The following is a 57671-nucleotide window of genomic DNA, read 5'->3' as shown; positions in this document are numbered from 1 at the left end:
GCATCATCTTCGTCAATGACCATGCCAGAGATGGAGCATCATCACCATGATTAAGTCCATCATCGATCTGGCATTACGTGAAAAGCTACTGGTTTTACTGGCAGCAAGCTTTCTGGTCGCCGCCGGTATCTGGAGTCTGAAAAATGTTTCTCTGGATGCCATTCCGGACCTGTCTGATGTTCAGGTGATTGTCTTTACACAATATCCGGGACAAGCACCACAAGTCGTTGAGGATCAAGTGACATATCCTTTAACGACAGCCATGTTAGCCGTGCCTAAAGCAAAGTCTGTACGCGGCTATTCCTTTTTTGGTCTGTCGTTTGTTTACATTATTTTTGAAGACAATACTGATATGTATTGGGCTAGGTCACGGGTACTGGAATATCTGAATTATGTCAGTAACCGCCTGCCAGAAGGTGTATCGCCAAGTCTTGGACCCGATGCAACCGGAGTTGGCTGGGTGTATGAATATGCGTTAGTCGATACAAGTGGTCGTCATGACTTAGCACAACTGCGTTCCATACAGGACTGGTATTTACGTTATCCACTGCAAACCGTAGATGGCGTGGCAGAAGTGGCTTCGATCGGCGGTTATGTCAAACAATATCAAATCGAAGTGGATCCCAATGCCCTGCTGAATTACCACATTCCATTATCCAAAGTGAAAACAGCCATCCAGCGTTCGAATAGTGATGTTGGCGGTAAATTAATTGAAATGGCAGAAACCGAATATATGGTGCGTGGATTGGGTTACATCCAGTCACTTGATGATATTCGTTCCATTGCCGTCAGTGTGACTGAAGATGGCACCCCAATTCGTCTGGCCGATATTGCTAATATTCACTACGGGCCTGACTTACGTCGTGGACTTGCCGAGCTGAATGGTGAAGGTGAAGTCGCCGGCGGTATTGTGGTCATGCGTTATGGCGAAAATGCACTCAGCACCATTAATAATGTGAAGAAGAAGCTTAAGGAACTGGAAAAAAGTCTGCCAGAAGGTGTTGAAATACAGGCGGTTTATGACCGCAGTGATTTGATTCATCGTGGTGTGAATAATCTGAAACATAAGCTGCTGGAAGAATCGCTGATTGTCAGCTTGATTTGTATTGTTTTTCTGTTCCATGCCCGCTCTGCACTGGTCGCGATTGTTACCTTACCTATTGGCATATTGATGGCATTTATTGTGATGCACTGGCAAGGCATTAATGCCAATATCATGTCACTTGGCGGCATTGCGATTGCGATAGGTGCGATGATTGATGGTGCCATCGTGATGATTGAAAATGCACACAAACATCTGGAAAAAGCCGCAACTGACTTAGGCAGAAAACTCTCTTCTTCTGAACGCTGGCAAGCAATAGCGGATGCTTCTAAAGAAGTAGGACCGGCTTTATTTTTCTCGCTTCTGATTATCACGGTGTCCTTTCTGCCGGTATTCACGCTTCAGGCTCAGGAAGGTCGTTTATTCAGCCCATTGGCTTTCACCAAAACCTATGCGATGGCAGCAGCAGCTATATTGGCCATTAGTTTAGTACCCGTTCTAATGGGCTTACTCATTCGCGGTAATATTCTTGCCGAAGAAAAAAACCCTTTAAATCGCTTATTACATGGACTTCATCGGCCGGTGCTGAAGTTTTGCATTCGTTACCGCTTTTCCGTACTGCTCATCACAGCACTGCTGTTAGCTGTCAGCATCATTCCGATACAACGAACAGGTAGCGAGTTTATGCCACCACTCGATGAAGGTGATATTTTGTATATGCCGACGACCTACCCCGGCCTGTCCATCTCTAAAGCGCGGGAGTTAGTTCAGCAAACGGATAAGATTCTCACTACCTTTCCAGAAGTGGCGTCGGTATTTGGCAAAGCAGGTCGCGCTGAAACCGCCACGGATCCTGCCCCGTTATCCATGTTCGAAACGACCATTCGTTTAAAACCCCGTGAACAATGGCCTGATCCGGCCAAAACCACGCGTGAGCTGATGAATGAGCTGGATGACGCCATCCAGTTTCCAGGCCTGACCAACAGCTGGACAATGCCCATTAAAACACGGCTGGATATGTTATCTACCGGCATTAAAACCCCCGTCGGTATTAAAATCAGTGGCCCCAGTTTAACCGAGCTCAATATACTGACGGCCCAAGTTGAACAGTTGGTTAAGACCTTACCGGAAACCTTATCGGCGTTTGGAGATAAGGCCACGGGGGGATATTTTGTTGATATCAACATCAACAGAGATGAAATTGCGCGTTATGGATTGCATATCGCCGATGTACAAGATGTTATCCAGACAGCCATTGGCGGCATGAATGTAACATCTACGGTTGAAGGCCTGGAGCGTTACCCTGTCAATTTGCGTTATCCACGGGATATGCGTGACAACTTAAATGAGCTTAAACGCACCCTGATATCAGCACCAACAGGTGCTCAGATTCCATTATCACAACTGGCCGATTTAAGTCTTAAACGAGGTGCGCCGGTCATCAAGACAGAAAACTCGCGGCCCAATGCCTGGGTATATATTGATATCAAATCAGATGATATCGGCGGTTATGTCGAAAAAGCACGTCAATTGATTGATGAGAAGGTATCGCTGCCACCGGGTTATACCCTCAGCTGGTCGGGACAATTTGAGTATATGCAACGTGCCGCAGAGCGTCTCAAGTTGGTGATTCCTTTGACGCTTTTACTCATCTTTTTATTGTTATATCTCAACTTTCGTAATATTCGCTCCCCGCTCGTCGTCATGCTGTCGATTCCGTTTGCCAGTATTGGCGGTCTATGGCTGCTGTATTGGTTGGGGTTTAACTTCTCTGTTGCCGTTGCCGTCGGCTTTATTGCACTGGCCGGGGTTGCCGCGGAGATCGGCGTGTTAATTCTGACCTTTATCGATCAGAAAATTGACGCAGTGAGACAACTGAACTCACAACAAAAACTGAGCAAAGAGGCTATCTGGCAAGCCGTTTTTTCAGGAAGCGCAGAAAGAGTCCGTCCGGTTGCCATGACCGCCATCGCCATTACTGCTGGCCTGCTGCCTATTTTATGGAGCAATGGTACTGGCAGTGATGTGATGCAGCGTATTGCCGCGCCGATGGTCGGTGGAATGATTTCCGTTACGCTATTAGCGCTGTTTGTTTTACCGCTAATTTATGGTCTGGTATTACAGTTTATCGAGAGCAGAAAGTAGATGTGTCATTGCCCACCGCATCAGACGTTAAATGCTGCCAATATTGCACAGGGTTTGCTTTCGCCGCCTGCGGCACAGTTACCCGCCAGGCGTTTAAGACTGTCACGGGCTTGCTGCATTTCGGCTATTTTGGCATCCAACTCATGTAATCGGCGCATGGCGAGCTGGTAGGCACGATGATGGTCTTGTGTCGAGTCGAGCCCGATCAACTCTTTAATTTCACGCAAAGTAAACCCGGCTTCCTGGGCTTTGCGAATGAATTTAAGGCGGCGAAGGTCCTGCATGCCATATCGGCGAATACCTCCGCTAGCTTCTGGTATATCAAGCAAACCTTGACGTTGATAATAACGGACGGTTTCCACCGTCACATCGACTTGTTTAGCGAATTGTCCAATGGTCCAACTGTCTTTTTTCATAAGGCTCTTGACTCTGTACTATGGTACGTACTCTATAGTCTAAACAACTCAATCATCATAATCACCACAGTGATAAGCCATTGGGTGAATAACAGCGATATCATGTTGATAAAGCAAACTATTTCAGGAGAAGACAATGACGACTGATCCCGTATGCGGTATGCAGGTTGATGAAAAAACAGCGAAATACCAAACCAGCCATAAGCATAAAAATTACGTCTTTTGTTCTCAACACTGCTTAAATAATTTTAAGGCTGACCCACAGTTTTATCTTAATAAACCTGAAACAGATTCAGCTAAAAGCTGTTGCAGTGGCAAACACGATCATCAGCCTAATCACGATCATCCCCCGCATGCTCAATCCGGCGCTAAAGGCGACTATATTTGCCCTATGTGTGAAGGTGTACGTAATGATGGTCCCGGCAGCTGCCCGAAATGTGGCATGGCATTAGAACCTGAAAACCCCGTTTCAACTAATCAGAAAACAGAGTACACCTGCCCCATGCATCCGGAAGTCATACAGGATGAACCTGGTGATTGTCCGATTTGTGGTATGGCACTGGAAGCTACCACCGTTGAAGTCGAGCCGGATAACAGCGAATACAAAGACATGCTGAAACGCTTCATCGTTGGTGGTTTATTGGCGTTACCTGTGTTTTTTATTGCCATGTTACTGGAAATGGCCCCATCCCTGTTTCCAGTAGACACCAGCATCCAACAATGGCACTGGGCAGAATTTATACTCGCCACACCTGTTGTTTTCTGGGCTGGCTGGCCATTTCTCGTTCGTGCCGTGCAATCGGTGAAAACCGGTCACTTAAATATGTTCACCCTTATCGGACTCGGCGTCAGTGTCGCCTGGACATATAGTGTCATTGCATTACTCTTACCCGGCGTATTTCCAGCCAGTATGCAGCACGACGGTGTGGTAGCGGTTTACTTTGAAGCCGCAGCAGTCATCACGGTGTTGGTATTACTGGGGCAAGTATTAGAATTGCGGGCTCGCAGCCAAACCAATACCGCCATCAAACTATTAATGGGCTTGGCCCCGAAAACTGCACGTAAAGTCACCGATTGTGGTCATGAAAAAGATATTCCACTGGATCAGGTCAAAGTCGGTGACAAATTACGTATCCGTCCCGGTGAGAAAATTCCTGTTGATGGATTGGTCATCGAAGGTGAAAGTCACATTGATGAATCCATGGTCACAGGCGAGCCCATGCCTGTGAATAAAAAAGTCGATGACAAATTAGTCGGTGGTACGGTCAACGGCACTGGCAGTCTGTTAATGCAGGCTGAAAAAGTGGGCAGTGACACCCTACTCTCACAAATCGTGAAAATGGTGGCTGAAGCACAACGTTCTCGTGCCCCGATTCAAAAACTGGTTGATAAAGTCGCCGCTTATTTTGTACCTACCGTTATCGTAGCGGCCATTATGACGTTTATTGTCTGGTTTGTAGTCGGCCCCGATCCAAAACTGGCACATGCGTTAATCAATGCCGTGGCGGTATTAATTATTGCCTGCCCTTGTGCCCTAGGCTTGGCTACCCCCATGTCAATTATGGTGGGTACTGGCCGTGGTGCCGCTCATGGTGTGTTAATCAAAAATGCAGAAGCATTAGAAAGCATGGAAAAAATCGACACGCTTGTGGTCGATAAAACCGGCACCTTAACGCAAGGTAAACCGGAGCTTTCTACCATTGAAGCTGTTAATGGCTTTGAAAAGAATGCTTTATTGCAGTGGGCTGCCAGCCTGGAGCAACATAGCGAACACCCGCTGGCAACTGCATTAATTGCAGCAGCAAAAAAACAAAGTCTCACTCTCACTGAAGCCAAACAATTCCAGTCACATACAGGTCAGGGAATCAGCGGCAGCGTTGATGGTAAATCGATTTTGTTTGGCAATAAAGCCTTAATGCAAGCGAATAAAATTGATGTCAGCGCTATCGAAGATCGAGGTGACAAATTACGCCAGCAAGGCGATAGCGTCATGTTATTAGCTGTCGATAATACCGTTGCCGGCTTAGTGGCAGTGGCTGATCCTATCAAGGAAACAAGCAAGGCAGCGATTGATGCTCTACACAAAGAAGGTATCCGTATTGTGATGCTCACCGGTGACAATCATGTCACAGCCAATGCCGTGGCAAAACAATTGAACATTGATGAAGTCCATGCCGATGTACAACCAGAACAGAAAAATCAGCATATTAAAGACTTGCAACATCAGGGGCGTATTGTCGCCATGGCGGGAGATGGCATTAACGATGCGCCAGCACTTGCTCAGGCAAACATCGGGATCGCGATGGGAACAGGCACCGATGTCGCCGTCGAAAGCGCAGGTATGACATTAGTGAAAGGTGACTTAACCGGTATTCATCAGGCCTTAGTCCTCAGTCGGGCGACCATGAAAAATATCCGACAAAATCTGTTCTTTGCTTTTATCTATAACTCGCTGGGTGTGCCTGTGGCCGCTGGGATTTTATATCCTTTCTTTGGATTATTGCTCTCGCCAATGGTGGCAGCCGCCGCAATGAGCCTCAGTTCAGTGTCAGTCATTGGTAACGCCTTACGCCTACGTAGGCTGAAGTTATAAGCTGATCAAATAGTTAAATTCGAACTCACTCCAAGCAGAGTCAAAATAGCATTCGTCTGTTGACTCTGCTTTTTTATCTCATGCACGACCAATTCTCTCTTACCGTGCTTTCTCATGTTAATCTCTCCAGTGTAGATAAGCTTAATAACAATAAAACAATACAACTCAGCACCTATGGAGAGAACTATGCGATTAGAATCACTCGCCTTACATCACGGCTATGAATCTGAACCCACCACCAAGTCGGCTGCCGTTCCGATTTACCAGACAACTTCTTACACTTTTGATAATACTCAGCATGGTGCAGATCTATTTGATCTGAAAGTCCCCGGTAATATTTACACACGTATCATGAACCCAACCAATGACGTGCTGGAAAAACGTCTGGCTGAAATGGAAGGTGGTATTGCTGGTCTGGCGGTAGCATCCGGTATGTCAGCTATTACTTATGCCATTCAGGCTATTGCTGAAGCAGGTGACAACATTATTAGCAGCACCCAGCTTTACGGCGGCAGCTACAATTTGTTCGCCCATACCTTCCCACGACAAGGTATTACAGTGCGCATGGCATCGTTTGATGACTATGACAAAATCGAAAGCCTGATTGACGATAAAACCAAAGCCTTATTCTGTGAATCTATCGGTAACCCTGCCGGTAATATTGTTGATATACAACGTTGGGCAGAGATTGCTCACCGACATGGTGTGCCATTAATTGTTGATAATACGGTCGCCACACCTTACCTATGTCGTGTCTTTGACCATGGTGCGGATATCGTGGTGCATTCATTAACGAAATATATCGGCGGTCATGGCACAACGGTTGGCGGCATGATTGTCGATTCAGGCCGCTTTGACTGGGTAGCCAATAAAGAACGTTTCCCGATGCTAAACGAACCGGATCCTTCCTACCATGGCGTGATCTACACGGAGGCGTTAGGACCTGCCGCCTATATTGGTCGTTGTCGTGTTATTCCTCTGCGTAATACGGGTTCAGCCTTGTCTCCTCACAGTGCATTTTTATTAATGCAAGGTCTGGAAACCTTAGGCTTGCGTATGGAACGTCACTGTGAGAATGCATTGAAAGTGGCTAACTATTTACAACAGCACCCTAAAGTGGAATGGGTCAATTACGCGGCTTTAGAAAACAGCCCCTATCATGCGGTCTGCCAGAAAATTACCAAAGGTCAGGCTTCAGGTATTCTCAGCTTTGGCATCACCGGAGGCAAAGAAGCGGGTGCCCGCTTTATTGATGCTTTGCAGATGATTTTACGCTTGGTCAATATTGGTGATGCAAAATCACTGGCCTGCCACCCCGCAACCACTACACATCGACAATTAAGTCCGGAAGAGCTGGCAACCGCAGGCGTATCAGAAGACTTAGTGCGGATTTCGGTGGGTATTGAGCATATTGACGATATTATTGCCGACATTGCTCAAGCACTGGAAAAAGCATAAAAACAGTCTTGATTGATCTATCTCAACCTGATCTCACGGTCAGGTTGAGAAGATTCATTTCCTCTACCACCTCCCAAGACTTATAATGGCACCTCTTCAAACTGAGTACGTTCTCCGTGTCATCACCCAATTCCCATCAAAAAACGGCTGAACGTTCACCTCACAAACGTTTACACCCAAGAAATCATCATAATCAGGGGTATGACTTTCCGAGCTTGATAGCGAGCAACCCAACATTAACACCATTTGTTTTTAACAATGCTTTTGGCAATCTGTCTATCGACTATAGCCATGCTGAAGCCGTCAAGCACTTAAATGCAGCTTTATTGACATACCATTATCAAATCCAAGGCTGGGATATCCCCGAAGGAGCTCTCTGCCCACCGATTCCAGGGCGTGTTGACTACATCCATCACATTGCCGATTTATTAGGCGTTTCAGACCAAAATAACAATATCCGCATGCTGGATATCGGTATTGGCGCCAGTGGCATTTATTCACTGCTAGCCAGTCACTGTTATGGTTGGCAATGTGTGGGAAGTGATATCAATCAGACCTCTCTGAATAATGTCGCTACCATACTCAATAAAAACAAAACCTTAGGGAGGCTTGTAACACTTCGTCATCAGCCAAACCCACATCAGATATTTGAAGGCATTATCAATCAAGGTGAGATGTTCGATGTCAGCGTATGTAACCCACCTTTCCATGCCTCTGCTGAGGAAGCATCAAAAGCGCATCAACAGAAACAACATAATTTGAAGCTGAAAACCAATACAAACTCACTGAGTTTTGGTGGTTCAGCAGCAGAATTATGGTGCAATGGCGGTGAGAAATTGTTTCTCAAAAAGATGATTCGTGAGAGTCAGGTGTTTGCTGAACAATGTCGCTGGTTTACCAGTCTAGTGTCAAAAATTGAAAACCTGACCCCATCAATCAAGTTAATCAAAAAACTGGGCGCCTCAGACATAAAGCAAATAGACATGCATCAAGGTAACAAAATCACACGCATCCTGGCATGGACGTTTCAGTAAACGGCCAACTGTAGCTAACGAACCTTCACCAGGTTGCGGCCAGCGGTTTTCGCCTGGTACATGGCCTCATCAACTTTGTTTATCGCATCGTCAACACTATAGGCAGGATCAAGGGATGTCACACCAATCGAGGCCGTAACCTGTAATGTGTTACCTTCTTTATCGTAAATAATTTGCTGTTGTGCAATCATGCTGCGAATGCGCTCGGCAACCCGTTCAGCTTGTTCTAATGTAGTATTAGGCATGCAAATCAGGAACTCTTCGCCACCATAGCGATAAAGCTGATCGTAAGGTCGCAATACCTGCTGTAAACACGCTACTGTTTTAATTAATACGTCATCGCCCACGGAGTGACCATAGTTATCATTCACCTGCTTAAAATGGTCCAGATCAAGCATAGCCAATGCACTGGGTTGCAGGCTTCGCTTTGCCATAGCATGTTCTTTATTTAACTCAGCCTGCATACCGGCACGGGTCTGAGCCCCCGTTAAAGGATCTAAGTTTTGTACCAAGTTGGCGAATTCATGACGTAATGCTTGGAATTGTGTGCGCATTTTTTCCAGGTCATGGTTAAATTCATCAAACATAGTGACTGGTATCGCTTGTTCAGACACAACAAGTTCGATAAGTTGTTTAGCGCTTTTATGCATATTCTCATGGGCATGCCCTAACGACACAAAGGTGGGATGGTCCTGAATCAGCTCGACATGAGAAGTGTAGAACCACTCTCCAAACTCACACAATTTATAAGCATCGTTTCTTAGATCTTTTTCATCAGGTGGCACGCGAGACACTAAGACTCGTAAAAGATCTTGGTACCATTTCTGATGACTTTCTATCGCTTTATCAATCTCATCAATAACAAAGCGTAATTGTTGGTGAATCACCGCGGCCATGCCTGCCCATCCAAATTGGAAATAAATATGGAGTCATCGATGTTTGACCCTCTTTTGACTATTCCATATTAGTGTTTGCTAAACAAGCCTTATTTGATTTATCCAATCATGACGCGTTTAATGCGTTCAGCCGCTGCTACCAGCAAAGACTCGTCTCGTGTATAGGCAAAACGGCAATGTGACTCTGCTTGATAATGCCCAAAATCTAAGCCTGGTGTGATAGCCACACCAGCTTGTTTAAGCAGGAACCGAGATAAGGCCATACTATCGGGTATCTGCTCACTCAGTAGTACTGAACAATCTGCGTAAAGATAAAAAGCCCCCTGCGGTGTGACGGGTATGGAGAAGCCAATATCTTTTAATAATGGCAGCAAGGTATTACGGCGTCGCTCGAAAGCCTGGCGACGCTGTTCCAGTATCGATAAAGTATCAGTCTGGAAAGCCGCCAGTGCAGCATATTGCGACATGGTAGCGGGTGCAAGAAACAAGTTCTGGGCTAACTTATCCATCACCTCTGTGTACCCTTCCGGCACCACTAACCAACCCAGGCGCCATCCAGTCATGCCAAAGAATTTGGAAAAGCTGTTCACCACGAAGACTTGATCACTCACTGATAATGCAGTCGGGGCATGAAAACCATCGTAAGTGAGACCATGATAGATTTCATCCACCACCAGATGCCCGGATTTTTTGGCTACCGCCGCTGCTAATCCACTAAGTTCTTGTTGAGTTAATACCGTACCGGTTGGGTTAGATGGCGAAGCGACTAAAGCCATCGCCGTGTTATCATCCCAATATTGTTCAATATGCTGAGCCGTAAGTTGATATTGGTGATTTGCATCAACAGGAATACTGTTGACGCGTCCTTCAACAAATCTGGCAAAGTGTTTATTGCAGGGATAACCGGGATCCGCCAACAAGACCTGCTTCTGTTTCTCGAGTAACGCCCCCATCACTAGAAGTAATGCGCCAGACGCGCCTGGCGTAACAATAATACGCTCAGCGTTTACCTTTACCTGATACTGCTGTTCATACCAGCCAGCAATCGCTTCTCTTAATTCAGGTAAACCACATGCGGGGGTGTAATGTGTTTTGCCTTGCTTTAAAGCATTCATTCCAGCTTCGATAATCGGTTGAGGTGTTTCAAAATCAGGCTCACCGACTTCCATATGAATGATATTCTGCCCCGCCGCTTCTAGCTGTTTAGCCTGAGCCAAAATATCCATAACATGGAAAGGAGAAATAGCGTTTGCGCGACTGGCGACTTTTTTGGTCATGCCGTATCCGTTTGAGTTTTAAGGTGAAATAACAGGCGGCTAGTTTAACAAATCCAGATGCTTTAACAGCAGCTATTGAAAAGGCTTGCCAATGCACATACATAGGCGTACTAATCAACTGTTGAAAAAGATAGACAGGTGCGCGTTTCAGTGCCATGCTCTCTGGTTTTTAATCAGACTGATGTCGAAACGAACAGAAAAAGTAATAATTTTTTATTGTTTAATAATCAATTATCAGCACACCTGTAAATCGACGTTGATTTTAATTTTGCACAAGCTGGGCGCATCTGGTATAGATTCGCCCTTGGTTTTAGAAAGTATGAGGTTTCAAGATGGAAAACACTCAAGTCGACACTAAGATTGCTCCTTATCAGGAGAAAGCAGGCGAAGAGTATATGAACGACGCTCAGATTGAGCATTTTCGCCATATTTTAGAAAACTGGAGAGCACAGCTTCGTGCTGAGGTCGACCGTACGGTTCATCATATGCAGGATGAAGCAGCCAACTTCCCTGACCCGAATGATCGTGCTACTCAGGAAGAAGAGTTCACGCTTGAACTTCGCACGCGTGACCGTGAACGTAAATTAATCAAGAAGATTGATGAGTCGCTGGTTGATTTGGACAAAGGTGATTACGGTTATTGCGAATCTTGCGGTACTGAAATTGGCATTCGTCGTTTAGAAGCCCGTCCTACAGCAACGCTATGCATTGACTGTAAAACTCTGGACGAAATCAGAGAGAAAAACCGTATCTGATTCGTCTGATATTAAGGCGTTGTTCTAGGCATCAGGATTGATGCTCCAAGACCTCATACGCAAAAAAAGCCCCGATAACCGGGGCTTTTTTGTCTCTAGTCTTTTTTAGGTTCATAGGTATAAAGTAAATCTACCCCACTCTCCGTGCCTGACTCGGCTTTTAACGACCAGATTTTACTAAGTTGATAACGCAGCTCGACACTACTGACGGAATCGAACACGCCAATACCGTAACTCAGATAAAGTTTTGGTGATAAATACTTACCAATGGTCAGCGCCGCATTTTCCTTGCTGTCGCCAGTAATAGAAAACTCATCCAGACCAAAGGTATTGGCAATATCATCCCCTATCATCGCCCCATTTTGCAGGCCAATACCCGTTGCTGCGGAAGCGAGTAAGGCGGCATCGGTTGCACTTGCTTGTTCTATGGGTTTGCCCAAAATCAAATACGATAAAATATTATCCTGACTCATATCTGGGTCAGAGAACAAGGTCGCCTGAGGTGAGCTGACATTACCCTCAATGTATAAACCAGCGGTGACCTCTTTTCCGTGCCTGACGGCTTTAATATCCAGTTCAGGGTTATCAATGGGACCAGAAAAGCGAATTTTGCCATTATCTACTTTTAATAACTGACCATAAGCAACATAACTGCCGTCTTTGATCGTGATCTGACCATTCCCTAGCAATACATCATTAGGGTTACCAGATACATGTAAATCCCCTGTCAATCGTCCCTGGAAGCCCAATGCTTTTATCTGTACTTTATCGCCAAGGCTGACGGTTAAATCGACTTGCGTTTGTGATTCGGGCTGCTCTTCTGTGGTGTTATTTGAAATAATACGGACATCCGCACTCGGGCTCACTGATGAATTAAACCGGGTGGGTTCAATTAATGCTCTTGGAATAACCACTTTACCGGTAACCTTGGTCAGCTCGGGGGTAACCAGAATAGTCATATCCGGTTCAGCAATGACTAACGCTTCAGGTGTATTCATCACTTCCAGTTGCTTACCACTGACGTTCGCCTTGAGCTCCCAACCGGTTTCATTTAACGCATAGCTACCGGTAGCATTCAGTTTACCTTCACCTGAATCAGCCGTTAATGTCATATCCACCTTATTCAGATTACCGTTAATCTCAGCCTGAATATTCTTTAATAGGATGCCGGCATCAATAATACTGACCTCACCCTGTTCTAACTGTGCCTTACCTAAAATTTCAGGCTGAGCAATGGTGCCGCCGATATCGATATTGAGCTTAAACTTTCCCTTAAGCCCTTCTATCGCCGGATGCGTTAATTGCAGAGCAGCCAGGCTTTCAATATTCGTTCTAACTTCACCTGTTAAAGCCGCCTGGCTGGCATCAGCCATTAAAACATCGATACTTGCCGTTTCAACTTGTGCCTTGATAGCGGACACCCCATCGATTTGCGGCTCCAGATTAAGTGTTGCTGTGGTATGTGTTTTATCTAATTGATACTCAATAAAAGTATTGTTCAATACAATAGCTTGTTTCTGATTGAGCTCAGACTGATTCAGTTGAACAGAGGCATTTTCCAGCTGAATTTTGCCATCCCCGGTTATTACATTATGGTTATCTCCTGCGAGTGTAAACTGCCCTTTAAGCTGGCCTTTTATTTGCTCTAACTCAGCAGAAAATTGTTCAAATAGACTCAATGGTAATTCTGCAAAGTCACCTGAGGTTTGCCATTGATCCTGAGAGTGACTGGCTGCAGCGCATAAATTGCCTTTCTCAGACTGCCAGCAATGACGAGGAATATTTTGCTGTTTCGCATTCAGCATTAACTTGTCTTGTTGAGTCAGATGCCAAACACCTGCCTGGTCATTACCAAAGTCAAACTGGCGGAATTGTCCTGTCCAAATGGATTGATTTAGCTGCCCATCAGCAACGACATCAATATTTATCGCTTTCGATGCCAGGTTCAGTTGTATCTGATGTGATTGCTGTTTCCCCGTGACATCAAGATCAACCCGATCAATCAACAGCTCTGATAAGGTCAGTCCTGTGAGCGTAACGCGGCTATCAATATTGGCATTCGCTTGCAAAGTGAAGTCAATATCCCCATTAATAGCTTCGACTTTTGTCGTATCAAAAGCTAACGACTTTCCGTCAACATTAGCAAGAATACGTGGTTGCTCAAGACTGCCTGTCAAACTGCCTGAGCCATTAAGACGTCCTTTAAGGGTCGGGTAAAAATCTTGTAAGTCAGGTGAGTTCAGTGTCCAGTTAACGTTCATCTGATCTTGCTGAAGCTTTCCTTTCACTGAAAGTGAGGATTCTGCCGATCTCGCAGAAAAATGATCAATCAACACATCGTTGGCCTTAGAGCTGAGTTTTGCCTCAATAGCCAAAGGTTTCTGTCTTAAAGAACCTGATAATTTTAAAGTATCCAGTACCACATTCAGCTGATTATCTGTTTGACTGACGGTAAGTGGTGCCTGACCAGATAACGATCCAGGCCATTCTGGCAAAATAATGCCCGGATTAAATTGATTTACCGTCAAATGACCATCCACTAGTGATTCACCAGCCCAGGCGAGTCTGCCCTGATAATCAATTTCGCCTTTACCTAATTGAATATGTAACTGACTTTGCTCAAAACCAATATCTGTTTTGCCATCACCGTTGGCATTGATTGTCATCGCGACATCATTCACCGTTAGATCGGTTTCTGAGCGTAACGTCATTGTGTTGGTATTGCCTAACAAGTTTAACTGGCCTTGTTTTATATAAACGGCCACTTCAGATAATGATGCTGGCAGTCTTAAATGCTGCCAATTTGCAGCGAGCTCATAATTTATCGGGCTTGATGACCAGTCAACTTGGCCGTGAGTAGTGATCTTACCGTCAAAGCCGTTAATATTCAGTTGCTTGAGCGAGGCGGATGTGTCATCACCCTGCAACTGAGCCGTCAGTGTTAAAGGTTCATTTTCATAGGTCACTACAGTGTTAATACTGGCCTGATAATCCTTTATTGACCCTGTAAGATTGACTTCTCCATGCTCGCTTTTGACTACAACCTTATCCCCTTGTAATGGCCACTGTAATTGCTGCCATACGGCCTTGAGATCAAAGGCTATTTCAGGGGTGTCCGTGTTGACCTTACCTGATAGCGTGATTATTTTTTCGTTATCTGGCTGTGCTTTTGCTTGAATATGCCATTCAGCCATATCTTCACTGTCAGCATTCACATCAATATTGATAGCCGGTATATCCGCTCGTTTCACCGTCGCTTGCAGCGAACTTTTCAGCCTTGTCAGCGTACCTTCAGCGTGTAGCTTGACATTATCAAGCTGCAATTCCTGTTCAGGCACCAACTTACTGACATCAATGGCTTGTGCTGATGTTGTCAAAGTCCAGCTCAGAGAAGAGGTGAGATCATTAACGACCAGTGTTTGTTCTGATTTGAGTGGTTGCTGAATCTCTTGAGTCAGTACAAGTTGCTGTTGGTTACCCGTTATTTGACCGTTTATCGTCAATTTTTCAGGAAAAACCTTCAACAAATCGACATGGTAATTCAAACTAACAGCATGCTGCTCTGTTAAGCCAATACGACCATCAAGCTGGAACTGCACATCTTGCTGCGATAGAGATAAGGTCTGTATCACCAGTTCATCAGATATCGTTTCCGCCTTGAGTTGAGCCTCTTCAACTAAGGTCGTTTTTGCTGAGGCATTATCTAACGTCACATCTCGGATGATAAGTTGGTCCAGCGTGATTCGAACTGGTAAGGCAATATCCGGTAAGTTAATCTCAGCATTTACATCACTGGCTTTGTCAACCTGCTCAACCGGGCTTATCGTTATCCCCTGGACAGCTAATCGTTGGATATGTAAATGGCGCTTAACTAATTCAGCAGGCCTCCAACTAAATTGCAGTTGTTCAATAGCAATAGCTGTTGCCTGTTCTGGCTGATACTCAATATCTGACAAAACAAGCTCGCCAAATAATTCGCCTTTGGCTTCACCCACTTTTAAAGCCGGAACCATTTTGTTAACGATATTGAGTGTAGTATTCAGACCCGATTGGGTGGTGAGCAACCAGACCATCCCGGCAAGGAAAGCCACAAAGACAAACATGATGGCGAAAACAATTTTCTTGCGCATGATTATAAATCCGGCCCAATCACAATATGCAGAGCAATCGGTTCATCTTTCTCTGACAGGCCTTTCGCCAAATCAACCCGAATCAATCCTACTGGGGAGCGCCAGCGAATACCGACACCCACACTATATTCAATGGGATCACTAAAACTATTAAACGCATTCCCAAAATCAGAAAAAACAGCCGCCCCCCAATCCTTTAGAAACATATGCTCAAGTTCGACACTACCCACAGCCAGATAGCGTCCACCAACCACATCACCTTCTGAATTCTCAGGCCCCAGTGACTGGTAATCGAACCCTCTGATACTGTTGTCACCGCCAGTAAAGAAACGTAGAGAGCTGGGTAATCGTTCAAAGTCACTCACTTCGGTTGCCCCAATTGAGCCCCGGGTGATAAAGCGACTGTTCTCACCAAAAGCCTGAATCAGTTTGCCTCTGACCACAATCTGACCAAAGGTAATATCAGATAATAATGATTCAGATGCACCAGAGAGTGTCAGGGATAAACGCGCACCATGTTTTGTATAAATGGTATTGTCAGCCCAGGTACGGCTCCAGGATATGCCGGGAATAAGTAAAAAAGTTGACTCACTTTCATCGGAAATATCAAAATCTTCTTGTAAGAATTTAATTGAGCCGGTTTCATCCCAGCCCCATCTTTCACGTTTATAGTAGCTACCTACCGCAAAGGATTCACTTTCACTGGTGTCGGTATCTTGCTGTTTATATTCTGTATTGAAGCCAACGGTATTAATCGTTTCACTCCAGAATGGCATCACATAATCGGCACTTAGTGTATTGGTGACTTGGGATAAACGTGCATCGGCTTGTAATCGGTGTCCACGTTTATTCACATAACGATTTTCCCAGCCAAGACTTAATCTTGCTCCAGTATCAGTGCCATAACCAAGACCAGCCGTATACAATTGTTTTGGTTTTTCTTCCAATGAGATATCGATGGGTACTTGCCCATCTTGTCTTTCAGCGCGCTGGGTACGAACTGACACAGAATCAAAGTAACCACTATTACTGAGATTTTTTCTCAGTGTTAATGCTTTGTTATCCAAATAGGGTTCACCTTCCTTATAAGGTAATAACCTGTCTAATAATGGGTCGCCAACAACGGTATCCGGGAATAAGGTCTTACCAAAGCGATAACGCACACCAGAGTCATAATGCAGATAAACATTGGCGATATGATTTGGTACATCGACTTCAACTGATGCTTGGGTCAACTTTCCATCAAAATAGCCCCGGCTCATAGCCAAGGTTAATATTGATTTTTTCGCGGCTTCGTACTGTTGGTGATTGAGTTGCTGATCTTTTTGAAGTGGGAACGCTTTCTTTAGTTTTATAAACTCTGCATCCTCTGCAGCTTCGCCATTAAACGCGATGTCAACCAATGCCAGCTTAACCGGTTCACCTAAATCGATGGTGTAAGTAGCTTGCCAATTGTCTTTATCGAGCGAGAGTTCACTGCTGATTTCTGGCTGGTAATAACCAAAGACAGTTAACATCGTGCGTAATTCTTCAGGTGCCGATTTATGTAATTTTTCCAGATAACGTTTATTCAGGCGTTCACTTTCTTTTTGTTTTTCGATAGAGAGCCCGTTGAGCAGGGTCTTTCCCATTGAAGCATCCACACCATTGATTTTTACAGTTAATTTAATGGGATCAGCAAGAAGTACTGAACTGAAGAACAGTAAGAAAATAAAGAATAGTCTGTGAATAAAGGCTATTGCAGGCAAAGTAATCTCGTGCTGGAAGTAAAAATGATGGACAACTATTATGACAGCAATAATTGCTTGCCATTCACTAACAAAGAGGTGTTTTATTTATTTTGGATAAATTTTTGACGGTAAACACTTGGTGCGCAACCGAAGAAACCAGTGAATCGACGACTAAAGTGGCTCAGGTCACTAAAACCAAAACTATAACAGGCATCGGTCACACTTTTGCCGGACTGAATTGCCTCAGCAGCGGCTTTTAAACGAATTTGTTGTTGAAACTCACCCGGCGTACAACCCAACTGCTTTTTAAACTCAACGTATAAACGGCTGCGACTCATACACGCTTTACGGCATAGCTGGTCAACATCCAGTGGATTGGCGATATTTTGCTCAAGATAGTGAATCGCTGCGGTGACACCTGTAGCATCTGGGGATTGTTGACAATAACTTAATAAAACATCACGTCCTTGTTCCCTGAGCAGTCTGATCACTAACTCTGTCACACTCAGATCCAACATGATTTCTTTGTCTGGATCGTTACGTGTATATAAGGAAACCATTTTTTCCAGCAAATACTGGGTATCACCTGTGTGATGCTTATGGATAATTTTAGGTTGATATTCCCATTCGTGATTCGGGGCATCCAGCACAATAAGATCACGCATCCGTTCGGACAATCGTTCAATTCTGTCTTTGGATATTTCAATGGTCAGACAGGTGGTTGGTGCAGTCTCATTGGCATCAGGAAAATCAATTTCTACGTGTTCACCGGGCGGGACAACATAAGATTCATGCGGAAGAAAAAGTTCGCCATCGTTATTGTGCGGACTATGCATGACTTTGCGTCCACTCACCATGCCACAGTAGAGTAATTGTTGTGCTTCAAGGCCCACTCTGCTGGCTGCGCGATACGTGTCATAAATGCTCAGTTCTGACTCCGGGCCAGCGAACTGAACTTTATTTTCCGTCAATAATTGTCGTTTTTCACGCCGTTTTACCAGCGAGAGTTTCTCAATTTTCATTGGGATATCTTATACCAAATTACAAAATATTTTTGGAATGGTTCTGGACTCTCAGTCAAGTGATTGAGATTTTCAGTCAAACACACTTGCCAGTCATGGAATTATCCTGCATCTTTATGTTCATACTATAACCATAAGCAAAGAGAGAAAGACTATGATCTATGCAAAACCCGGTACTGAAGGCGCTGTCGTCAGTTTTGAATCGCGTTATGAAAACTTTATTGGGGGCAAATGGGTTGCGCCCGTAAAAGGTCAATATTTTACAAATACCACACCTGTAACAGGTGAAGTGATCTGTGAGATTCCAGAATCGACTGCAGAAGATATTGATTTGGCATTAGATGCTGCGCATGCAGCAAAAGATGCCTGGGGAAAAACGTCTGTTCAACAACGTTCCAACATTCTGTTAAAAATCGCCGATCGCATCGAAGAAAACCTTGAAATGCTGGCCGTGGCTGAAACTTGGGACAACGGCAAAGCAGTCCGTGAAACATTAAATGCCGATATTCCACTCGCCGCTGATCACTTCCGTTATTTTGCTGGCTGTATTCGTGCTCAAGAAGGCACCATGGGGGAAATCGACGAAACTACCGTGGCCTATCACTTCCATGAACCACTGGGTGTAGTTGGTCAAATTATTCCCTGGAACTTCCCATTGTTAATGGCTGCATGGAAACTGGCGCCAGCTTTAGCTGCTGGCAACTGCATCGTCATGAAACCAGCAGAATCAACCCCTGTTTCCATTCTTAAATTGATGGAAGTCATTGGTGATTTATTACCGCCAGGCGTACTGAATATCGTTAACGGTATGGGCCGCGTTGCTGGTGAAGCATTAGCCTCAAGCACACGTATTGCCAAAATTGCCTTCACAGGTTCAACACCAGTTGGCTCGCATATCATGAAACGTGCAGCGGAAAACATTATCCCATCAACAACTGAATTAGGTGGTAAATCACCGAACATCTTCTTTGAAGATATTATGCAGCAAGAAGAAGACTACATTAATAAGTGTGCTGAAGGTTTAGTACTGGCCTTCTTTAACCAGGGTGAAGTCTGCACATGCCCATCTCGTGCTGTTATTCAAGAAAGCATCTATGACGATTTCATCAAGATTGTTATGGATCGTGCTAAGAAAATTAAGCGTGGTAATCCATTAGATACTGAAGTTCAGGTCGGTGCTCAGGCTTCACAAATGCAATTTGATAAGATTCTGAGCTATGTAGATATTGGTCGTCAGGAAGGCGCTGAAGTATTAATGGGTGGCGCTGTAGAGCAACTGGGTGCCGAATTTGAAAATGGCTACTACATTCAGCCTACCTTGATGAAAGGCCACAACAAGATGCGCATCTTCCAGGAAGAAATCTTTGGCCCGGTCGTCTCTGTGACCACATTCAAAGATGAAGCAGAAGCACTAGAAATCGCTAACGATACAGAGTTTGGTCTTGGTGCAGGTTTATGGACCCGAGATATGAATCTGGCTTACCGCATGGGACGTGGCATCCAGGCGGGTCGTGTATGGACAAACTGCTACCACATGTACCCTGCTCACGCGGCATTCGGTGGTTATAAAAAATCTGGCGTTGGTCGTGAAACCCACAAAATGGTGCTTGAGCATTATCAACAAACGAAAAACTTGTTGGTTAGCTACAGCACCAGCCCGCTCGGTTTCTTCTAGAAGCCTTACCACTCCCAAAAGCTCTCCCTCGATAAATATTGAGGGAGAGTTTTTTATGTCTGCTTAACACACATTGATAATCATTGTATTGTGTTAATTTAGCTAAAGAATACTTATAAAGGTGTCGCATATGGCTCAAGATAATATCGAATCAACCTTACATGAAGACCGTCAGTTTCCACCCAGTGAAGCCTTTCTAAAAACGGCATCATTACTTTCAGAACAACTTGATGCGTTATACAAAAAAGCGGAACAGGATCATGAAACCTTCTGGGCTGACATAGCAAGACAGGAAATTGATTGGAAACAAGCTTTTACTCAAACACTCGACGACAGTAATGCACCTCATTACCGCTGGTTTGCCGATGGCAAACTTAATGTTTCCTATAACTGCCTTGATCGTCAGCTTGAAAAAAATGCTGAAAAAACGGCGGTTATTTTTGAGGGAGAAAAAGGTGATGTAGAACATATCAGTTATCGCGAACTCCACCGTCGCGTGAGCATCTTTGCCAATGCATTGAAAGCACAAGGTATTGGTAAAGGTGACCGCGTCATTATCTACATGCCAATGATCACCGAAGCTGTTATCGCTATGCAGGCTTGCGCACGTATTGGCGCCATTCACTCCGTGGTGTTCGGTGGCTTTTCTGCGTCATCATTAAAAGACCGCATCGAAGATACCCAAGCGAAATTGGTCATCACAGCGGATGGTGGTTTCCGTGGTGGCAAAACAGTTGAACTGAAAAAAACAGCCGATCAAGCCTTAGCATCAGGCTGTGACACTGTTGAAAAAGTCATTGTCTACCAAAGAACAAAACATGACGTTTCCATGCAAGCAGGCAGAGATATCTGGTGGTCTGATGCCACGGCAGATCAGTCTGATGAATGTGAACCCGAATGGATGGATGCCGCAGATCCTTTATTTCTTCTCTACACGTCAGGTTCTACGGGTAAACCTAAAGGCATTCAACATAGCTGTGGTGGTTACCTATTAAATGCGATCACCACGATGCGCTGGGTCTTTGATATCCAGGACTCTGATGTTTTCTGGTGTACGGCAGATGTGGGCTGGATTACCGGCCACACCTATGTCGCCTATGGCCCGCTTGCCACCGGCGCCACACAGGTTATCTACGAAGGCGTACCGACAGTACCTGATGCCGGTCGTTTCTGGGATATCTGCCAGCGTCATGGCGTCACTATTTTCTATACAGCCCCCACCGCCATTCGTGCATTAATGAAAGTGGGTGATGACATTCCAAACAGCTATGATTTATCAAAACTACGCTTATTGGGTACGGTCGGCGAACCCATCAATCCTGAAGCCTGGATGTGGTATTACAACGTTATTGGTCAAGGGCGTTGCCCGATTGTTGATACCTGGTGGCAGACAGAAACCGGCGCGCATATGATTGCACCTATACCAGGTGTCACTCATGCAAAACCAGGCTCTTGTACTCGTCCTCTTCCAGGTATTGATGCCGCTATCGTCAATGATGAAGGCGAAGAAATTACCACTGCCAATCAGGGTGGCTATCTGGTGATCCGTAAACCATGGCCATCGATGATTCAAACCATCTGGGGCGATGATCAGCGCTATAAAGATACCTACTGGCCTTATTTCGGTGGTAAGTATTACTTAGCCGGTGATAGCGCCAGACGAGATAATAACGGCTTTTTCTGGATCATGGGCCGTATTGATGACGTACTGAATGTATCTGGTCACCGCCTGGGTACCATGGAAATTGAATCTGCCCTTGTTGCTCATCCGCGTGTGGCAGAAGCTGCCGTAGTTGGTCGTCCTCATGATGTGAAAGGTGAAGCTGTATTTGCCTACGTTGTGTTAAAAGGAGATCGCCCTGAAGGTGGTGAGGATAAAGAGCTGACAAAAGAACTGCGTAATTGGGTCGGTGAACAAATTGGCCCTATCGCTAAACCAGATGATATTCGTTATTCAGATAATTTACCTAAGACCCGCTCAGGTAAAATCATGCGTCGTTTACTTCGTACTATTGCCAAAGGTGAAGAAATCACGCAAGACACCTCCACTCTGGAAAATGAGTCTATCCTGTTACAACTGCAAGGTAAGGCTTGATGGCACAACAGGACTCTCGTTCTGAATCTCAGCGATTAGATAAATGGTTATGGGCCGCGCGTTTTTATAAAACGCGTGGTCTCGCCGTTGAAGCCATCTCAGGTGGCAAAGTCCACGTCAATGGACAACGTGTAAAACCCAGTCGAACAGTTCGCATTGAAGACACGCTGACCATTTCCAAACCACCCTACGAATTTGAAGTGATTATTCAGGGGTTAAATCTGCAACGTCGCCCCGCTTCCGAAGCGGAACAGCTTTATGAAGAAACACCTCAAAGCCGTGATAAACGCGAATTATTGCGTGAACAAATAAAAAACGAACCGCTGGGTTTCCGACAACAGAAAGGTCGGCCCAGTAAACGTGATCGTCGTAATATCATCAAATTTACCCGTGAGTCTTGATAGTTATGTCAGACCAAGACTTCATACTTAGCTCAATTAAAAAAACACAGAAAGATGTCTTTAAATTAGCGATAGAAATGCAAAAAAGAGCCGCTGAAGTCGGGTTTGACTGGCCCAGTCCTGATGGCGTATTAGACAAAATCCATGAAGAAATTGATGAGCTAGGTCAGGAAATCAAACATCATTCTGACAAATCAGTGCTTTTAGCTGAACTAGGTGACATCTTATTTGCCTGCTGTAACCTGGCAAGACATTTGGATATTGATCCTGCAGAAGCACTCAACAGTAGCAACACCAAGTTTTACCGACGCTTTAATTATGTGGAAACAGCGGTTACAGCTCAGGGTAAACAATTTGAAGATTTTTCGCTGGAAGAGTTAGATAGTCTATGGAACTCAGCTAAACAATTAGAGCGATCTGAAGATTAAGACTACCCGCCCGTGACGCTCATGTGCCGAAAAATAATTGGCTGAGCCTTGATATCAAAATCATGACCTTTCGGTTTAATGTCCATGGAATCCACAATCGCCTGTTTCAATGCCTGCATATCGCCAGGATACCGCCGTATGACTTCACGTAAATCCATCGAGTGCTCCTGCCCCAAACACAGTAGCAAACGACCTTCTGTCGTCACCCTGACACGATTACAGCTATCACAGAAGTTATGACTGTGTGGTGAGATAAAACCAATTTTGCTTGTCGTGCCAGCTACCTGATAATAACGTGATGGACCGCCAGTAGAAGCGATACTGGCTTGTAAATCGAATACGGTTTTTAACGTGGCTAATACCTCATCGCTGGAACAATAACTTTCTTCACGAGCATGCGAGACATGGCCTAAAGGCATTTCTTCAATGTAGGAAATATCCAGATCGTTATCAATAGCAAACTGGGCTAAATCAATGATTTCATCTTCATTGCGCCCTTTCATGATGACCGCGTTTAATTTAATACGTTTGAAGTTGGCTTTTTTTGCTGCGGCGATGCCCGTCAGAACCGTGTCCAGATCACCAGTTCTTGTTAATGCCTTAAATTTTTCAGCATTTAAAGAGTCCAGACTGATATTGATACGATCTAAGCCCGAATCGGCTAAGGTCTGGGCATACTTTTCCAGCTTGGAGCCATTGGTGGTTAATGTCAGCTCTTTAAGCGAGGTCGAAGCTTTAAGCTGACCTAGTTCATTAAAGAGCCAATCCACATCACGTCTTACCAGCGGTTCACCACCGGTAATACGTACTTTTTCCACACCGAGTTCACAGAAAGCGCGCAACAGAAAAACGATTTCTTCTAGGCTAAGTAATTGTTGTCGAGGCATGAAAGTCATTTCTTCATCCATGCAATACACACAGCGAAAGTCACATCTGTCCGTAATAGACATACGCACATACGTCACCTTACGTCCAAAGCGATCAATCAATTGTGTGGGTAATTTAGCCATGCTGTTTATTTACTCTTTTTGCTCTCTTTATCGACCTGACATGATGTTTGACATGTAGATAATCCAAACACCCCGTAAGCAAGACAACGACCAGTGAATGCGTTTATTAATAAACCAACTCCCAACAGCCACCACCAATTACTGTCATAGATGGCGTAGGCTATTATAACTGTGCCGATAATAATTCGACACCAACGATCCCAATTAGCCAGATTTTTCTTCACCATTCCACCATAAAAATAAACCCCGCAGTGCGGGGTTTATTAGAAAGTAAATGAACCAGATAGTTCAATTAGTCATCGCCAGAGAAGGCACCAATTAATTGCAGCAAGCTAACAAACAAGTTGTAGATACTGACATACAGTGTGATGGTCGCCATGATGTAGTTGGTTTCACCACCATTAACGATTTGGCTTGTTTCGAAAAGAATCAGACCTGCCATCAATAATACAAACATCGCTGACACAGCTAGGGACAGACCTGGCATTTCAAAGAAGAATGCGGCTAAGCTGGCTAGAAAAGCAACCAGAATACCGACGAATAAGAAGCCGCCCATAAAGCTGAAGTCTTTTTCACTTTTTACAGCATACGCCGATAAAGCGATAAAGATAATGCCTGTACCACCAAGAGCTTGCATCACAATTTGTGGACCATTAGGTAAACCTAAGTAGGCATTGATAATCGGACCTAGCGTTAAGCCCATAAAACCTGTCAGAGCAAAAACAGATACGATGCCCCAAGCACTGTTACGAAGTTTAGTAGTTAAGAAAAGTAATCCAAAATACCCAACCAAAGTAATGATGATGCCAGGATGTGGCAAGTTGAGTGCCATTGATACTCCAGCAGTCATAGCACTAAATAATAGTGTCATGGCTAATAAACTATAGGTATTGCGTAATAGTTTATTGGTTTGAACCGCAGACTGCTGCGAACGAACAACAGTTGATTCAGCGTTATAATTCATCAGTTTTCTCCGTGTTTTTTTCCAGTTGATGAAAAGCTTACATTAATGACACCTATCCTACCCGATAAGTTCTAAATGGCAATAGATATTATTTATCTTCAAATAATTTTATTTTTACGGTTGTGTTACCGAACCATTATCTGTATTATTTCGCCTCTCTGGAGAGTTGACAGAGCGGTTGAATGTACCGGTCTTGAAAACCGGCGTGGTTTAACGACCACCCAGGGTTCGAATCCCTGACTCTCCGCCATACATTAAAAGCCCCTTTTCGAAGGGGCTTTTTTGTTTCAGCTCAATGCTTTCAGGATCCACTCTATTTAGTATGGATGGTTTTCCCGGCATACAGCCTCTGGCCTTAAATTTTAGCTGTCCAGCAATAGAAACTGCCTTTAAATCTTCAAAAATGAAAGCCCATCGCCTACTTATTCTGCTAAACCTGATATAGATCAGTTATACAGATAAATCAGATTGACCGACTCTGTTATGAACAATTAAGCTTCAACTAAGTTACTAGCTCGAGTCCAGCATGATTGATACGTCGGAACTACCCACTTCCATCCCCTCCCTTAAATTAAAGTGTGTCGCCATCGATACCTACAAAGAAAACGTCGCTTATTTACACCGGAACTGTGGACTTTATCGTAGCGAAGGCTTTCAGGCGTTGAGTAAAATAGAAATCCACACAGCTAATAGCACTCAACCCGTTATCGCTGTGCTCAACGTCGTTGATGATGCTTCTATTACTGATATCGATGAATTAGGCCTAAGTGAGCAAGTCTATGAACAATTAGGCATCCCGGAAGGCTCAGAGGTTTTTATTAATCATGCCACCCCGCCTGAATCACTGAAATCTGTTCATAAAAAAATAGCCGGTGAAAAACTCGACTATCAGCAGTATTTACATATTATTCAGGACATTGTGAATAACCGTTATTCGAAAATTGAAACAGCGGCGTTTATCGTAGGTTGTGCTGAAACAGGCATGGAGCGCGATGAAATATTGCATCTGACTCATGCCATGGTGGATACCGGTGAACGCATCGACTGGGGCGAAGATCTGGTCTGTGATAAACACTGTATTGGTGGTATCCCTGGCAATCGAACCACCATGTTACTCGTTCCCATTATTGCTGCTCATGGTATGTTGATGCCAAAAACATCCAGCCGTGCGATCACTTCGCCTGCTGGTACCGCAGATACCATGGAAGTGTTAGCCAACGTCGATCTGTCTCTGCGACGTTTGCATGAAATCGTTAATCAACAACGTGCCTTCCTGGCGTGGGGCGGTACGGCGAAACTTGCTCCGGCCGATGATGTATTGATTTCTGTTGAACGTCCGTTATCTATGGACTCAACCGGGCAAATGATCGCCTCAATACTTTCTAAGAAAATTGCTGCAGGCGCCACGCATTTACTGATTGATATACCGATCGGGCCTTCAGCAAAAGTACATACCCATATGGAAGCGCTTAAGTTACGCAAACTGTTTGAGTATGTGGGTGACAATATGGGATTACATTTAGAAGTGGTCATCACCGATGGCAGTCAACCAATAGGTAGAGGCATCGGTCCCGTTTTAGAAACGCAGGATGTGATGAAGATTCTTGGAAATGAACCTAACGCCCCGATCGATTTAAAAGAGAAAGCCTTACAGTTGGCCGGCAGAATTATCGAATTCGATCCCGATGTCAGAGGCGGCCAAGGTTACGCTGTTGCCAGAGATATTCTTGAATCAGGCCGAGCACTTACCAAAATGAATGCCATTATCAATGCTCAGGGACGAAACAACACCCCAATGCAGGTTGGCAAGCTACAGTGTGATATTTGTGCACAAGACACGGGCATCGTAAAAGCGATTGATAATCTGAAAATTGCTTCTATTGCACGTTTGGCCGGTGCACCAATGGATAAAGGCGCAGGGATTTATTTACATAAAAAAATCGGAGATAAAGTCAAAAAAGGTGAGGCATTATTTACCATTTATGCCGAGTTTAATGCTGATTTCACCTTTGCTAAAAATGCTGCACTCCTCGATAACAGCTACCAGATTGATAAACTATGAGCACAAAACTTCCCCTGCTAATTAGCTTTTCAGACTATCAGCAACAGGCCAAAGCCCTGGCTATGGTATGTGGAATACCATACGAAACTATTCAACTTCATCGCTTTCCGGATGGTGAAAGTCAGTTAATATTACCGGTCGACTTACCTGAAACAGTGATTGTTTGCAGAAGTCTCAACGAGCCCAACAGTAAATTGATTGAATTGATGCTGACGGCACAATCATTACGCCAGAATGGTGTAGAACGTATTATTCTGGTGGCACCTTATCTTTGCTATATGCGACAGGATAAAGCCTTTCATCCGGGAGAAGTCGTCAGTCAAACCATTATTGGTCAATTCCTGGCCCGTTTATTTGATGCGGTCATTACAGTAGACACACATTTACACCGCATCTCTGAATTACGCCAAGCTATTCCTATAGAACATGCTGTCAATATCACTGCTACTCAACCGATGGCAGACTTTATAAAGACCCGTTTTAACAATCCTCTGTTATTAGGACCTGATGGCGAATCGGAGCAATGGGTAAAAGAAATCGCGACACATTTTGGCTTTGATTATGCCGTAGCCCATAAACAACGTTTAGGTGATCATAAAGTGATTGTCACTTTGCCTGAACGCGCCTATTCCGGACGCGACATTATTATTGTGGATGACGTGGCCAGTACCGGAAAAACACTGTTGGAAGCAGCTAAACAGCTGATGCCATATCAACCGTCCTCAGTAAATATTCTGGTCAGTCATGCTTTGTTTATGGAGGATGCGATAGATCAACTGAACGCGGCAGGCATCGAACACATCTATAGTTGTGACAGTATTCCACATCCGACCAATACAGTGAGCTTAGCCAATTTGCTCGCCAGTGCTTTACAGGACGTCTTACGCCACTAGCTTCAACACAACCACATAAATGGAGGGTTAGACATTGACATCGTTATTCCAAAAAGCCACGGACGATTTTGCCCTTCAGCCTGTTGATGACACTTTCCGTTTATTAAATGTTGATAGTAAAAATGGCCTGTCTGAAACCGATGTGCGGCAACGACAGATAGATTACGGTCTAAACCAAATCATCAATCAGGAAGAGTCCACCCTGCAGCGAATTTTGAAACGCTTTTGGGGACCTATTCCCTGGATGATTGAAATTGCAGCCATATTATCTGCCGCGGTTGGTAAGTGGGAAGACTTCATCATTATCAGCGTCTTACTCCTTATTAATGCCGGGCTCGACTTTTTCCAGGAACACCGTGCACTTAATGCCCTCAATGCCTTAAAAAGCCAGTTAGATACACAAGTGCGCGTATTACGTGATGGCAAGATTCAATCGGTTCGCTCACAAGAACTTGTGCCCGGCGATATTATTCGTCTGCGAATGGGAGATTTAGTGCCTGCTGATGTGCAATTAGTCACGGGTGACTATTTATCTATAGATGAATCCTCACTGACTGGTGAATCCTTACCTGTGAGCAAGAGAAGTACCGATGTTGCCTATGCGAACACCATTATTCGACAAGGTGAAATGGATGCCATTGTGGTCAATACTGGCCAGCAAACACGGTTTAATAATGTTGTCAGTTTAGTCGCTTCGGCATCCGCCAATGAACACAGCCATTTTCAAAAGATGGTGTTACAAATTGGTCACTTCCTGATTCTGTTATCTTTGGCAATGGTGACATTGATTGTTATCACAGGCTTATCGCGCCATGAAGATATGCTTGAATTGGCCCGCTTTGCCTTAGTGTTATTAGTCGCAGCAATTCCGGTTGCTTTACCGGCCGTTTTGTCTGTCACCATGGCTGTGGGTGCTTATAAATTGGCAAAACACAAAGCCATTGTCACCAAATTAACCGCTATTGAAGAGCTGGCAGGTGTCGATATTTTTTGTTCAGATAAAACAGGTACGCTGACCAAAAATGAAATGCAGGTGATGGACATTCTTCCATTCAATGGCACCAGTAAGGCAGCACTTATGCGAGCGGCCGTTTTAGCATCACGCTCAGAAAATACGGACCCCATCGAAATTCCATTATTTCGCTACATCAAAGATAATTTTGCCGACAGTGATTGGTCACAATGGCAACAAACCCACTTCACTTCATTTGACCCAAGCCGAAAATTTACCTCAGCATCGGTCAAGACAGCTGACGAAAAAATGGATGTATTTAAAGGTGCACCACAAGTGATTATGGCCATGGTCACTAACCTTACCGATAACGATATCACGTCACTCAATCAACAAATTAACCTTCTTGCCAGTAAAGGTTATCGCACATTAGCTGTGGCTCAACAGCGTGAGAATCAACCACATGAATTCCTTGGCCTCATTCCGCTCATCGATCCGCCCCGGGATGACTCAAAGCAAGTGATTGATGAAATGCGACAGCGTGGTGTCGAAGTAAAAATGATCACTGGCGATAATATCGCTATCGCTCGTGAAATTGGTTATATGCTTGGGTTAAACAAACGTGCGGTTCAGTCCAAACAAATCACTGGTAAGTCTGGACAGGAAATTAAAGAGCTGGCATCCGGTCTGGCTCAGGCGATATATAAGCGACTCAATCCGGACGTCTCGTTCAAACAGGCAAAACAGTTTGCTGATGAGGTCATGACCGACCTGGAAAGTATTTACGATACCAGCCTCTTAGAAACAGAGTTTATTCACACACATGAGTCTGCTCTGCTCGACATGCTGGAATCCATCGAAATTTTTGCCGAGGTCTTACCAGAAGATAAATACATGATTGTTGAAGCTTTACAAAAATCAGATCATATTGTTGGCATGACGGGTGATGGCGTAAATGATGCGCCAGCTCTGAGAAAAGCAGATTGCGGTTTTGCCGTATCCAATGCCACAGATGCGGCAAGAGCAGCAGCGGATATTATTCTCACCGCACCAGGGCTATCCGTCATTAATCAGGCCATAGAACAGGCACGCTTTACCTTTGAACGCATGAAAAGCTACGCGACATTCCGTATCGCCGAAACGATTCGTATCATTTTGTTCATGACCTTGAGCATTCTGATATTCGAGTTTTACCCCATCACTGCCCTAATGATTATTTTATTAGCACTGCTCAATGATCTGCCTATCCTGACCATTGCTTACGATAATACCTATCAGTCGCCCACGCCGGTGAGGTGGAATATGCACGAATTATTTATTACTTCATCCGTGCTTGGGCTTGCTGGTGTTTGTGCATCTTTTTTACTTTATTTATTCCTGCGCGAACAGAATTTAGATAACGATACAATACAAACCCTTATCTTTCTGAAACTACTTATTGCTGGTCACAGTACGATTTTTGTCACACGCAATAATGGTTGGTTCTGGCAAAAACCCTGGCCATCTCCTTTATTATTAGCTGCCACATTCGGCACTGAAATCATTGGTACCTTGATGGCGGTCAACGGCCTGTTTATTACGGCTGTAAGCTGGCAATATGCCGGATTTATGTGGTTATATGCCTTAGTCTGGTTTGTTATCGATAATGCCATCAAAATCGGTATTCAACGCTCTCTATTTAATCAGTCCCCAACTAAAACGAAACTCACTGCATGAATATTATTCGTAAATGGCGCACACTCAGAGTACTAAAGCACCATCCGATCCCCTTTGATTTATGGCTTGAGGCCACTAAGTATTTACCCCTTATACAGGCAAGATCCGTATCCGAACGTACTCGCATACGTCTGTTAGCGACTCTGTTTATTCATAAAAAGACATTTACCGGGGCTGCAGGGTTAGTGGTTACACCAGAAATGGCCGTCACTGTTGCAGCCCAGGCCTGTGTAGCTATCTTGCACTTAGGGCTAGATACTTATGATGGTTGGATAGAAGTCATCCTTTACCCGGGCGCATTTCAGATTAAACGTGATGTGACGGATGAAAATGGCGTAGTTCATAGACAAACACAGGGCTTAAGTGGCGAGTCTTGGTCACGGGGTCCCGTCATTTTTTCCTGGCAAGACATCAAACATGACAGTCAGCAACCCTATCGAGGTCATCATGTTGTTATCCATGAATTTGCTCATAAATTAGATATGTTGTCTGGTCGCGCCAATGGTATGCCGCCATTACACCCGGATATGTCGTTACCGGAATGGACTGAGACACTAACGACAGCCTGGCAAGGTTTATTACATGACTTGGCGGCACATAAACACACCTATCTGGATCCTTATGCTGCAACTAATCCGGCTGAATTTTTTGCGGTATTAAGTGAATATTTTTTTACTATGCCAGAAGCCTTGAAGCAACATAATGCCCTTTTATTTAAGCAGTTACAGGCTTATTACCGACAAACACCACCCGATTTAGAACAATTTCATAATAGACAGCAGGCATCAGGTAATTAATGAATAACAGAAACTGTTTCTAAAAGCGCTAGTCGTATATTTAACATGCTGACAAGGACGATGTTATGCAAGAAATTATTGGAACACTACTGTTAATGGCCGTTAACTTTAGTCAGTACGATATGCCAGAACAACAACCCTTAATTGAAGCCGTTAACCATCAGCAGTTGATAGATACATTATGTGAGGGTAAAGAATGTAATGCTCTGGCTTATTATGACGATAAAAAAAATACGATTTTTTATGATGATAAGCTGACTAAAGATAGCATGATTGCTCAAGGATATATCGTTCATGAAATGGTACATTTCCTTCAATATCAGCATGATGCCGTTATTGAGGAGCCAAACTGCAAACAACGAATGCTACTCGAACGTGAAGCCTATCAGGTTCAGCAACGTTTCTTACGCTCTAATCACATAATGACCTACGATGTGGATATGGCCATCCGTTTATTAAGTGGCGTTTGCAATCGCTGATAATGATATGACAGTTGTTATAAACAATTTGATAGGGATATACTCGGCTTTTTAAGAAATTAATCCTGTTATTTATAAATCGTATTAACTCCATGCCAACGAGTTAATCGCTCATGTTTAAATAACGTTTTTCTACTCCAGTTACGGATGTCTATGTTTTCTAACAAACGGCTCTATTTATTAGGCATAGTCAGTATCAGCCTTGCGAGCATAGTTACCAACACAGAAGCGTCGTTAGATTTGTTAGCAGGTGTCGAGGCCGGTATTGATACCGACACAGCCATGACAACACACGACCTGCAACAAACACAAAAAATTCTGTCGACGGAAACCATCGGTAAAAGTCATTTTTGGAAAAATGAAGTGACTGGCACAGCTTATGAAATCATCATTGACCATCATTACTCGTATGGTCACTACCCCTGTCTGGCCTATGATCTTGTCATCAAAAAAGACGATCAAACTGAAACAAAATCATTGGATGCCTGCAAAAACAGCAACGGCCAATGGATATCCATCACCTCAGGTGCTACAGCCCTCTAAGGCGCTTTAGCGATAAATACACCACGTTTGGGGGCCTGATACCCTTCTATTGTTTTTGTAAGATCATTCGGGTCAAGAAAGTCTTTCAGTGACTCAAATGTCATCCATTCAGTGCTTCGTTGCTCATCGAGTGACGTGACATTTTCATCTACGCAACGCACCTCTTTAAAACCGCATTTTTTTAACCACACCATCATGGTCTCGCTACTGGGGATGAACCAGACATTTCGCATCTTGGCATAACGTGACTCTGGAATCAGACTCATGCCCTCAGGGCCATCAATAATCAGCGTTTCCAACACCAACTCACCACCCGGCTTCAGGCAATCACGTAACTCCATAAGATGAGTTAACGGGGAGCGCCTGTGATATAACACCCCCATGGAAAATACGGTATCAAACCAGGCCAGTTTTTCCGGCATATGCTCGATACCGATAGGAACAACGAAGTGTTTATTATTGGCGATATAACGTTGCATGACATGATATTGCATGGTGAAAACCAGCGTTGGATCAATGCCCATGACAAACTCAGCCCCTTCGCCTAGCATTCTCCAGCCGTGATAACCATTGCCACCACCCACATCTAATACGCGTCTGCCAGCTAATGGACTGATATGCGGTAATACTCTGTCCCATTTCCAGTCAGATCGCCATTCGGTATTAATCTCAATATCAAAAAAGCGATAAGGACCTTTACGCCAGGGATGAAACGCTTTCAAACAAGTTTTCAGCGCGTCAATATCAACACCATTCAAATCTTTTTGCTGACCGATTCTGACTTCTGACTGTAACTCGACCTGACTGGGCGTGATAACCGGTAATGCTGCAAGTGCGTCTTGCCACAAAGGCATTTTACCGTGCGTTTCTTCTGCTAATTTCTGATTGATTTGTTGTTCTAATATCTGACGCCAGCCTTGTAATCCAGCGGCATCAAGATATTCATATAAAGGCTGGTATATCACTTTATGGCAACCATCGAGACAAAGTTAAAACATTGATACCATTTTTCAGTAAAACCAAATCCGGCAGCACGTAAACGCTGCTGATGTTGTTCTAGTGACTCAGGTATTAACACATTTTCAAGGGCTGTTCTTTTCTGACTAATTTCCATATCGCTGTACCCATTTGCTCGCTTGAAATCATGATGGGCATCAATATGAAACTGGTTAATGTTGGTATCAGCAAATGCCAGTTTCTCTGACAGAATTAATATGCCACCGGGTTTTAAACCCTTATAGATTTGATTGATTAATGTCTGGCGTTGCGCCAATGGAATAAACTGTAAGGTGAAATTCATTACCACTACGGAAGCATTTTCAATGACCGTATCAGCGATATCTTCACAAACCAGTTGAACACCAATATCAGAGGCCTTGTCGGCCAGCAATATGTGATGTGCTTTTTCAATCATGGCAGGCGAGTTATCAACGGCAATAATCTGGCAATTCTGTTTTTTTATCCGCTGCCGCATCGATAAAGTCACTGCACCAAGTGAACAGCCCAAATCATAACAATGGCTATTATCTACAGCATACTTTGCCGCAATGATACCGATGTTAGATATCAGTGTTGCATAGCCTGGTACCGAACGCTGAATCATATCAGGGAAGACATCGACCACTTTTTCATCAAAGCGGAAATCCACCATTTGTTCTAATGGTGCAGCGTAGATGGTGTCTTGCTTTTTCACCATCACTGTTCACCTTTTTTCTTGGCGACATTATCGCGAAGGTAAACGGGCATAGCCTGTTCAGCAGCTAAAGCATGACCATTTTCAACCTGCTTTACAGCCAGTTTTGCAATGGCAGCAGCTGTCGGTAACAGCTGATTATCCATGCCATGAATTTGGCCAGAGAACTTTGTTGTCATTAGCTCTTCATACTCTTTCCAACCGCTACCAGCAGCAAAAAAAGATGAATCATTGTCCAAGCAAATCAGCTCAGGTAAGCATACCCTTTCCTCTCCCGATAACTCAGCCAGACCATCAACAGATTGATATATAGCGCTATAGACTTCCTGCATACGTGCATCCATTGCCACGGCAATATGATCAGCACCATGTTCATCGATTGCACGCTGCGCGACGGCGGCTAAGGTTGAAACGGGTACGACTGGCAATTTAGCCGCAAAAGCAATTCCCTGAGCGACACTGACTCCAACGCGAACCCCGGTAAATGAACCAGGCCCGCGGCCAAAAGCAATACAGTCCATATCAGCAAGGCGACAATCCGCCTGGGATAAAATCTCATCCAGCATACCTAGTATTTTTTCTGAATGACCCCGTTGAGTCAGAAGGGATTGCTCAAACAGTTCACCATTTTTTAAGATGGCGACAGAACACATTTCTGTGCAGGTATCGAGTGCGAGAATATTCATAGGTGCTTATTAGCCGGTCATTTGAGTGTCACAATCGCGCATTATAATGCATACAATCAAATTCAACGGAGTAAATCATGGCTTTATTCATTGATGCGATTTATGTATTACGCGAAATTGGCAAACTGATATTTGTCATCGTCACCTCACCGTTTGCCTTTATTGCTGGCTTATTGACGCTTATCGGAAGCAACTAGAATTTTCATTCAATTCAATCTGTTATAGCATAGCTATTGTCAAACTTTTCTGGAGGTTGGCAATGGCTATACAACATTTACAAGCATTGGAATTGGCCGCACAAGGCGATTGGAACGGTGCTCACAGACTCATTCAAAACTATGAAGATAGTTTTGCCTGCATGATTCATGGTTATCTTCATTATGTTGAAGGCGACAAAGGAAATGCTGCTTACTGGTACCAACGCGCGGGACGTTCTGTACCAGCAAGCAGCTTATCTGAAGAATTTGACAGGCTTTATAACCTCGCCAAACAAATCTGACTTATTGTTTAATGCCTTCAATCGACAAAGTTAAATACACTACCTGTGATGATGGACCTAACATATCAACATTAATGCCGTAGTCAGAAATAGTAAATTCAGTTTCACCAACAAAACCGGCACGGTAGCCACCCCATGGATCGGCGCCTTCTCCTACTTTTTCGACAGGGAAGCTCAATTCATGGGTCACGCCGTGTAAGGTAAAGTCACCCGTGACCATTAAACTGCCATCATCCTGCTGTTTAAATGAAGTAGATTTGAAGCTGGCCTTAGGAAATTTATCCGTTTCCAGAAAGCGTTCACGTAGATGTTTATCACGCTCGGCAAAGTTAGTATCAACACTGGTCACATCAATATCTACATCCACTTTTGATGCTTCCGGTTTTTCTGCATCATAAGAAAACGTGCCAGAAAAATCATTAAAACGTCCACTCATCCAGCTGTAGCCTAAATGCTGAATACGGAAATCAATAAAAGCGTGGGCTTTTTCAGTATCAATCACATAATCTGCCGCATAAGCAGGCATTATCGCTGACAATCCTAATAATGATGTTGCTAAAAGCGTCTGTCTCATTTTTTTCTCCTGGTTTTATTTGATGCCAAGCATCTGCTTGAGCGTTGAGTCTCTATCGATAAAGTGATGTTTAATTGCAGCCAGAGCATGAACTGTTGCCATCGCAATCAGAAAATACGCGGCCCATAAATGAATTGCCCCCGCCGGATCTACCCAAGCGGGTTTGTTTGAAATGAATGCGGGAATCGTAAACCAATCAAAAACAGAGAGGCCATCACCTTTCGCTGTGACCATGACATAGCCACTAATAACAATAATCAACGCCACGATATTCATGGCTTGATGTGTAATTTTTGCAACGAGATGTTGCCAATAAGGAATAGAGGAAATGGCGGCAGGAGGCTGACGAAACAGGCTCCATGCCCAGCGTGACACAATCAATACTGCCGTTATAACGCCAATGCCTTTATGCCACCAGGGAGCCTGATAATACCAATCATCGTAGTAACCAAGATCGACCATCCACAGGCCAGATGCAAACAGGCCAATAATAAAAACAGCGACTAGCCAATGAAGAAAAATCGATAAAAAGTCATAACGAGAACTCTGGTTCGATTTCATTAATGTCCCTATTAAAAATTGGTGATAGGCACATTGACCACGGTCAATTAAAAATGTTTCTCAAATAATAATATTTTTTATTAGCGCTGACGTCTTTTGGCTTTGACTTTGGTTTTTCCCGGTCTTGTATGCTGAGTGCGAAAACTTTGTACATTTTTTGCCTTACGCGTAACACGGCGGCCTTCACCATTTTCTCCGGTGCCAGCAGGCTGCCAACTGGGGATCAAATGTTTTTTGCCATTACCGATCAAATCTGCACGCCCCATGTTTTTTAATGCTTCACGTAACATTGGCCAGTTTTCAGGATCGTGATAACGAAGAAAAGCTTTGTGCAATCGACGCACTTTCAACCCTTTCGGGACTTCAATATCACCACCGTTACGTCTTACTTTATGCAAGGTGTTCTTGCCCGAGTGATACATGGCCGCAGCGGCTGACATTGGAGAAGGTAAATAGGCTTGAACCTGATCGGCTCTAAAACCATTGCGCTTCAACCAAAGTGCCAAATTCATCATATCCTTATCGGTTGTACCCGGATGTGCGGCGATAAAATATGGAATCAAATACTGCTCTTTACCTGCTTCTTTCGAATATTTATCAAACATCTGTTTGAATTTATCGTAAGTGCCAATGCCGGGTTTCATCATTTGTTGCAGCGGACCTTCTTCTGTATGCTCCGGTGCAATTTTCAGATAGCCCCCCACATGATGAGTCACCAACTCTTTGACATACTCTGGTGATAAAACCGCCAGGTCATATCGCAAACCGGAAGCAATCAGAATCTTTTTAATGCCGGGTAACGATCTGGCGCGTTTGTAGAGACTAATCAAAGGCGTGTGATCTGTATTCAGATTTTTACACACCCCAGGGAATACACACGACAAACGACGACAACTGGCCTCAATTTGAGGATCATTACAGGCTAGACGATACATATTGGCCGTTGGACCACCCAAATCAGAAATCACACCGGTAAAACCGGGCGTCGTATCACGAATCGCTTCCACTTCTCTGATAATGGAGTCTTCAGAACGACTCTGAATAATACGTCCTTCATGTTCGGTAATAGAACAGAATGTACAGCCACCAAAACAGCCACGCATGATGTTGACGGAAAAACGGATCATATCGTAGGCGGGAATGGTCATCTTGCCATAACCACTGTGCGGTACACGACTATAAGGTAAATCAAACACAGCATCCATTTCGGCTGTAGTTAACGGTATCGGCGGTGGGTTTAACCAGACATCCTGATTGCCATGTTGCTGTACTAGAGCCAGCGCATTACCTGGGTTGGTTTCCAGATGCAAAATACGTGAAGTATGGGCATAGGTAACCGGATCATCTTTCACTGCATTGTAGGCAGGCAGTCGAATGACGGTACGGTCTGCATTTCGTGGTGAAACCCGATGAATTTTAATAACATTGGTATTTTCAGCCGGTTTATTTTGTTCTGTTTTGGCTTTTTCATCTGCACAACTTTCTTCAGTTTGCATCTGATAAGGATCAATAGGGGGATTGAGTTTCCCAGGCGTATCCACCAAAGTAGAATCTTTCTCCCACCAGCCCGGACGCTGTTCATGCTTTTTGGTATAGGCGGTGCCACGAATGTCGGTCAAAGCACTGACAGGTTCACCTGCAGCGAGACGATGAGCAATTTCCACCACTTGTCTTTCGCCATTACCATAAACCAAAAGATCGGCTTTAGAATCCATAATGACACTGCGGCGGACTTTTTCAGACCAATAGTCATAATGGGCAATACGGCGCAAGCTGGCTTCAATACCACCAATAATCACGGGTACGCCTTTGTAGGCTTCCTGACAGCGCTGGCTGTAAACCACGACACTTCTATCAGGTCGTTTTCCGCCTGAACCACCTGCGGTGTATGCATCATTACTGCGTATCTTACGGTCAGAAGTATAACGGTTGACCATAGAATCCATATTGCCGCCAGTGACGCCAAAGAACAGATTCGGTTTACCTAGTTTGGTGAAATCGTCGGTGCCGGTCCAATCGGGCTGAGAAATAATACCAACGCGAAAACCATGTGATTCTAATAAACGCCCTATCAGCGCCATACCAAAACTCGGATGGTCTACATAGGCGTCACCCGTCACAATGATAATGTCACAAGAGTCCCATCCCAGCGCATCCATTTCCTCTCGGGTCATGGGTAATTCAGGCGCGATACCAAAACGGTGTGCCCAGAATTTACGGTAGGAAAACAGATCAGGCGCGGATTGCATGTGGACCCCAGAAGAATAAAAGCGATAAACGTCGATATTCTAGCAAATTCAGATGCATATCCGACAATTTTAATCAGGTTTTATTCCATGATTTTGACTTCTGTGCCCACGCCGACAAACTTCAATATCTCATCAATTTCTTTATTTCTGAGCGCAATACAGCCTTGAGTCCAGTTCGCCATCTGATGAATCTCAAGTTTGTCTTTGGTTTCAACACCAATGCCATGAATACCGATCACACCACCGAGCGCAGTATTTTGTGGTGGAATACCACCAAAAATATGCGCATCAAGAATTCTGCGATATTGCGATTTTTTAATGTGTCCGGCTTTCAAACCATTGATCGCATCCCTGACACTGGGATAGTCAAGTTGTAAAAACAAATGAAATCGGTCACTGTCTTTAATATCAACGATATGATAAATACCCATTGGCGTGCGCCGATCGCCTTCCATCTGTTTTGCTTTTCTGCCACCACTACCTATTGCGGCATGATATGAACGAATGACTTTATCGTTTTTTTCAATCAGTAATTTGTTTTCGGATCGTTTAATCACAATCTTGTATAAATCATCAGCCCAGCTCACTTGTTGATATAAAAACAGACTCAACAATACCGGCAAAACCCACTTGTTCATGAAACCTCTATAAGCTAATGACTGACTGATAACCCCTCTCACACAAAGCCAATCTTAAATCGCGAATAAACGATGAATAAAGTTTCGGTTTTGTCTGATGAGATTTTGTAATGATCGTGGTAAGTTAATTTGATACACCATTTCTAAACTATTGACTTGCTGGCGCAATTTTTTCAGATACGCATTTTCCACATTAAACTTGGTGGCTAAAGCAATGACATTGCCCTTATTCTCAACCGGCAGAATCATAGCACGCTGTTGAAAGCTCTCATTAATTCTTTCCATCGTTGAGTTAAACAAGGCACGTTCACTTCCCCACAGATTAATACTTAACACACCATTGTCTGTCAGAATGCCTGAACAGGCATCAAAAAAAGCCTGAACGCCAACACTGGCTGCCATGCCATTTTGATCATAGGCATCGACCAGAATCAGATCATAGCTAAAATCCGTTTGATAAAAACATTGATTGACATAGAGATAACCATCACCAAGGTTAATATTTAAGTTGGGGTTATCGACCGGAACCTGAAAAAATGACTGTGCCACTTCGACCACATCCTGACGATACTCAACTACATCAACATAGCAATCCGGAAAATGATGCAACAGGAACTTCACCAACGAGCCTCCGCCCAGACCAATTACCAACACCCTTTGTGGATTAGGATTGAGTAATAAACAGCCCATCATGGCCTGAGTGTAACTAAGCTCCAGATAATGCGGTTGATTAAGTCGCATGGAACTCTGTCTGGGAAAAGTACCGAAATGTAATGATCGTGTATTGCCACTATCAACCACTTCAATTAAACCATCATCAGAAACTGCTTGATGGATAAGGTTTCCATCACCGTAAATTCGCATCACGTATCGTCCTTGGCGATAAAATGTTTGTGCAACCAGCCACGGACAATACCAAGCACATTAGTCTCAACGCCATAAAAGTTTGGACTAGTCGTCACAATTCTTCGTTGTTCGTAGTTCATCGCCTGAGCTTTTATCATTTCAGCCCGACGTTGAATAGCATTAGTATTTTGTCGAGCAGGAAAGTCTGAAATCAAATCAAGAATGGCTTTCACTTTAATGGGTTCGACTTGATTCATACTGGCATCAATCCAAATAATGCCCACCTCGCCATTGGCCATAGAAAAGCTGTCATTGACCCACTCAGCCGCCTCACCAAAGCCGATAAGAATGGTGGGGCCAGTCTGCTGCTTCTCAGCCAAATAACTTATTGCACCTGCAATGCGAGCTTCATTTGTCACGACATAAGGAGCTTGTTCTACATCCTCTTTTGTCTCATCGCCTTCCGCTGCCGGAGTCTCAGTGCCGGATTCGGATGGTGCTGCTGCATTTTCTTCAGCAGGCTGTTGCTGCGTCGTGTCTTCAGTAGTCGGCTCCGTCGCTGTTGTTTCTGAAGAATCCGTCTCTGGCTTTTTATCAGCATCTGAAGGCACGAGATAAATATTCGGTTTCAGCTCATAATGCATCGCCACCGTCATCGTAGACCAGCCGGCTTTAGTCAATCCGATTCTAAGTGTATGAATAACACCGTCACTATCAATATCCTGACCGCGCCCAGGCAGAATCAAGACTTTACCAGCGGCTTTACCCAGACTATCCGGCATATATGTCGCCGCTATTGGTTGCTCACTGACCGTTAGTGATACATACCCCTCAACATTCCCCTGCTCGCGCAGCATAATCGGAGAATTTTCTTCGGTGACCGTTTCCTTTTCATCACCTTGGCTGGGCTCTTCTGCATCATCCGCAGCATAGGCCAGTAGCAGATAACTTGCCATCATCAGCAAAGCGATAAATTTCAGCAGTTTTCGCAAGTCCAACTCCATCTCATGATTTCTCGCTCCAGTATAATCTCAGCCTATTGATTTCAAAAGCTGAAAAAAGAAAGCCGATACGGTAAAGTATCAGGTTTACATCACGTTTTTATTATTCGATTTAAGAGAGACAATCATGGCTGAATTCAAAATTGCCCCTTCAATCCTGTCTGCAGACTTTGCTCGTCTGGGTGAAGAAGTAGATAACGTTCTTGCTTCAGGTGCTGATATTGTGCACTTTGACGTAATGGATAACCACTATGTACCGAACCTGACTATTGGTCCATTAGTGTGTGATGCATTACGCAAACATGGTGTCACCCATGAAATCGACGTACATTTGATGGTGAAACCCGTCGACCGCATCATCCCTGACTTTGCTCAAGCTGGCGCCACCTTCATCACATTCCACCCGGAAGCCTCAGAACATATTGATCGTAGTCTGCAATTAGTGAAAAGCGAAGGCTGTAAAACCGGTTTGGTATTCAACCCGGCGACGCCTCTTTCACTGGCTGAACATGTTTTAGACAAAGTTGACCGTATTCTGCTGATGTCAGTTAACCCAGGTTTTGGTGGTCAGAAATTCATTCCACACACACTGGAAAAACTACGCCAAGCACGCAAAATGATCGATGAAAGCGGTTACGATATTGACTTAGAAATCGACGGTGGCGTTAACGTCAACAATATCCGTGAAATTGCTGAAGCAGGTGCGCGTACTTTTGTTGCAGGTTCTGCAGTATTTGGTGCGGCAAAAGACAGTGATCCTAACCGTTATGAAACAGTGATTGCAGCACTGCGTGAGGAATTAGCTAAAGCTAACGTCTAATTAATGAAGTTAGATTTACCTGAGGTTGTCTTTATTGACCTTGATGGCACGCTGGTTGACAGCGTGCCGGATCTAACTCATGCAACCAATCACATGCTCAGCAGTTTAGGATTAGCCAAAGCCAGCGAAACTGATGTCAGAAGTTGGGTAGGTAATGGTATTCCCCGGCTTGTTGAGCGAGCATTAACACGTGACATGGAACAAAAAGCAGATGTCGGGCTATTTGAAAAAGCATTACCGCTGTTTTTAGATTATTATCAACAGTTCCCATGTGAAAAAAGCCAAGTCTACCCTGGTGTATTTAAAGGGCTGAATTGGCTTAAAGATAAGCAGATTAAATTAGCATGTGTCACTAACAAGGACGAAACATTTACTCTGCCATTGCTTGAAAAGCTTGGTCTGAAAGATTATTTTGACCTTGTGGTATGTGGTGACACAACACCACATAAAAAACCACATCCAGCACCATTGCTGTATGGTGTTGATTACTTTCGGATTACCCCCGAAAAGGCATTAATGATCGGTGATTCCGTCAATGATGTAAAAGCAGCCAACGCTGCAGGATTTGCCATTATATGCGTGAGCTACGGTTACAATCATGGTCAGCCAATTTCTGCAGCTGCACCCGATACCGTAATAGATACTTTTGCAGAGCTGGAAAGCTTATTTTTAGAAAGAAGCAATGAAACAGTCAGAATTTGATCAACTTGCCACAGAAGGCTACAACCGCATCCCTCTCTCACGGGAAGTTTTAGCAGACTTAGATACACCATTAAGTGCTTATCTCAAATTGGCTGATGCGCCCTACTCCTACCTGTTTGAATCTGTTCAGGGTGGTGAAAAATGGGGTCGTTATTCGATGATTGGTCTGCCTTGCCGCACCATTGTCCGTGTTCGTGATAAGGACATTGTGGTAGAACAGGATGGGCAAGTTATTGAAACAGCACAAGCAAACGACCCTCTGGCGTGGATAGAACAATTCCAAACGCGTTATCGAGTGGCTGAAACCGATTCACTACCAAAATTTAATGGTGGTCTGGTTGGCTATTTCGGCTACGACACTGTACGTTACGTTGAATCCCGGCTGAATAAAGCCCCTGAGTCTGACCCACTCGAATGCCCAGATATTTTGTTGATGGTATCGGATGAGTTAGTCGTTTTTGATAACCTCAGTGGTCGTCTGTATTTAATTGTTCATGCGGATCCAAACACAGAAAATGCTTACCGTATCGCGCAACAACGTCTGGATGAATTAACTCAGACGCTGCGCCAAACGGCGATGAACTTCCAACAGAATAAAGTTCACAAACAGGTCAACGAAGAAGACTTTCAATCAGGCTTTACCCAGCAAGGGTTTACTGATGCTGTTGAAAAGGCGAAGCAATACATTAATGATGGCGACATCATGCAAGTGGTTTTATCTCAGCGCCTGACCATTCCTTATAGTGCACCACCGATTGATCTATACCGGGCGTTACGGACATTAAACCCTTCCCCATACATGTTCTACATGCATCTTGATGACTTTTATGTAGTCGGTTCATCACCAGAAATTTTAGTGCGCATGGAAGATCAGGAAGTGACTGTCCGTCCGATTGCCGGCACTCGTCCTCGTGGCAAAAATGAAGAAGAAGATATTGCGCTGGAGCAGGATTTGTTATCTGATCCCAAGGAGCTGGCTGAACATCTGATGCTGATTGATTTAGGTCGAAACGACGTTGGCCGGGTCAGCAAAACAGGTACAGTTGAATTGACTGATAAAATGGTGATTGAGCGTTATTCTCACGTTATGCATATCGTCTCAAACGTCACCGGCCAGGTATTGGATGATATGTCAGCCATAGATGCGCTAAGAGCCACCTTCCCTGCAGGGACTGTCAGTGGTGCGCCTAAAGTGCGGGCAATGGAAATTATTGATGAATTAGAACCGGTAAAACGTGGCGTTTATGCCGGTGCGGTTGGTTATTTATCCTGGTCAGGCAATATGGATACCGCGATTGCCATACGTACTGCTGTCATAAAAAACGATCTGCTTCATATCCAAGCTGGTGCTGGTATTGTGTATGACTCAGTACCTGAAATGGAATGGAAAGAAACGATGAATAAAGCTCGTGCGATCTTTCGTGCTGTAGCCATGGCGGAAGCAGGATTGGAAGCCAATCCTCATGCAGAAAGCTAACCTAGGAATAGATACATGCTGTTAATGATTGATAATTATGACTCCTTTACCTATAACCTCGTGCAATATTTTGCTGAGCTGGGTGAAGAAGTGGCTGTTCATCGTAACGATAAAATCACTATTGCTGAAATTGAAGCAATGAATCCAGACAAAATTGTGTTGTCACCAGGACCTTGCACCCCAAATGAAGCGGGGATTTCCATGGAGGTGATCAAACACTTTGCGGGGAAAAAACCCATGCTGGGCGTATGTCTGGGTCATCAGGCAATTGGTCAAGTGTTCGGTGGCGAAGTCATTCATGCCAGCCAGATAATGCATGGAAAAACGTCTAAGGTCTATCACAACAACACCAGCGTGTTTAAAGGGCTTAATAACCCACTGGAAGCAACACGTTATCATTCATTAGTTGTGAGTAAATATAACTTGCCGGATTGTTTCAATATTACCGCCTGGACTCAGACTGATGACGGTGAGCTGGATGAGATCATGGGAATCGAGCATAAAACACTTCCTATTGAGGGGGTGCAGTTTCACCCTGAATCTATCCTGACCGAGCAAGGTCATGAATTATTGAATAATTTCCTGCAAAGATAAGGCCTTTTGATGGATATACAGGCAGCCATTAAACAGCTCATCCAGCGCCATGATTTCAGTCATGATGAAATGTCGGATGTGATGAATCAAATCATGACAGGTAATGCGACACCCGCACAGATTGGTGGCTTTTTGATTGGCCTGCAAATGAAAGGGGAAACCGTCACCGAAATTGCGGCGGCGGCTGAGGTCATGCGAAGCCTGGCAACACCCGTTCATATCAACGGCGAACATGTTGTCGATACCTGTGGCACAGGAGGTGATGGTGCCAGTACATTTAACGTTTCAACAGCGAGTGCTTTTGTTGCTGCTGCAGCGGGCTGTCAGGTTGCCAAACATGGAAATCGTTCCATCAGTAGCAGTTCGGGTAGTGCAGATGTTCTTGAAGCTGCGGGGGTTAACTTAGAGCTTAGTCCGGAACAGGTAAAACACTGTATAGAAACAGTGGGTGTTGGTTTCATGTTTGCTCAAAAACACCATGGCGCCATGAAACATGCGATTGGTCCACGTCGTGAGATGGGCGTCAGAACCATTTTCAACCTGCTAGGTCCACTCACAAACCCTGCCCAAGCTGCTCATCAAGTGTTAGGTGTGTTTGATAAAAAGTGGGTTAAACCGATGGCTGAAGTGCTACAAAAACTCGGCAGCCAACATGTGTTAGTGGTGCATGCTGAAGATGGTCTTGATGAAATCAGTATTGGTGCTGAAACCCATATTGCTGAGCTCAAGAATGGTACGGTGACCACCTACACCATTAAGCCTGAAGATTTTGGTATGAAACAGCATTCTATTGAATCGCTAACCGTCAGCAATGCACAGGATAGTTTGGCTCTGATTAAAGAAGTCTTCGAAGGCAAACCCGGTCCAGCCCGTGATATTGTGGTCTTGAATGCCGGTGCCGCCATTTATGTGGCGGACATCTCCCCTTCCCTTGAAGAAGGTATCCATCTAGCGGCACGAGTTATTGACTCTGGTGCCGCCACGCAAAAATTAAATGCCCTAATTGTTACAAGCCGAACTTAAATTATGTCTGAAAATACACCCGATATTTTGCTAAAAATCCTGCAACGAAAACAGCAGGAAATTGCTGAACGTTCTGCAAAAATTCCATTAGCTATCATGCAACAATTAGCCGAACAGGCTAACCCGGTTCGTGGCTTTGTGGAATCTATCAGCAAAAAAATTCTTAATGACGAGCCTGCGGTCATTGCTGAAGTAAAAAAAGCTTCCCCCAGTAAAGGGCTGCTCAGAGAGAATTTTATTCCTGAAGATATTGCTGTCAGCTATGAAAAAGGTGGTGCTGCCTGTTTATCCGTGTTGACGGATCGTGATTTTTTTCAGGGACATGAAGTTTTTTTACAAGAAGCACGTAACGCCTGCTCACTGCCAGTGATTCGTAAGGACTTCATTATTGATCCATATCAGGTATTTGAAGCCAGAGCGATCAGTGCTGACTGTATTTTATTAATTGTCGCCGCACTGAATGACAATCAATTAGAAACGCTCAGCCAGTTGGCCATCCAGTTAGGTATGGATGTACTGGTAGAAGTGCATGATCTTGAAGAACTGGAACGTGCGTTAGTGTTGAATCTACCTTTAATCGGTATCAACAACCGTGATCTTCGAACATTTGACACATCACTGGATACGACCCTGTCTCTACTGCAACGTATTCCACAAGGCCATATCGTCATCACCGAAAGTGGTATTCATACCCGTGATGACGTGAAATTAATGCGTGACAATAACGTAAATGGTTTCCTGGTGGGTGAAGCCTTTATGCGTGCTGATGATCCAGGTGCTGAATTAGCCAAGCTTTTTTACTAAAGGTTTTTTATGACGATGTTCTTCATCATAGACGATCATCGTCTTACCTTTGGCCCATAACAAGCCATTGTCTTGTAACTCTTTGAGGACACGACCAACCATTTCACGTGAACATCCCACCATGCGGCTGATTTCCTGACGTGTGACTTTAATCTGCATACCATCAGGATGACGCATAGCATCTGGCTGAGCGGCTAACTCGTGCAAAGCAGCCTCAACCCTTCCTGCTACGTCAAGAAATGCCATATCAGTGGCTTTACGAGTTGTCGATAACAGACGTTTTGCCAATTGTTCTGCAATGGTAAACAACAGTGTTGGATAGCATTCTTTCAACTGTGTTTTTGAAAGATTCATGATCTGCTGGTAGGAAATCTCTTCAGTGCGCACATCGGTTCTGGCGCGCACCGTCACCATACGTTCACCAACATCTGAGAACATGCCTATCTCACCAATAAAGTCGCCCTGATTCAGGTAAGCAACGATAAGCTCCTCGCCTTCCTCATTTTCCATGCACACACTCACCGAACCTTCACGAATATAATAGAGCGTATGTGCCGGATCGCCTGGACGAACAATGATATTCTTCGCCGGATAAGTTTTTGTGTGACAGCAGCGGAAAAACTCTGCTAATCCCTGTTCAATGGCCTTGTGTCTGTGATAGTCCATTTATTCATCCAAAAATGAGTCTGCGGGCAATAATACAGCATAAACGGGTATAATCCCTCAGCGATTTGATAAATATGTCAAATTTAAAGTGACTTATCAACTTTAGGAAACATTTTAATGAAAGCACGAGTGAAATGGGTCGAAGATGTTTTGTTTCTCGGCGAATCTGGAACAGGCCATACGGTAGTAATGGACGGACCTGAAGAAGCAGGCGGACATGGTACCGGCATGCGTCCGATGGAATTATTACTGATGGGTATGGCTGGATGTACAGCCTTTGATGTCATCGAAATCTTGAAAAAGTCTCAACAAGATATTCGTGACTGTGTGATTGAGGCGAATGGCGAAAGAAGCGAAGAAGCGCCTAAGGTTTACACCAATATCCATATTCATTACAAAATCACTGGTAAAAACGTAAAAGCCAACTTTGTTGAACGTGCTATCAAAATGTCGACTGAGAAATATTGCTCAGCCACCATTATGTTGGCAAAAACAGCGACGGTGACACATGATTACGAAATCATTGAAGTTGAATAATCAAAAATTAAGAGTCACTCATGTCTGAAAACAAACTTGTACGACCAGGTAAAACCGGTGGCATGCGTCATGTTGCTCTGTTTGTCGAAGACCTTGCCGCCTGTGAATTTTTTTATACTGAATTACTCGGCATGCATGTCGAATGGCGGCCAGATGAGCAGAATGTGTATCTGAGTTCGGGTAATGACAATCTCGCATTACATCAGGCAGCAGAGCCAGCTGCACCATCACACCAGCAAAAGCTGGATCATATCGGCTTTATTATTCCTAGCATGGACGAAGTTGATGCCTGGTTCGATTTTCTCAGTGCAAATAATGTCGAAATTCGTAACCCGCCACGTACGCATAGAGACGGTGCTAGAAGCTTTTATTGTTATGATCCGAGCGGTACTGTCGTGCAAATTATTTACCACCCACCCATCTCATAAAAATGAAAACGTATATATACAAAAGTCTTAAAAAAGAAGAGTTATATCTCTATATCACCAAAAAAGATGATTTTTCAGAGGTACCTCAAGAACTCTATAACTCAATGGGCAGAGAGCCTCAGTTTGTCATGGAGCTCGAATTATCTCCGAAAAAACCGCTTGCTCGTGAAAATGTCGTTACCGTTATCAAAAATCTGGAAACACAGGGCTTCCATGTTCAAATGCCACCACGGCCAGAAAAACTGGGGGATTTTGTTAACCAGAAAAAGCAGCATCTTCACTAATTTCTGGCTAATTGGCTAAGCTCATACAGCATATCTAATGCCTGTTTTGGGCTTAGTTCATCCGGACTGATTGCCCGCAGTTTTTTCTCAAGCTCTGAAGGCTCAGTATGCTGAGTAAATAAATCCTGCTGAGGCTGTTCGGCTAAGGTTTCAACTGAATAATGCGTCTGCTCAAGCTGCTTTAATTTTGCTTTGGCGGCATCAATCACATCGGCTGGCACGCCAGCAAGCTGAGCAACTTGCAATCCATAACTCTGACTGGCAGCGCCCTCCTTCAGTTGATGAAGAAAAACAATTTTATCGCCATGTTCAATCGCATCAAGATGCACATTTCTAGCCTGTTCAAATAACTCGGGTAGCTGTGTCATTTCAAAATAATGGGTTGCGAATAAGGTATAGGCACCAATATCACGAATCAGTTTTTCTGCACATGACCAGGCCAGCGCCAATCCATCAAAAGTACTTGTCCCGCGCCCGATTTCATCCATCAATACCAAACTATGCTTTGTGGCATTGTTCAGGATATTCGCCGCTTCATTCATCTCAACCATAAACGTTGAACGCCCGGAAGCCAGATCATCAGATGCACCGATGCGGGTAAATACCTGGTCCACAGGTCCGATAATCGCCTTAGTTGCTGGGACGTAACTTCCCATATGCGCCATTAAGACAATCAATGCTGTCTGTCGCATATAGGTCGATTTCCCGCCCATATTCGGCCCGGTAATAATTAATGTGGACTGCTCAGCCGTTAATTTCAGATCATTGGCGCAAAAAGGACGATCGTGACAGACTTCAACCACCGGATGTCGGCCTGCCTCGATATAAAGGCCGCTTTCATTCACAAATTGTGGCGCAACATAATCTAGCGTTTCAGCCCGCTCAGCCAAATTAGCTAAAACATCCAGCTCTGCCAAAGACATGGAACATTGTGATAAAGCGGATAACTCAGGCTCAACCTTATCAAATAACTCCTCATACAGTGCTTTTTCTAATGCCAGTGCTTTTTCGTTAGCACTCAGTACTTGCTCTTCAAATTGCTTTAGCTCTGGCGTGATATAACGCTCAGCATTTTTTAATGTCTGGCGACGGACATATTCATTGGGTAATTCAATATCATGAGCTCTGCTCAACTCGATAAAATAACCATGCACTTTGTTATAACCGACTTTAAGCGTATTTACGCCCGTTCGCAGACGTTCTTGTCGCTCAAGTTCATCTAAAAAACCACTGGCGTTTTTATGTAAATCACGCAGGCGATCCAATTCAGCGTGGTAACCGGCTTTTATAACGCCACCATCACGAATTAAAACGGGTGGTTCATCAATCATTGCCTGCTGCAATAACGCAAGTAATTCACTAAACGTGCCGAGTTGACGATCCAGTTGCCTGAGATGGGTACTTTGCTTGGATTTTAATAAGCGATGTATATCAGGCAAGGTTTCTAAAAGACGCCTGATATGCATAAAGTCTCTTGGTCTGGCCGTGCGAAGAGCCATACGTGACAAAATACGCTCAATATCGCCCAATGACTTCATTAGAGCGTGACAGTCACTGAAACTGTGATGATCCAAAAATTCCTGAATCACTTGCTGTCTATCAACTAATACCTTCTGATCACGAATAGGACGCATCAACCAGCGTCTCAATAAACGTGCGCCCATTGGGGTTGCTGTTTTATCCACTACCGAGATAAGACTATTCTCAAGTCCACCCGACAGATTACGCTCAAGCTCAAGGTTTTTACGTGATTGAGGATCGAGTCGGATACTGTCTTTTGAATACTCGACCGTTAGCTGACGCAAATGAGGCAAAGCTGTTCGATGTGTTTCCTGCGCATAGTTCACCAGACAGCCAGCAGCACGGATTGCGATATCCAGTCCATCACAACCGAATCCTTTTAGATCAGTTGTATTGAACTGTTTACATAATCTTGTTTTAGCTGCCTTCAACTCAAAATGCCAGTCAGGTAGCTTACGGAGTTGTTTTTCAAACGCATCAAAATCGGCGGTTAATGTTTCACTCAATAAGATTTCTGCCGGTTGTAATCTGGCCAGTTCAGCTTTTAGCAAATCAGCATTATCTAATTCACTGATGATAAATCGACCACTGCTGATTTCTGCATAGGCCAGTCCATAACGGCCTTTTTCTTCACAGACAGCTAACAGTAAATTCTCATTACGACTATCTAATAGTGCTTCTTCTGTCAGTGTTCCTGGGGTGAGAACCCGAACCACCTGACGTTCAACCGGCCCCTTACTTGTCGCCGGATCCCCTATTTGTTCACAAATAGCAACCGATTCACCTAATTTGATAAGCCGTGATAAATAGTTATCCGCAGCATGATATGGCACTCCAGCCATAGGAATCGGCGCACCATTACTGCTACCACGCGCGGTTAGTGTGATATCAAGCAATTCAGCGGCTTTATGAGCATCATCAAAAAATAACTCGTAAAAGTCGCCCATGCGATAGAACAGCAAAAAGTCCGGATGTTCTGCTTTGATGCGCAGATACTGCTGCATCATTGGAGTATGATTTTGTCTTTGAGTCATTTTAATAGTTTACATCATGCAAAATATTTCTGACGCATCACTGCAAGCAAAAATCATTCAAGTCGCTGAAACCTTAAATAAAAACCATTTCATGCTAACAACAGCGGAATCCTGCACCGGTGGCTGGGTAGCGAAATGTTGTACTGATCTCGCTGGCAGTTCAAGCTGGTTTGAACGTGGTTTTGTCACCTACAGCAATCAGGCAAAACAAGATCAACTAGGCGTTCAATTAACCTCACTGCAACAATTTGGCGCGGTGAGTCAGACCGTTGCCGAAGAAATGGCACTGGGTGCACTTAACAATTCATGTGCTGATATCAGTGTGGCATTAACAGGTATCGCAGGTCCCGATGGCGGTACAGAAACCAAACCTGTTGGTACTGTCTGGATAGGCTGGGCCCGAAAGTCTGACAAGGTTGTCAGCCAGCTTTTTCAGTTTGAAGGTGATAGAGAAAGCATCAGACGACAAGCTGTATTGAACGCCTTATCCGGAATCATTAAAAACGCTAGAGACTGAGTGCTTTCTATGGGATAATCGAAGGATTTATTAAAAACAGCTTCAGAGGTAGTGCAATGGATGACGATAAGAAAAAAGCGCTAGGCGCCGCGCTTGGTCAAATTGAGAAGCAATTTGGTAAAGGCTCAGTAATGCGCCTTGGTGATAATGCCGCAGCTCGTGACGTATCAGCCGTATCTTCTGGTTCTATCGGATTAGACATTGCATTAGGAATAGGCGGATTGCCTCGTGGCAGGATTGTTGAAATTTACGGTCCTGAATCTTCAGGTAAAACCACTTTAACACTGCATGCTATCGCTGAAATGCAAAAGCTAGGTGGAACAGCTGCTTTTGTCGACGCTGAACATGCTCTGGATCCTGTTTATGCTGAGAAGCTAGGTGTCAATATTGATGACTTACTGGTATCTCAACCCGATACCGGCGAACAAGCGTTGGAAATCACCGATATGCTAGTCCGTTCAGGCGCTGTAGATATCGTTGTTGTTGACTCCGTTGCCGCACTGACGCCGAAAGCCGAAATTGAAGGCGATATGGGTGACAGCCACATGGGTCTTCAGGCTCGCTTAATGTCACAAGCCTTACGTAAGTTGACCGCCAACATTAAACGTTCAAATACATTGGTTATCTTTATTAACCAAATCCGCATGAAAATTGGCGTGATGTTCGGTAACCCTGAAACTACCACAGGTGGTAATGCACTTAAATTCTATGCCTCTGTGCGTTTAGATATCAGACGCATTGGCGCAATCAAAAAAGGTGACGAAATTCTGGGTAATGAAACCCGTGTCAAAGTCGTCAAAAATAAAGTGGCCCCACCATTTAAACAAGTTGAATTCGACATCATGTATGGTGAAGGGATCTCACGTGAAGGTGAATTGATCGACTTGGGTGTTCAACAAAATATTGTTGAAAAATCAGGTGCTTGGTATAGCTACAACGGCACACGTATTGGTCAGGGTAAAGACAATGTTCGTGGTTACTTAAAAGAAAACCCTGAAATGTCTGCTGAAATTGAAAGTAAAATACGTGAAACCATGCTGCCTAAAAAAACAGCCAAAAAAGATGACAGTGCTGTTGAGGACGATATCGAGGCGTGAAGCAATCAGCCAGTGCACGAGCCATAAGCTATTTAGCCAACCGCGAACATAGTGCTCATGAATTGGCACACAAGCTAGACAAAGCAGGTTTTGACGTAGAACAAATTGACGACGTTATTCAGCAGTTAAGAGAAGCTGGCCTGCAAAGTGATGTTCGGTTTGCTGAGAGTTTTATCCGATCCCGAGCCAATCGGGGTTATGGAGCTGTCCGCATCAGTATGGAATTGAAAGAACGTGGTGTTGCTGCCGACATCATCACTGAATGTATGAACCAGGCAGAAATAGATTGGTTTACGCTTGCCGCTGAAGTGCGTTGCAAGCGTTTTGGCGAGGAAATGCCCGATGATTATAAAAGCAAAGCAAAACAACAACGCTTTTTACAATATCGCGGTTTTACTCATGAACAAATAACGGAAAGTTTTAATTTAACCGACGATGAAAAGTAGCGCAGATATTCGCAAGTTGTTTCTCGACTTTTTCGCAAGTAAAGGTCATGAAGTCGTAGCAAGCAGTCCCCTTGTTCCTGCTAATGACCCCACCCTTCTATTCACCAATGCTGGTATGGTGCAATTTAAGGAGACATTCTTAGGCCAAGAAACCCGTAAGTACACTCGCGCCGTGACGACACAACGTTGCGTACGTGCAGGTGGTAAACACAATGACTTAGAAAATGTCGGTTATACCGCTCGCCACCATACATTCTTTGAAATGCTGGGTAACTTCAGTTTTGGTGATTACTTCAAACGTGAAGCCATTCAATACGCCTGGGAATTTTTGACAGAAACATTAGCTCTTCCTGCTGAAAAACTATGGATCACGGTTTTTGAAGAAGATGATGAAGCGGCTGATATCTGGTTAAATGAAATTGGTGTGTCTGCTGAACGCTTTTCTCGTATCGGCGCAAAAGATAATTTCTGGTCAATGGGCGATACCGGACCATGCGGCCCCTGCTCTGAAATTTTCTATGATCATGGTGAAGATGTCGCTGGTGGTCCACCAGGTACACCTGAAGAAGATGGCGACCGTTATATCGAAATCTGGAATCTGGTCTTCATGCAATTCAACCGCTCGGCAGATGGTACCTTAACACCATTGCCTAAGCCTTCTGTTGACACAGGTATGGGGCTGGAACGTCTGGCTGCAGTATTACAACACGTACATAACAACTACGAAATCGACCTGTTCCAACATCTGATCCAAGCGATTCAGAAACTCTCTGGTACCGAAGATCACACCAACTTCTCATTACGTGTCATTGCGGATCATATTCGCTCATGTTCATTCATGATTACTGATGGTGTCTACCCTTCTAATGAAGGTCGTGGTTATGTTTTACGTCGTATCATTCGCCGCGCCATTCGCCATGGTCATAAATTGGGTTTAAAAGACAACTTCTTTTATAAGCTTGTACAACCACTAGTCGATGAGATGGGTGAAGCTTTCCCTGAACTTGCTCAATCTCAGGAACTGGTTGAAAAAGCCCTGCAACAAGAAGAAACACGTTTTGCCGATACGCTGGATAATGGCTTAAAAATTCTGGATCAAGCCATTGAAGACATGGGCGATAAAGAGATCCCTGGTGAAACCGTTTTCTTACTTTACGACACTTATGGCTTCCCTATCGATCTGACCGCTGATATTGCACGTGAGCGCGGTCTGACTATTGATATCGCCGGATTTGAGCGTGCGATGGAAGCACAACGTAATCGTGCCCGCAGCGCGAGTCAGTTCTCTGGTGGTTTATCTGACCAGATTACCATTGACAGTAGCACAGAATTTTGTGGCTATGACCTCACTCAGCATGACAGTACTATCTTAGCCATCATCGTCAATGGTGAGCATGTTGATAGCATTTCTGAAGGTCAGGAAGGTTTAATCGTATTAGATAAAACACCGTTCTACGCCGAGTCAGGTGGTCAGGTAGGTGATCACGGTGAAATTAATGCGGATAATGCCAGCTTCACTGTTTCCGATACACGTAAACAATCTCAAGCGTTTACCCATATTGGTCGTTGCGAGCATGGCCGTTTTCAAGTTGGTCAACGTGTCACAGCACAGATCGATGAAAATAATCGTCTGGCAACGGCATTGAACCATTCTGCTACGCATCTATTACACGCAGCATTACGTAAAGTTCTGGGTGAGCATGTTATGCAAAAAGGTTCACTGGTGAATCCTCAACGTTTACGTTTTGACTTTTCACATTTTGAGCCAGTCACTCCAGCCCAACTTCGTGAAATCGAACGTTTAGTTAATCAACAAATTCGTCTCAACCACCCTGTTGAAACACGTTTAATGGCCATTGAAGAAGCCAAGAAAAGCGGCGCAATGGCATTGTTCGGTGAGAAATATGATGATGAAGTTCGTGTGTTAAGCATGAGTGATTTCTCTATCGAGTTATGCGGTGGCACGCATGTTAAACAAACCGGTGATATCGGTATGTTAAAAATCACCTCTGAAGCTGGTATTGCATCAGGTGTCCGTCGTATCGAAGCGGTCACCGGTGAAAAAGCGATTGATTACATCGAACAAATGGAAACCACGCTGGCTGACGTATCAGACTTACTGAAAGCCAAACCCGCCAATGTGCAAGATAAAGCATCTCAGCTGGTTCAGCGTCAACGCGAGTTAGAAAAAGAACTGGAAGCATTGAAAGCGAAATTAGCCAGCAGCGCAGGTAATGATCTGGCTGACTCTGCAACAGAAATCAATGGCATTAAAGTACTCGCTTCAACCCTTGAGGGAGCGGATGGAAAATCGCTCAGAGATGCTGTTGATCAGTTAAAAAATAAGCTGGGCACAGCGGTAATTGCTCTAACAGCTGTCAATGATGAAAAAATTACAATTATTGCTGGCGTAACCAAGGATATTACCGATAAAATCCGCGCCGGAGATCTGGTTGGCCATATAGCTAGTCAGGTTGGAGGTAAAGGTGGCGGCCGTCCTGATATGGCTCAAGGCGGCGGTAATGAACCCCAGAATTTGGCAGCAGCGTTAGCATCTGTTCCAGACTGGGTCACTTCGAAGCTGGAAAACTAAGCATGTCTTTAATCGTTCAAAAATATGGTGGAACATCCGTCGGCTCTGCTGATCGCATTCGCGAAGTAGCGAAAAAGATCATTGATTATCGTAATCAAGGCCATGATTTAGTGATCGTTGTATCAGCAATGAGTGGCGAGACTAATCGCCTAATCGATTTGGCTAAACAATTAACCGACAACCCGCGTGGTCGTGAGTTAGATGTTTTACTGTCAACGGGTGAACAAGTCACGATTGCCCTGCTCAGTATGACGCTTGCTCAAATGGGTATGTCTGCCGTTTCCTACACTGGAAGTCAGGTCCGTATATTGACGGACAATGCACATAACAAAGCCAGGATTATGGAGATTGATGACAACAAAATTCGTCATGATCTTAGCCAAGGCAAAGTTGTAGTCGTAGCTGGTTTTCAAGGCTGTGATGAGAATGGCAACATTACCACACTAGGTCGTGGTGGCAGTGATACAACGGCAGTCGCTCTGGCTGCGGCACTAAAAGCCGATGAATGCCAAATCTATACCGATGTCGACGGCGTTTATACAACCGATCCCCGTGTTGTACCTGAAGCACGTCGCTTAGATTCTATTACCTTCGAAGAAATGCTGGAAATGGCCAGCTTAGGTGCAAAAGTATTGCAAATTCGCTCTGTTGAGTTTGCGAGTAAATATAACGTCCCATTACGTGTCCTCTCCTCGTTTACAGAAGGTGGTGGCACATTAATAGCGGCTGAGGACCCATCAATGGAACAAGCTTTAATTTCAGGTATTGCGTTTAATCGTGATGAAGCCAAACTGACTATTCTCGGTGTACCTGATCACCCAGGCATTGCTTCACAAATTCTCGGACCTATAGCGGCAGAGAATATCGAAGTTGACATGATCATCCAAAACACTGGTCATGACTCAACCACAGACTTTACATTTACCGTCCATCGCAACGACTATCAAGCAGCCTTGGCGATTCTCAAGAAAACAGCAGAAGAGCTCGGTGCAAGAGAAGTTAACGGCGACGAAAAAATTGCAAAAATCTCGGTCGTGGGTGTCGGTATGCGTTCTCACGCAGGAATTGCAAGCACGATGTTTGGCTCTCTGGCAAAAGAGAACATCAACATCAGTATGATTTCTACTTCTGAAATTAAAATTTCAGTGGTTATTGATGAAAAATACCTGGAGCTTGGTGTCAGAACCCTGCACAAAGCATTTAATCTGGAGCAATCCCCCTCTTAAAATCTAAATGCTTGAGCCATTTCATTTTTTTGTCATCATTTTATCGCGATCAACTTATGTTCCTGATAAAATATTCGTTGGACGAGGGATAAATATCGTTTTTTTATAGTCCATGAATAAAGGGGCAAAAAGACCCCCAAGCTGAATAGGACAAAAGGCACGAGGCCTACTCAATTGAAAGGAGTCATGATAATTCTCCTAGTAACCTCGGCCAATTTTTGAGAGTAAAGGGGAAAAAAATGTTAATACTCACACGTCGTGTAGGCGAATCACTAATCATCGGTGACGATGTTGTTGTAAACGTACTTGGTGTTAAAGGTAATCAGGTAAGAATTGGTGTCGACGCTCCTAAAGATGTCACAGTGCACCGTGAAGAAATTTATGATCGCATTCAGGCTGAAAAAGATCAGCCAAATGTGGGTTAAATTTACAATTATCACTAGCCAAATCGTTATCTTCTGATATACTAGGCGGCTTTGATGGAGAGCTGGCCGAGAGGCTGAAGGCGCGCCCCTGCTAAGGGCGTATAGGTTTACCCCTATCGAGGGTTCGAATCCCTCGCTCTCCGCCATAAATTTTATTGATGGCATCCTTGGATGCTTGTATAATAAGCGGCTTTAGCGCCCGTAGCTCAGCTGGATA

Annotated in this window: 52 protein-coding genes and 2 tRNA genes (1 of these 54 cut by a window edge); 34 read left to right on the top strand and 20 right to left on the bottom strand. The window is 44.2% G+C overall.

Annotated elements, in window-relative coordinates:
* Both B2248_RS00765 and B2248_RS00760 read left to right on the top strand, forming a co-directional pair.
* Positions 1 to 54, top strand: partial view of an efflux RND transporter periplasmic adaptor subunit gene (locus B2248_RS00765; protein WP_273181641.1) — the end only. 1329 nt of this gene lie to the left of the window's left edge; the window shows 54 of its 1383 coding nt (coding positions 1330-1383); its start codon lies beyond the left edge, outside the window; it ends in the stop codon at positions 52 to 54.
* Entirely contained in the window at positions 47 to 3187 is a 3141-nt protein-coding gene (locus tag B2248_RS00760; RefSeq protein WP_273181642.1) for an efflux RND transporter permease subunit, read from the top strand. Before B2248_RS00765 ends, B2248_RS00760 begins: the two co-directional genes overlap by 8 nt.
* A gap of 20 nt (positions 3188 to 3207) precedes the next feature.
* On the opposite strand, the gene B2248_RS00755 is transcribed toward B2248_RS00760, so the two are convergent.
* On the bottom strand, positions 3208 to 3603 hold the full coding sequence (locus B2248_RS00755) for a MerR family transcriptional regulator (RefSeq protein WP_273181643.1): 396 nt from the start codon (positions 3601 to 3603) through the stop codon (positions 3208 to 3210).
* 136 nt (positions 3604 to 3739) lie between these two features.
* Between B2248_RS00755 and B2248_RS00750 the strand changes: the two genes are divergently transcribed.
* From B2248_RS00750 to rlmF, 3 genes are all read left to right on the top strand, one after another.
* Complete coding sequence (locus B2248_RS00750; RefSeq protein ID WP_273181645.1) at positions 3740 to 6196, top strand: heavy metal translocating P-type ATPase; 2457 nt, start codon at positions 3740 to 3742, stop codon at positions 6194 to 6196.
* Between the two features lie 186 nt (positions 6197 to 6382).
* The gene (locus B2248_RS00745) at positions 6383 to 7654 is read left to right on the top strand and encodes an O-acetylhomoserine aminocarboxypropyltransferase/cysteine synthase family protein (protein ID WP_273181647.1); all 1272 of its coding nucleotides are present in this window, start codon (positions 6383 to 6385) and stop codon (positions 7652 to 7654) included.
* 116 nt (positions 7655 to 7770) lie between these two features.
* Positions 7771 to 8688, top strand: coding sequence for a 23S rRNA (adenine(1618)-N(6))-methyltransferase RlmF (gene rlmF, locus B2248_RS00740; protein ID WP_273181649.1), 918 nt, complete (start codon positions 7771 to 7773; stop codon positions 8686 to 8688).
* Positions 8689 to 8702: 14 nt separating this feature from the next.
* On the opposite strand, the gene B2248_RS00735 is transcribed toward rlmF, so the two are convergent.
* Both B2248_RS00735 and B2248_RS00730 read right to left on the bottom strand, forming a co-directional pair.
* Complete coding sequence (locus B2248_RS00735; RefSeq protein ID WP_007145364.1) at positions 8703 to 9584, bottom strand: diguanylate cyclase; 882 nt, start codon at positions 9582 to 9584, stop codon at positions 8703 to 8705.
* A 98-nt stretch (positions 9585 to 9682) separates the two neighbouring features.
* Entirely contained in the window at positions 9683 to 10861 is a 1179-nt protein-coding gene (locus tag B2248_RS00730) for a pyridoxal phosphate-dependent aminotransferase (RefSeq protein WP_273181652.1), read from the bottom strand.
* Positions 10862 to 11193: 332 nt separating this feature from the next.
* Here B2248_RS00730 and dksA point away from each other — a divergent pair, with 332 nt between their 5' ends.
* Positions 11194 to 11616: an RNA polymerase-binding protein DksA gene (dksA, locus tag B2248_RS00725; RefSeq protein ID WP_007145366.1), complete on the top strand. Its 423-nt coding sequence runs from the start codon at positions 11194 to 11196 to the stop codon at positions 11614 to 11616.
* 95 nt (positions 11617 to 11711) lie between these two features.
* Here dksA and B2248_RS00720 read toward each other — a convergent pair whose 3' ends face one another.
* The 3 genes from B2248_RS00720 to B2248_RS00710 form a co-directional block, all read right to left on the bottom strand.
* Positions 11712 to 15746: a translocation/assembly module TamB domain-containing protein gene (locus B2248_RS00720; protein ID WP_273181654.1), complete on the bottom strand. Its 4035-nt coding sequence runs from the start codon at positions 15744 to 15746 to the stop codon at positions 11712 to 11714.
* 2 nt (positions 15747 to 15748) lie between these two features.
* Entirely contained in the window at positions 15749 to 17494 is a 1746-nt protein-coding gene (locus B2248_RS00715) for an autotransporter assembly complex protein TamA (RefSeq protein WP_007145368.1), read from the bottom strand.
* A gap of 83 nt (positions 17495 to 17577) precedes the next feature.
* Positions 17578 to 18498 (bottom strand): AraC family transcriptional regulator, encoded by a 921-nt coding sequence (locus B2248_RS00710; protein ID WP_007145369.1) that lies wholly within the window; start codon positions 18496 to 18498, stop codon positions 17578 to 17580.
* A 154-nt stretch (positions 18499 to 18652) separates the two neighbouring features.
* On the opposite strand from B2248_RS00710, the gene B2248_RS00705 reads away from it, so the two are divergent.
* The 4 genes from B2248_RS00705 (at position 18653) to B2248_RS00690 (ending at position 23097) form a co-directional block, all read left to right on the top strand.
* A complete protein-coding gene (locus B2248_RS00705) occupies positions 18653 to 20173 on the top strand; it encodes an aldehyde dehydrogenase family protein (protein ID WP_007145370.1) in 1521 nt (506 codons plus the stop codon).
* Positions 20174 to 20303: 130 nt separating this feature from the next.
* Positions 20304 to 22268, top strand: coding sequence for an acetate--CoA ligase (gene acs / locus B2248_RS00700; protein ID WP_273181657.1), 1965 nt, complete (start codon positions 20304 to 20306; stop codon positions 22266 to 22268).
* Positions 22268 to 22669 (top strand): RNA-binding S4 domain-containing protein, encoded by a 402-nt coding sequence (locus B2248_RS00695; protein WP_007145372.1) that lies wholly within the window; start codon positions 22268 to 22270, stop codon positions 22667 to 22669. The genes acs and B2248_RS00695 overlap by 1 nt, the downstream gene beginning before the upstream one ends.
* Positions 22670 to 22674: 5 nt before the next feature.
* Complete coding sequence (locus tag B2248_RS00690) at positions 22675 to 23097, top strand: MazG nucleotide pyrophosphohydrolase domain-containing protein (RefSeq protein WP_007145373.1); 423 nt, start codon at positions 22675 to 22677, stop codon at positions 23095 to 23097.
* A gap of 2 nt (positions 23098 to 23099) precedes the next feature.
* Here B2248_RS00690 and moaA read toward each other — a convergent pair whose 3' ends face one another.
* The 3 genes from moaA to B2248_RS00680 all read right to left on the bottom strand — a co-directional run bounded on the left by moaA (position 23100) and on the right by B2248_RS00680 (position 25071).
* Positions 23100 to 24107 carry a GTP 3',8-cyclase MoaA gene (moaA, locus tag B2248_RS00685; protein ID WP_273181661.1) on the bottom strand — a complete coding sequence of 336 codons (1008 nt, stop codon included), beginning with the start codon at positions 24105 to 24107 and terminating at the stop codon, positions 23100 to 23102.
* Positions 24108 to 24112: 5 nt separating this feature from the next.
* Positions 24113 to 24334, bottom strand: a complete 222-nt coding sequence (locus B2248_RS14750) for a YgaP family membrane protein (protein WP_083821493.1) — start codon at positions 24332 to 24334, stop codon at positions 24113 to 24115.
* Positions 24335 to 24399: 65 nt separating this feature from the next.
* Positions 24400 to 25071, bottom strand: coding sequence for a Bax inhibitor-1/YccA family protein (locus B2248_RS00680; protein WP_273181664.1), 672 nt, complete (start codon positions 25069 to 25071; stop codon positions 24400 to 24402).
* Positions 25072 to 25231: 160 nt separating this feature from the next.
* On the opposite strand from B2248_RS00680, the gene B2248_RS00675 reads away from it, so the two are divergent.
* The 7 genes from B2248_RS00675 to B2248_RS00645 all read left to right on the top strand — a co-directional run bounded on the left by B2248_RS00675 (position 25232) and on the right by B2248_RS00645 (position 32513).
* Positions 25232 to 25321: transfer RNA gene (locus B2248_RS00675), tRNA-Ser, on the top strand.
* A 276-nt stretch (positions 25322 to 25597) separates the two neighbouring features.
* On the top strand, positions 25598 to 27133 hold the full coding sequence (locus B2248_RS00670; RefSeq protein ID WP_273181668.1) for a thymidine phosphorylase family protein: 1536 nt from the start codon (positions 25598 to 25600) through the stop codon (positions 27131 to 27133).
* Positions 27130 to 28026, top strand: coding sequence for a ribose-phosphate diphosphokinase (locus tag B2248_RS00665; protein WP_273181670.1), 897 nt, complete (start codon positions 27130 to 27132; stop codon positions 28024 to 28026). The genes B2248_RS00670 and B2248_RS00665 overlap by 4 nt, the downstream gene beginning before the upstream one ends.
* A gap of 34 nt (positions 28027 to 28060) precedes the next feature.
* Positions 28061 to 30694 (top strand): plasma-membrane proton-efflux P-type ATPase, encoded by a 2634-nt coding sequence (locus B2248_RS00660; RefSeq protein WP_273181673.1) that lies wholly within the window; start codon positions 28061 to 28063, stop codon positions 30692 to 30694.
* Positions 30691 to 31491, top strand: coding sequence for a zinc-dependent peptidase (locus B2248_RS00655; RefSeq protein ID WP_273181675.1), 801 nt, complete (start codon positions 30691 to 30693; stop codon positions 31489 to 31491). The genes B2248_RS00660 and B2248_RS00655 overlap by 4 nt, the downstream gene beginning before the upstream one ends.
* A 65-nt stretch (positions 31492 to 31556) precedes the next feature.
* Complete coding sequence (locus B2248_RS00650) at positions 31557 to 31970, top strand: hypothetical protein (RefSeq protein WP_273181676.1); 414 nt, start codon at positions 31557 to 31559, stop codon at positions 31968 to 31970.
* Positions 31971 to 32123: 153 nt separating this feature from the next.
* Positions 32124 to 32513 (top strand): hypothetical protein, encoded by a 390-nt coding sequence (locus B2248_RS00645; protein WP_273181679.1) that lies wholly within the window; start codon positions 32124 to 32126, stop codon positions 32511 to 32513.
* On the opposite strand, the gene cmoB is transcribed toward B2248_RS00645, so the two are convergent.
* The 3 genes from cmoB to tsaB are packed head-to-tail and all read right to left on the bottom strand — an operon-like array spanning position 32510 to position 34892.
* Complete coding sequence (gene cmoB / locus B2248_RS00640) at positions 32510 to 33478, bottom strand: tRNA 5-methoxyuridine(34)/uridine 5-oxyacetic acid(34) synthase CmoB (RefSeq protein WP_273181682.1); 969 nt, start codon at positions 33476 to 33478, stop codon at positions 32510 to 32512. The two genes, B2248_RS00645 and cmoB, sit on opposite strands and share 4 nt — an antisense overlap.
* Positions 33475 to 34209, bottom strand: a complete 735-nt coding sequence (cmoA, locus tag B2248_RS00635; protein ID WP_273181686.1) for a carboxy-S-adenosyl-L-methionine synthase CmoA — start codon at positions 34207 to 34209, stop codon at positions 33475 to 33477. The genes cmoB and cmoA overlap by 4 nt, the downstream gene beginning before the upstream one ends.
* The gene (tsaB, locus tag B2248_RS00630) at positions 34209 to 34892 is read right to left on the bottom strand and encodes a tRNA (adenosine(37)-N6)-threonylcarbamoyltransferase complex dimerization subunit type 1 TsaB (protein WP_273181689.1); all 684 of its coding nucleotides are present in this window, start codon (positions 34890 to 34892) and stop codon (positions 34209 to 34211) included. The genes cmoA and tsaB overlap by 1 nt, the downstream gene beginning before the upstream one ends.
* A 259-nt stretch (positions 34893 to 35151) precedes the next feature.
* On the opposite strand from tsaB, the gene B2248_RS00625 reads away from it, so the two are divergent.
* Positions 35152 to 35391, top strand: a complete 240-nt coding sequence (locus B2248_RS00625; RefSeq protein WP_007145386.1) for a hypothetical protein — start codon at positions 35152 to 35154, stop codon at positions 35389 to 35391.
* 1 nt (position 35392) lies between these two features.
* Here B2248_RS00625 and B2248_RS00620 read toward each other — a convergent pair whose 3' ends face one another.
* From B2248_RS00620 to B2248_RS00595, 6 genes are all read right to left on the bottom strand, one after another.
* Entirely contained in the window at positions 35393 to 35965 is a 573-nt protein-coding gene (locus B2248_RS00620) for a YceI family protein (protein ID WP_273181691.1), read from the bottom strand.
* A gap of 15 nt (positions 35966 to 35980) precedes the next feature.
* Positions 35981 to 36526 (bottom strand): cytochrome b, encoded by a 546-nt coding sequence (locus B2248_RS00615; protein ID WP_273181694.1) that lies wholly within the window; start codon positions 36524 to 36526, stop codon positions 35981 to 35983.
* 80 nt (positions 36527 to 36606) lie between these two features.
* On the bottom strand, positions 36607 to 38775 hold the full coding sequence (locus B2248_RS00610) for a YgiQ family radical SAM protein (RefSeq protein ID WP_273181698.1): 2169 nt from the start codon (positions 38773 to 38775) through the stop codon (positions 36607 to 36609).
* 80 nt (positions 38776 to 38855) lie between these two features.
* The gene (locus B2248_RS00605; protein ID WP_273181700.1) at positions 38856 to 39413 is read right to left on the bottom strand and encodes a L,D-transpeptidase family protein; all 558 of its coding nucleotides are present in this window, start codon (positions 39411 to 39413) and stop codon (positions 38856 to 38858) included.
* A gap of 54 nt (positions 39414 to 39467) precedes the next feature.
* Entirely contained in the window at positions 39468 to 40277 is an 810-nt protein-coding gene (locus B2248_RS00600; protein ID WP_007145391.1) for a hydrolase or acyltransferase SpeE, read from the bottom strand.
* Positions 40277 to 41251, bottom strand: a complete 975-nt coding sequence (locus B2248_RS00595) for a DUF3530 family protein (RefSeq protein ID WP_273181704.1) — start codon at positions 41249 to 41251, stop codon at positions 40277 to 40279. Before B2248_RS00595 ends, B2248_RS00600 begins: the two co-directional genes overlap by 1 nt.
* Positions 41252 to 41387: 136 nt before the next feature.
* Between B2248_RS00595 and rpe the strand changes: the two genes are divergently transcribed.
* Genes rpe through trpC form a run of 6 tightly spaced genes read left to right on the top strand, consistent with a single transcriptional unit; the run spans position 41388 to position 46680 of the window.
* Positions 41388 to 42080 (top strand): ribulose-phosphate 3-epimerase, encoded by a 693-nt coding sequence (rpe, locus tag B2248_RS00590; RefSeq protein WP_007145393.1) that lies wholly within the window; start codon positions 41388 to 41390, stop codon positions 42078 to 42080.
* 3 nt (positions 42081 to 42083) lie between these two features.
* A complete protein-coding gene (locus B2248_RS00585; RefSeq protein ID WP_273181707.1) occupies positions 42084 to 42782 on the top strand; it encodes a phosphoglycolate phosphatase in 699 nt (232 codons plus the stop codon).
* Positions 42763 to 44259: an anthranilate synthase component I gene (gene trpE, locus B2248_RS00580; protein ID WP_007145395.1), complete on the top strand. Its 1497-nt coding sequence runs from the start codon at positions 42763 to 42765 to the stop codon at positions 44257 to 44259. Before B2248_RS00585 ends, trpE begins: the two co-directional genes overlap by 20 nt.
* 15 nt (positions 44260 to 44274) lie before the next feature.
* Positions 44275 to 44853: an anthranilate synthase component II gene (locus B2248_RS00575; protein WP_007145396.1), complete on the top strand. Its 579-nt coding sequence runs from the start codon at positions 44275 to 44277 to the stop codon at positions 44851 to 44853.
* Between the two features lie 9 nt (positions 44854 to 44862).
* Complete coding sequence (gene trpD / locus B2248_RS00570; RefSeq protein WP_273181710.1) at positions 44863 to 45876, top strand: anthranilate phosphoribosyltransferase; 1014 nt, start codon at positions 44863 to 44865, stop codon at positions 45874 to 45876.
* A 3-nt stretch (positions 45877 to 45879) separates the two neighbouring features.
* Complete coding sequence (trpC, locus tag B2248_RS00565) at positions 45880 to 46680, top strand: indole-3-glycerol phosphate synthase TrpC (protein ID WP_273181713.1); 801 nt, start codon at positions 45880 to 45882, stop codon at positions 46678 to 46680.
* Here the strand turns inward: trpC and crp are convergent.
* Positions 46660 to 47346 (bottom strand): cAMP-activated global transcriptional regulator CRP, encoded by a 687-nt coding sequence (gene crp / locus B2248_RS00560; RefSeq protein ID WP_273181716.1) that lies wholly within the window; start codon positions 47344 to 47346, stop codon positions 46660 to 46662. The genes trpC and crp overlap by 21 nt on opposite strands.
* Before the next feature lie 117 nt (positions 47347 to 47463).
* Between crp and B2248_RS00555 the strand changes: the two genes are divergently transcribed.
* The 3 genes from B2248_RS00555 to B2248_RS00545 are packed head-to-tail and all read left to right on the top strand — an operon-like array spanning position 47464 to position 48595.
* Positions 47464 to 47883: an OsmC family protein gene (locus tag B2248_RS00555; RefSeq protein ID WP_273181719.1), complete on the top strand. Its 420-nt coding sequence runs from the start codon at positions 47464 to 47466 to the stop codon at positions 47881 to 47883.
* A gap of 20 nt (positions 47884 to 47903) precedes the next feature.
* Positions 47904 to 48311, top strand: coding sequence for a VOC family protein (locus B2248_RS00550; RefSeq protein ID WP_273181721.1), 408 nt, complete (start codon positions 47904 to 47906; stop codon positions 48309 to 48311).
* Between the two features lie 2 nt (positions 48312 to 48313).
* Positions 48314 to 48595 (top strand): YcgL domain-containing protein, encoded by a 282-nt coding sequence (locus B2248_RS00545; protein WP_273181722.1) that lies wholly within the window; start codon positions 48314 to 48316, stop codon positions 48593 to 48595.
* Here B2248_RS00545 and mutS read toward each other — a convergent pair.
* A complete protein-coding gene (mutS, locus tag B2248_RS00540; protein WP_273181724.1) occupies positions 48592 to 51150 on the bottom strand; it encodes a DNA mismatch repair protein MutS in 2559 nt (852 codons plus the stop codon). The genes B2248_RS00545 and mutS overlap by 4 nt on opposite strands.
* 16 nt (positions 51151 to 51166) lie before the next feature.
* Between mutS and pncC the strand changes: the two genes are divergently transcribed.
* The 7 genes from pncC to B2248_RS00505 all read left to right on the top strand — a co-directional run bounded on the left by pncC (position 51167) and on the right by B2248_RS00505 (position 57600).
* On the top strand, positions 51167 to 51667 hold the full coding sequence (gene pncC / locus B2248_RS00535; RefSeq protein ID WP_007145404.1) for a nicotinamide-nucleotide amidase: 501 nt from the start codon (positions 51167 to 51169) through the stop codon (positions 51665 to 51667).
* A 56-nt stretch (positions 51668 to 51723) separates the two neighbouring features.
* A complete protein-coding gene (gene recA / locus B2248_RS00530; protein ID WP_273181727.1) occupies positions 51724 to 52764 on the top strand; it encodes a recombinase RecA in 1041 nt (346 codons plus the stop codon).
* Positions 52761 to 53210: a regulatory protein RecX gene (locus B2248_RS00525; RefSeq protein WP_273181729.1), complete on the top strand. Its 450-nt coding sequence runs from the start codon at positions 52761 to 52763 to the stop codon at positions 53208 to 53210. Before recA ends, B2248_RS00525 begins: the two co-directional genes overlap by 4 nt.
* On the top strand, positions 53200 to 55803 hold the full coding sequence (alaS, locus tag B2248_RS00520; RefSeq protein ID WP_273181731.1) for an alanine--tRNA ligase: 2604 nt from the start codon (positions 53200 to 53202) through the stop codon (positions 55801 to 55803). The genes B2248_RS00525 and alaS overlap by 11 nt, the downstream gene beginning before the upstream one ends.
* 2 nt (positions 55804 to 55805) lie before the next feature.
* Positions 55806 to 57029 (top strand): aspartate kinase, encoded by a 1224-nt coding sequence (locus tag B2248_RS00515; protein WP_273181735.1) that lies wholly within the window; start codon positions 55806 to 55808, stop codon positions 57027 to 57029.
* Between the two features lie 239 nt (positions 57030 to 57268).
* The gene (gene csrA / locus B2248_RS00510) at positions 57269 to 57454 is read left to right on the top strand and encodes a carbon storage regulator CsrA (RefSeq protein ID WP_007145409.1); all 186 of its coding nucleotides are present in this window, start codon (positions 57269 to 57271) and stop codon (positions 57452 to 57454) included.
* Between the two features lie 56 nt (positions 57455 to 57510).
* Positions 57511 to 57600, top strand: a tRNA-Ser gene (locus B2248_RS00505).
* Positions 57601 to 57671: the final 71 nt, after the last annotated feature.

Origin of the sequence: Methylophaga sp. UBA2012, assembly GCF_002335235.1 — a bacterium.
Classification (GTDB): domain Bacteria; phylum Pseudomonadota; class Gammaproteobacteria; order Nitrosococcales; family Methylophagaceae; genus Methylophaga; species Methylophaga thalassica.
The sequence above is the reverse complement of the archived record's forward strand: the minus strand, read 5'-3'. Positions and strand labels throughout refer to the sequence as shown.

What these genes read in the sequence shown, in the direction of transcription:
- B2248_RS00760 (WP_273181642.1), top strand. Translation starts at nt 47, where the DNA reads ATGATTAAGTCCATCATCGATCTGGCATTACGTGAAAAGCTACTGGTT.
- B2248_RS00755 (WP_273181643.1), bottom strand. Translation starts at nt 3,603, where the DNA reads ATGAAAAAAGACAGTTGGACCATTGGACAATTCGCTAAACAAGTCGAT.
- B2248_RS00750 (WP_273181645.1), top strand. Translation starts at nt 3,740, where the DNA reads ATGACGACTGATCCCGTATGCGGTATGCAGGTTGATGAAAAAACAGCG.
- B2248_RS00745 (WP_273181647.1), top strand. Translation starts at nt 6,383, where the DNA reads ATGCGATTAGAATCACTCGCCTTACATCACGGCTATGAATCTGAACCC.
- B2248_RS00735 (WP_007145364.1), bottom strand. Translation starts at nt 9,584, where the DNA reads ATGGCCGCGGTGATTCACCAACAATTACGCTTTGTTATTGATGAGATT.
- B2248_RS00730 (WP_273181652.1), bottom strand. Translation starts at nt 10,861, where the DNA reads ATGACCAAAAAAGTCGCCAGTCGCGCAAACGCTATTTCTCCTTTCCAT.
- dksA (WP_007145366.1), top strand. Translation starts at nt 11,194, where the DNA reads ATGGAAAACACTCAAGTCGACACTAAGATTGCTCCTTATCAGGAGAAA.
- B2248_RS00720 (WP_273181654.1), bottom strand. Translation starts at nt 15,746, where the DNA reads ATGCGCAAGAAAATTGTTTTCGCCATCATGTTTGTCTTTGTGGCTTTC.
- B2248_RS00710 (WP_007145369.1), bottom strand. Translation starts at nt 18,498, where the DNA reads ATGAAAATTGAGAAACTCTCGCTGGTAAAACGGCGTGAAAAACGACAA.
- B2248_RS00705 (WP_007145370.1), top strand. Translation starts at nt 18,653, where the DNA reads ATGATCTATGCAAAACCCGGTACTGAAGGCGCTGTCGTCAGTTTTGAA.
- acs (WP_273181657.1), top strand. Translation starts at nt 20,304, where the DNA reads ATGGCTCAAGATAATATCGAATCAACCTTACATGAAGACCGTCAGTTT.
- B2248_RS00695 (WP_007145372.1), top strand. Translation starts at nt 22,268, where the DNA reads ATGGCACAACAGGACTCTCGTTCTGAATCTCAGCGATTAGATAAATGG.
- B2248_RS00690 (WP_007145373.1), top strand. Translation starts at nt 22,675, where the DNA reads ATGTCAGACCAAGACTTCATACTTAGCTCAATTAAAAAAACACAGAAA.
- moaA (WP_273181661.1), bottom strand. Translation starts at nt 24,107, where the DNA reads ATGGCTAAATTACCCACACAATTGATTGATCGCTTTGGACGTAAGGTG.
- B2248_RS14750 (WP_083821493.1), bottom strand. Translation starts at nt 24,334, where the DNA reads ATGGTGAAGAAAAATCTGGCTAATTGGGATCGTTGGTGTCGAATTATT.
- B2248_RS00680 (WP_273181664.1), bottom strand. Translation starts at nt 25,071, where the DNA reads ATGAATTATAACGCTGAATCAACTGTTGTTCGTTCGCAGCAGTCTGCG.
- B2248_RS00670 (WP_273181668.1), top strand. Translation starts at nt 25,598, where the DNA reads ATGATTGATACGTCGGAACTACCCACTTCCATCCCCTCCCTTAAATTA.
- B2248_RS00665 (WP_273181670.1), top strand. Translation starts at nt 27,130, where the DNA reads ATGAGCACAAAACTTCCCCTGCTAATTAGCTTTTCAGACTATCAGCAA.
- B2248_RS00655 (WP_273181675.1), top strand. Translation starts at nt 30,691, where the DNA reads ATGAATATTATTCGTAAATGGCGCACACTCAGAGTACTAAAGCACCAT.
- B2248_RS00650 (WP_273181676.1), top strand. Translation starts at nt 31,557, where the DNA reads ATGCAAGAAATTATTGGAACACTACTGTTAATGGCCGTTAACTTTAGT.
- B2248_RS00645 (WP_273181679.1), top strand. Translation starts at nt 32,124, where the DNA reads ATGTTTTCTAACAAACGGCTCTATTTATTAGGCATAGTCAGTATCAGC.
- cmoA (WP_273181686.1), bottom strand. Translation starts at nt 34,209, where the DNA reads ATGGTGAAAAAGCAAGACACCATCTACGCTGCACCATTAGAACAAATG.
- tsaB (WP_273181689.1), bottom strand. Translation starts at nt 34,892, where the DNA reads ATGAATATTCTCGCACTCGATACCTGCACAGAAATGTGTTCTGTCGCC.
- B2248_RS00625 (WP_007145386.1), top strand. Translation starts at nt 35,152, where the DNA reads ATGGCTATACAACATTTACAAGCATTGGAATTGGCCGCACAAGGCGAT.
- B2248_RS00620 (WP_273181691.1), bottom strand. Translation starts at nt 35,965, where the DNA reads ATGAGACAGACGCTTTTAGCAACATCATTATTAGGATTGTCAGCGATA.
- B2248_RS00615 (WP_273181694.1), bottom strand. Translation starts at nt 36,526, where the DNA reads ATGAAATCGAACCAGAGTTCTCGTTATGACTTTTTATCGATTTTTCTT.
- B2248_RS00610 (WP_273181698.1), bottom strand. Translation starts at nt 38,775, where the DNA reads ATGCAATCCGCGCCTGATCTGTTTTCCTACCGTAAATTCTGGGCACAC.
- B2248_RS00605 (WP_273181700.1), bottom strand. Translation starts at nt 39,413, where the DNA reads ATGAACAAGTGGGTTTTGCCGGTATTGTTGAGTCTGTTTTTATATCAA.
- B2248_RS00600 (WP_007145391.1), bottom strand. Translation starts at nt 40,277, where the DNA reads ATGCGAATTTACGGTGATGGAAACCTTATCCATCAAGCAGTTTCTGAT.
- rpe (WP_007145393.1), top strand. Translation starts at nt 41,388, where the DNA reads ATGGCTGAATTCAAAATTGCCCCTTCAATCCTGTCTGCAGACTTTGCT.
- B2248_RS00585 (WP_273181707.1), top strand. Translation starts at nt 42,084, where the DNA reads ATGAAGTTAGATTTACCTGAGGTTGTCTTTATTGACCTTGATGGCACG.
- trpE (WP_007145395.1), top strand. Translation starts at nt 42,763, where the DNA reads ATGAAACAGTCAGAATTTGATCAACTTGCCACAGAAGGCTACAACCGC.
- B2248_RS00575 (WP_007145396.1), top strand. Translation starts at nt 44,275, where the DNA reads ATGCTGTTAATGATTGATAATTATGACTCCTTTACCTATAACCTCGTG.
- trpD (WP_273181710.1), top strand. Translation starts at nt 44,863, where the DNA reads ATGGATATACAGGCAGCCATTAAACAGCTCATCCAGCGCCATGATTTC.
- trpC (WP_273181713.1), top strand. Translation starts at nt 45,880, where the DNA reads ATGTCTGAAAATACACCCGATATTTTGCTAAAAATCCTGCAACGAAAA.
- crp (WP_273181716.1), bottom strand. Translation starts at nt 47,346, where the DNA reads ATGGACTATCACAGACACAAGGCCATTGAACAGGGATTAGCAGAGTTT.
- B2248_RS00555 (WP_273181719.1), top strand. Translation starts at nt 47,464, where the DNA reads ATGAAAGCACGAGTGAAATGGGTCGAAGATGTTTTGTTTCTCGGCGAA.
- B2248_RS00550 (WP_273181721.1), top strand. Translation starts at nt 47,904, where the DNA reads ATGTCTGAAAACAAACTTGTACGACCAGGTAAAACCGGTGGCATGCGT.
- B2248_RS00545 (WP_273181722.1), top strand. Translation starts at nt 48,314, where the DNA reads ATGAAAACGTATATATACAAAAGTCTTAAAAAAGAAGAGTTATATCTC.
- mutS (WP_273181724.1), bottom strand. Translation starts at nt 51,150, where the DNA reads ATGACTCAAAGACAAAATCATACTCCAATGATGCAGCAGTATCTGCGC.
- pncC (WP_007145404.1), top strand. Translation starts at nt 51,167, where the DNA reads ATGCAAAATATTTCTGACGCATCACTGCAAGCAAAAATCATTCAAGTC.
- recA (WP_273181727.1), top strand. Translation starts at nt 51,724, where the DNA reads ATGGATGACGATAAGAAAAAAGCGCTAGGCGCCGCGCTTGGTCAAATT.
- alaS (WP_273181731.1), top strand. Translation starts at nt 53,200, where the DNA reads ATGAAAAGTAGCGCAGATATTCGCAAGTTGTTTCTCGACTTTTTCGCA.
- B2248_RS00515 (WP_273181735.1), top strand. Translation starts at nt 55,806, where the DNA reads ATGTCTTTAATCGTTCAAAAATATGGTGGAACATCCGTCGGCTCTGCT.
- csrA (WP_007145409.1), top strand. Translation starts at nt 57,269, where the DNA reads ATGTTAATACTCACACGTCGTGTAGGCGAATCACTAATCATCGGTGAC.